Annotated in this window: 50 protein-coding genes; 20 read left to right on the forward strand and 30 right to left on the reverse strand. The window is 65.4% G+C overall.

All coding sequences use genetic code 11. The features are described 5' to 3' along the window. Positions 1-470 precede the first annotated feature (470 nt). Entirely contained in the window at positions 471-1,286 is an 816-nt protein-coding gene (locus tag KZZ07_RS17660; protein ID WP_219516155.1) for an IclR family transcriptional regulator, read from the forward strand. A 27-nt stretch (positions 1,287-1,313) separates the two neighbouring features. Here the strand turns inward: KZZ07_RS17660 and KZZ07_RS17665 are convergent, their stop codons facing one another. From KZZ07_RS17665 to KZZ07_RS17735, 15 genes are all read right to left on the reverse strand, one after another. Continuing rightward, positions 1,314-1,913 (reverse strand): pentapeptide repeat-containing protein, encoded by a 600-nt coding sequence (locus tag KZZ07_RS17665; protein WP_219516156.1) that lies wholly within the window; start codon positions 1,911-1,913, stop codon positions 1,314-1,316. After that, on the reverse strand, positions 1,913-2,380 hold the full coding sequence (locus KZZ07_RS17670; RefSeq protein WP_219516157.1) for a flavodoxin domain-containing protein: 468 nt from the start codon (positions 2,378-2,380) through the stop codon (positions 1,913-1,915). The genes KZZ07_RS17665 and KZZ07_RS17670 overlap by 1 nt, the downstream gene beginning before the upstream one ends. Further along, a complete protein-coding gene (locus KZZ07_RS17675) occupies positions 2,377-3,609 on the reverse strand; it encodes an FAD-dependent oxidoreductase (protein ID WP_219516158.1) in 1,233 nt (410 codons plus the stop codon). The genes KZZ07_RS17670 and KZZ07_RS17675 overlap by 4 nt, the downstream gene beginning before the upstream one ends. Continuing rightward, positions 3,606-5,105 carry an aldehyde dehydrogenase gene (locus KZZ07_RS17680; protein WP_255564430.1) on the reverse strand — a complete coding sequence of 500 codons (1,500 nt, stop codon included), beginning with the start codon at positions 5,103-5,105 and terminating at the stop codon, positions 3,606-3,608. Before KZZ07_RS17680 ends, KZZ07_RS17675 begins: the two co-directional genes overlap by 4 nt. After that, positions 5,105-5,899, reverse strand: a complete 795-nt coding sequence (locus tag KZZ07_RS17685; protein ID WP_219516159.1) for an aspartate dehydrogenase — start codon at positions 5,897-5,899, stop codon at positions 5,105-5,107. The genes KZZ07_RS17680 and KZZ07_RS17685 overlap by 1 nt, the downstream gene beginning before the upstream one ends. Positions 5,900-5,903: 4 nt before the next feature. Then, positions 5,904-7,580 (reverse strand): thiamine pyrophosphate-binding protein, encoded by a 1,677-nt coding sequence (locus tag KZZ07_RS17690; protein WP_219516160.1) that lies wholly within the window; start codon positions 7,578-7,580, stop codon positions 5,904-5,906. Positions 7,581-7,590: 10 nt separating this feature from the next. Next, positions 7,591-8,379, reverse strand: coding sequence for an SDR family oxidoreductase (locus KZZ07_RS17695; protein WP_219516162.1), 789 nt, complete (start codon positions 8,377-8,379; stop codon positions 7,591-7,593). Beyond that, positions 8,376-9,311 (reverse strand): VOC family protein, encoded by a 936-nt coding sequence (locus KZZ07_RS17700; protein ID WP_219516164.1) that lies wholly within the window; start codon positions 9,309-9,311, stop codon positions 8,376-8,378. The genes KZZ07_RS17695 and KZZ07_RS17700 overlap by 4 nt, the downstream gene beginning before the upstream one ends. A 26-nt stretch (positions 9,312-9,337) precedes the next feature. Then, positions 9,338-10,150, reverse strand: a complete 813-nt coding sequence (locus KZZ07_RS17705; protein ID WP_219516166.1) for an alpha/beta fold hydrolase — start codon at positions 10,148-10,150, stop codon at positions 9,338-9,340. After that, entirely contained in the window at positions 10,147-10,887 is a 741-nt protein-coding gene (locus KZZ07_RS17710; RefSeq protein ID WP_219516168.1) for an SDR family oxidoreductase, read from the reverse strand. The genes KZZ07_RS17705 and KZZ07_RS17710 overlap by 4 nt, the downstream gene beginning before the upstream one ends. Continuing rightward, the gene (locus KZZ07_RS17715) at positions 10,887-11,933 is read right to left on the reverse strand and encodes a Rieske 2Fe-2S domain-containing protein (RefSeq protein ID WP_219516170.1); all 1,047 of its coding nucleotides are present in this window, start codon (positions 11,931-11,933) and stop codon (positions 10,887-10,889) included. Before KZZ07_RS17715 ends, KZZ07_RS17710 begins: the two co-directional genes overlap by 1 nt. 31 nt (positions 11,934-11,964) lie before the next feature. Continuing rightward, the gene (locus KZZ07_RS17720) at positions 11,965-12,732 is read right to left on the reverse strand and encodes an ABC transporter permease (protein WP_219516171.1); all 768 of its coding nucleotides are present in this window, start codon (positions 12,730-12,732) and stop codon (positions 11,965-11,967) included. A gap of 89 nt (positions 12,733-12,821) precedes the next feature. Beyond that, the gene (locus KZZ07_RS17725) at positions 12,822-13,796 is read right to left on the reverse strand and encodes an ABC transporter substrate-binding protein (RefSeq protein WP_219516172.1); all 975 of its coding nucleotides are present in this window, start codon (positions 13,794-13,796) and stop codon (positions 12,822-12,824) included. A 19-nt stretch (positions 13,797-13,815) separates the two neighbouring features. Next, positions 13,816-14,586, reverse strand: a complete 771-nt coding sequence (locus KZZ07_RS17730; protein WP_219516173.1) for an ABC transporter ATP-binding protein — start codon at positions 14,584-14,586, stop codon at positions 13,816-13,818. Next, entirely contained in the window at positions 14,576-14,887 is a 312-nt protein-coding gene (locus tag KZZ07_RS17735; RefSeq protein WP_219516174.1) for a recombinase-like helix-turn-helix domain-containing protein, read from the reverse strand. The genes KZZ07_RS17730 and KZZ07_RS17735 overlap by 11 nt, the downstream gene beginning before the upstream one ends. Positions 14,888-15,124: 237 nt before the next feature. Here KZZ07_RS17735 and KZZ07_RS17740 point away from each other — a divergent pair, with 237 nt between their 5' ends. Then, entirely contained in the window at positions 15,125-16,273 is a 1,149-nt protein-coding gene (locus KZZ07_RS17740) for an FAD-dependent monooxygenase (RefSeq protein ID WP_219516175.1), read from the forward strand. 1,787 nt (positions 16,274-18,060) lie between these two features. Here KZZ07_RS17740 and KZZ07_RS17745 read toward each other — a convergent pair. Continuing rightward, the gene (locus KZZ07_RS17745; RefSeq protein ID WP_219516176.1) at positions 18,061-19,008 is read right to left on the reverse strand and encodes a cupin domain-containing protein; all 948 of its coding nucleotides are present in this window, start codon (positions 19,006-19,008) and stop codon (positions 18,061-18,063) included. 100 nt (positions 19,009-19,108) lie between these two features. Here KZZ07_RS17745 and KZZ07_RS17750 point away from each other — a divergent pair, with 100 nt between their 5' ends. After that, positions 19,109-19,891: an IclR family transcriptional regulator gene (locus KZZ07_RS17750; RefSeq protein WP_219516177.1), complete on the forward strand. Its 783-nt coding sequence runs from the start codon at positions 19,109-19,111 to the stop codon at positions 19,889-19,891. A gap of 62 nt (positions 19,892-19,953) precedes the next feature. On the opposite strand, the gene KZZ07_RS17755 is transcribed toward KZZ07_RS17750, so the two are convergent. The 5 genes from KZZ07_RS17755 to KZZ07_RS17775 all read right to left on the reverse strand — a co-directional run bounded on the left by KZZ07_RS17755 (position 19,954) and on the right by KZZ07_RS17775 (position 30,220). After that, a complete protein-coding gene (locus KZZ07_RS17755; RefSeq protein ID WP_219516178.1) occupies positions 19,954-21,492 on the reverse strand; it encodes a tripartite tricarboxylate transporter permease in 1,539 nt (512 codons plus the stop codon). A 3-nt stretch (positions 21,493-21,495) separates the two neighbouring features. Further along, entirely contained in the window at positions 21,496-21,927 is a 432-nt protein-coding gene (locus KZZ07_RS17760) for a tripartite tricarboxylate transporter TctB family protein (RefSeq protein ID WP_219516179.1), read from the reverse strand. 83 nt (positions 21,928-22,010) lie between these two features. Beyond that, complete coding sequence (locus KZZ07_RS17765; RefSeq protein ID WP_219516180.1) at positions 22,011-22,988, reverse strand: Bug family tripartite tricarboxylate transporter substrate binding protein; 978 nt, start codon at positions 22,986-22,988, stop codon at positions 22,011-22,013. A 410-nt stretch (positions 22,989-23,398) separates the two neighbouring features. Further along, a complete protein-coding gene (locus KZZ07_RS17770; protein ID WP_219516181.1) occupies positions 23,399-29,416 on the reverse strand; it encodes a LamG-like jellyroll fold domain-containing protein in 6,018 nt (2,005 codons plus the stop codon). 150 nt (positions 29,417-29,566) lie between these two features. Next, on the reverse strand, positions 29,567-30,220 hold the full coding sequence (locus KZZ07_RS17775) for a LuxR C-terminal-related transcriptional regulator (RefSeq protein ID WP_219516182.1): 654 nt from the start codon (positions 30,218-30,220) through the stop codon (positions 29,567-29,569). A gap of 36 nt (positions 30,221-30,256) precedes the next feature. Here KZZ07_RS17775 and KZZ07_RS28100 point away from each other — a divergent pair, with 36 nt between their 5' ends. The 3 genes from KZZ07_RS28100 to KZZ07_RS17790 all read left to right on the forward strand — a co-directional run bounded on the left by KZZ07_RS28100 (position 30,257) and on the right by KZZ07_RS17790 (position 33,050). Next, positions 30,257-32,227, forward strand: a complete 1,971-nt coding sequence (locus KZZ07_RS28100) for a sensor histidine kinase (RefSeq protein ID WP_219516183.1) — start codon at positions 30,257-30,259, stop codon at positions 32,225-32,227. Next, positions 32,224-32,562 carry a hypothetical protein gene (locus KZZ07_RS17785; protein WP_219516184.1) on the forward strand — a complete coding sequence of 113 codons (339 nt, stop codon included), beginning with the start codon at positions 32,224-32,226 and terminating at the stop codon, positions 32,560-32,562. Before KZZ07_RS28100 ends, KZZ07_RS17785 begins: the two co-directional genes overlap by 4 nt. Before the next feature lie 113 nt (positions 32,563-32,675). Further along, positions 32,676-33,050, forward strand: coding sequence for a hypothetical protein (locus KZZ07_RS17790; RefSeq protein WP_219516185.1), 375 nt, complete (start codon positions 32,676-32,678; stop codon positions 33,048-33,050). 39 nt (positions 33,051-33,089) lie between these two features. On the opposite strand, the gene KZZ07_RS17795 is transcribed toward KZZ07_RS17790, so the two are convergent. Next, a complete protein-coding gene (locus KZZ07_RS17795; protein WP_219516187.1) occupies positions 33,090-34,130 on the reverse strand; it encodes a Hint domain-containing protein in 1,041 nt (346 codons plus the stop codon). 544 nt (positions 34,131-34,674) lie between these two features. Here KZZ07_RS17795 and KZZ07_RS17800 point away from each other — a divergent pair. The 9 genes from KZZ07_RS17800 to tcuB all read left to right on the forward strand — a co-directional run bounded on the left by KZZ07_RS17800 (position 34,675) and on the right by tcuB (position 41,663). After that, on the forward strand, positions 34,675-35,016 hold the full coding sequence (locus tag KZZ07_RS17800) for a bactofilin family protein (RefSeq protein WP_219516188.1): 342 nt from the start codon (positions 34,675-34,677) through the stop codon (positions 35,014-35,016). A gap of 45 nt (positions 35,017-35,061) precedes the next feature. Beyond that, positions 35,062-35,949: a LysR family transcriptional regulator gene (locus KZZ07_RS17805; protein WP_219516189.1), complete on the forward strand. Its 888-nt coding sequence runs from the start codon at positions 35,062-35,064 to the stop codon at positions 35,947-35,949. 107 nt (positions 35,950-36,056) lie between these two features. Then, positions 36,057-36,674, forward strand: a complete 618-nt coding sequence (wrbA, locus tag KZZ07_RS17810) for an NAD(P)H:quinone oxidoreductase (RefSeq protein ID WP_219516190.1) — start codon at positions 36,057-36,059, stop codon at positions 36,672-36,674. After that, positions 36,674-37,312, forward strand: coding sequence for a DsbA family oxidoreductase (locus KZZ07_RS17815; RefSeq protein WP_219516191.1), 639 nt, complete (start codon positions 36,674-36,676; stop codon positions 37,310-37,312). Before wrbA ends, KZZ07_RS17815 begins: the two co-directional genes overlap by 1 nt. Positions 37,313-37,324: 12 nt before the next feature. Further along, complete coding sequence (locus KZZ07_RS27765; protein WP_255564431.1) at positions 37,325-37,456, forward strand: hypothetical protein; 132 nt, start codon at positions 37,325-37,327, stop codon at positions 37,454-37,456. Between the two features lie 22 nt (positions 37,457-37,478). Then, complete coding sequence (locus KZZ07_RS17820; protein WP_219516192.1) at positions 37,479-38,378, forward strand: EamA family transporter; 900 nt, start codon at positions 37,479-37,481, stop codon at positions 38,376-38,378. 156 nt (positions 38,379-38,534) lie between these two features. Further along, positions 38,535-39,191, forward strand: a complete 657-nt coding sequence (locus tag KZZ07_RS17825; protein WP_219516193.1) for a GntR family transcriptional regulator — start codon at positions 38,535-38,537, stop codon at positions 39,189-39,191. Further along, positions 39,188-40,582 carry an FAD-dependent tricarballylate dehydrogenase TcuA gene (gene tcuA / locus KZZ07_RS17830; RefSeq protein ID WP_219516194.1) on the forward strand — a complete coding sequence of 465 codons (1,395 nt, stop codon included), beginning with the start codon at positions 39,188-39,190 and terminating at the stop codon, positions 40,580-40,582. The genes KZZ07_RS17825 and tcuA overlap by 4 nt, the downstream gene beginning before the upstream one ends. After that, positions 40,572-41,663, forward strand: coding sequence for a tricarballylate utilization 4Fe-4S protein TcuB (gene tcuB, locus KZZ07_RS17835; protein WP_219516195.1), 1,092 nt, complete (start codon positions 40,572-40,574; stop codon positions 41,661-41,663). The genes tcuA and tcuB overlap by 11 nt, the downstream gene beginning before the upstream one ends. A gap of 14 nt (positions 41,664-41,677) precedes the next feature. On the opposite strand, the gene KZZ07_RS17840 is transcribed toward tcuB, so the two are convergent. The 6 genes from KZZ07_RS17840 to KZZ07_RS17865 all read right to left on the reverse strand — a co-directional run bounded on the left by KZZ07_RS17840 (position 41,678) and on the right by KZZ07_RS17865 (position 48,388). Continuing rightward, positions 41,678-43,453, reverse strand: a complete 1,776-nt coding sequence (locus KZZ07_RS17840; RefSeq protein ID WP_219516196.1) for an SLC13 family permease — start codon at positions 43,451-43,453, stop codon at positions 41,678-41,680. Positions 43,454-43,587: 134 nt separating this feature from the next. Beyond that, complete coding sequence (locus KZZ07_RS17845) at positions 43,588-44,256, reverse strand: aspartate/glutamate racemase family protein (protein ID WP_219516197.1); 669 nt, start codon at positions 44,254-44,256, stop codon at positions 43,588-43,590. After that, complete coding sequence (locus tag KZZ07_RS17850; protein WP_219516198.1) at positions 44,253-45,089, reverse strand: ABC transporter permease; 837 nt, start codon at positions 45,087-45,089, stop codon at positions 44,253-44,255. The genes KZZ07_RS17845 and KZZ07_RS17850 overlap by 4 nt, the downstream gene beginning before the upstream one ends. 4 nt (positions 45,090-45,093) lie before the next feature. Continuing rightward, positions 45,094-45,960 carry an ABC transporter permease gene (locus KZZ07_RS17855; RefSeq protein ID WP_219516199.1) on the reverse strand — a complete coding sequence of 289 codons (867 nt, stop codon included), beginning with the start codon at positions 45,958-45,960 and terminating at the stop codon, positions 45,094-45,096. A 116-nt stretch (positions 45,961-46,076) separates the two neighbouring features. Next, on the reverse strand, positions 46,077-47,348 hold the full coding sequence (locus KZZ07_RS17860) for an ABC transporter substrate-binding protein (RefSeq protein WP_219516201.1): 1,272 nt from the start codon (positions 47,346-47,348) through the stop codon (positions 46,077-46,079). A gap of 65 nt (positions 47,349-47,413) precedes the next feature. Beyond that, positions 47,414-48,388 (reverse strand): ABC transporter ATP-binding protein, encoded by a 975-nt coding sequence (locus KZZ07_RS17865; RefSeq protein ID WP_219516202.1) that lies wholly within the window; start codon positions 48,386-48,388, stop codon positions 47,414-47,416. Between the two features lie 249 nt (positions 48,389-48,637). Here KZZ07_RS17865 and KZZ07_RS17870 point away from each other — a divergent pair, with 249 nt between their 5' ends. Both KZZ07_RS17870 and KZZ07_RS17875 read left to right on the forward strand, forming a co-directional pair. Further along, complete coding sequence (locus KZZ07_RS17870; RefSeq protein WP_219516203.1) at positions 48,638-49,324, forward strand: GntR family transcriptional regulator; 687 nt, start codon at positions 48,638-48,640, stop codon at positions 49,322-49,324. Beyond that, on the forward strand, positions 49,321-50,154 hold the full coding sequence (locus KZZ07_RS17875) for a GNAT family N-acetyltransferase (RefSeq protein ID WP_219516204.1): 834 nt from the start codon (positions 49,321-49,323) through the stop codon (positions 50,152-50,154). The genes KZZ07_RS17870 and KZZ07_RS17875 overlap by 4 nt, the downstream gene beginning before the upstream one ends. Positions 50,155-50,158: 4 nt before the next feature. Here KZZ07_RS17875 and KZZ07_RS17880 read toward each other — a convergent pair whose 3' ends face one another. Next, the gene (locus KZZ07_RS17880; RefSeq protein ID WP_219516205.1) at positions 50,159-52,309 is read right to left on the reverse strand and encodes a DEAD/DEAH box helicase; all 2,151 of its coding nucleotides are present in this window, start codon (positions 52,307-52,309) and stop codon (positions 50,159-50,161) included. Positions 52,310-52,447: 138 nt separating this feature from the next. Then, a complete protein-coding gene (locus tag KZZ07_RS17885; RefSeq protein ID WP_219516206.1) occupies positions 52,448-52,909 on the reverse strand; it encodes a MaoC family dehydratase in 462 nt (153 codons plus the stop codon). Positions 52,910-53,033: 124 nt separating this feature from the next. On the opposite strand from KZZ07_RS17885, the gene KZZ07_RS17890 reads away from it, so the two are divergent. From KZZ07_RS17890 to KZZ07_RS17900, 3 genes are read left to right on the forward strand one after another with little or no spacing between them, the layout of a single operon-like run. Next, positions 53,034-54,257, forward strand: coding sequence for a CaiB/BaiF CoA transferase family protein (locus KZZ07_RS17890; RefSeq protein WP_219516207.1), 1,224 nt, complete (start codon positions 53,034-53,036; stop codon positions 54,255-54,257). Positions 54,258-54,268: 11 nt separating this feature from the next. Then, positions 54,269-55,333 (forward strand): acyl-CoA dehydrogenase family protein, encoded by a 1,065-nt coding sequence (locus tag KZZ07_RS17895; protein ID WP_219516209.1) that lies wholly within the window; start codon positions 54,269-54,271, stop codon positions 55,331-55,333. After that, positions 55,330-56,484, forward strand: coding sequence for an acyl-CoA dehydrogenase family protein (locus tag KZZ07_RS17900; protein WP_219516211.1), 1,155 nt, complete (start codon positions 55,330-55,332; stop codon positions 56,482-56,484). The genes KZZ07_RS17895 and KZZ07_RS17900 overlap by 4 nt, the downstream gene beginning before the upstream one ends. Positions 56,485-56,520: the final 36 nt, after the last annotated feature.

Here is a 56,520-nt window from a genome sequence, read left to right on the forward strand (position 1 = left end):
CTTGCCGACCAGCGCCTCAGCGCCGCCGGTGAAGGGGCTTTTACGGTTACCCAACAAAACCCGCAAGCAGTTTTTTGGAGAAAAGCGCATTTTTTCTATTAGCCCCTGAAAACTGTTTAACGACAGTGTGTTACGTTAAAAATTCTCTACTCACACCGGATTTCAGCCTCCGACATTGCGCCCCGCCCCACCTTTCCGAGCCAGCACGAGCATCTCTCGAGGACGAATCCGCCGCCACCAGAGATTCAGGCGCCTTCAACGAAGATCCCAAAGGGTCCCGGCGCGCACCGCCCTCTGCGACATCCTCCTGCGGTACGCTCCAGTATCCGGACCAAATTGCCCGGCCCCGATGGCAAGAGCGGTGGGCGCACCTTCCACACGGGCAGGTCTCAGACCAATTCACCGGTCGACATCTGCTCATATTTTGCGCTACGCGTTCAAATATGGACAACCCGACCTGGGACACTTGCATGCCGGACGATATCGACGCCAAAACTCATCCCGATTATTCGGTGCCGCCCGTCGTGCGGGCCCTTGCCGTTCTGCGCCACATCGCAGCCGGCAATCGTTGCCGCAACATGAGCAAGACGGCCAAGGACATCGGGATCAACCGAACCACACTGATCCGCCTGCTGGCCACCCTCGAAGCAGAGCGGATCATCGAGACCCTGCCGGACGACGGCGGCTATCGGCTGGGGACCGGCCTGATCGCCCTTGCGACAGAGGCGCTGAACGAACGCGGCCTGATCCCCACGGCCCGCCCGATCCTGGCCAAGCTGGTCGACCGCCTTAGCCTGTCGGCGCATCTGGGGATTCGCGAAGGGCATGAGATCATCTACCTGGCGCGCGAAACCCCGAATTCGCACCTGGCCAGCACCGTGCGCGAGGGCACCCACCTGCCCGCACATGCCACCACGATCGGGCGCATCCTGCTGGCGGAACTGTCCTCGGCGGATCTGCGGGCGCTGTACAGCGCGCACCCGCTGGAGGCCTACACGAACAAGACCCGCACCAGCCTGGAAGAACTCGAAAACCAGCTGGCCGAGGACCGGGCGCGTGGCATGTCGTGGAGCGTGGCGAACTTCGAACGCGAAATCGGGTCGGCCGCGGTGGCCGTCTACGATCACCAGGGGCGCGCCATCGCGGCCATCAACGTGACGGGTCACGTCAGCGCCTTTGCCCCGGACAGCCCGCAGGTCGCCCAGATCGAAGCGGACCTGAAGGCCGCCGCCCGGGAGATTTCAGAGGCGCTCGGCTATCGTGGCTGGGCCTCGGAACAGATCTAGGGGCGCGTCGGCAACGCGCCCCCGATCTCAGGTATAGCTATAGCCAAAGGACATGCCGAAGGCACCCGGTTTCAGCGCCCCGTTGCCCTGCCGCGCCCCGCGCAGCCAGAGACGACCATGCACCTGGGTCTCGGTCAGGTCGGTGTCGGCGGGCAGCGCCGCGTCCTGGCACCACAAGCCGCCCAGCCACTCGCTGTCGCGAAAGCTGGCCGGGCCTTGCATGGAGACCTGCGCCAATGAGCAGTTGCCATAGCCAACAGCACCTGAGAAATCCGTCCCGGCCTCAAAGCGCGCGCCATCAAAGCGGCCGATCCCCCGGAACTCGGCCCCCGAGAAGCGCGCCTCTCGGTCGAACCGCGCCCCTTCGAAACGGGCGTCATTCAGGAAAACAGCGCCGCTGAAATCGGCCAACCCGCCAAAGCGCACCTCGCGCAGCCAGCTGAGCCCAAGGAAGCGCGCGCCCTGCGCATCGATCCCGTCAGGGAACCTGGCACCGGTAAGGTCGAAGCCCGCGACCTCTAGCCCCGAGAGATCCAGCCGCCCCTCGCAGGTCACGCCACGCAGGTCGGCGTGTTCGCCGTGGCGCCAGGGGGCGGCGAGCCTTTCGCGCAGCTCCGCGGGGGTCATCAGGCCGCCTCGCCCAGCTTTTCCGACACATCGGCGATGACCGCCTCGGCCCAGGGAAAGGCGAGGTCCTCGGCCATGTCGCTGCCCGAGGCATCATGCGCCACACGTTCGCCCACCTGCTGAGCCCCATGCGCGATCATCAGTTCCGCCAGTTTCTTGGGACCGTGGTTGAAGGTCTCGTCGTATTCGCTGTCGCCCAGACCGAAAATCGCGAAATGGATCGCAGAGAGGTCGGGCTTGTCCGCTTCCATCGCATCGGCAAAGGGCTGCGCCGAGGCCGGCAGGTCGCCGTCACCGTATGTCGAACAGACCAGCAGGTAAAAGCATTCCGGGTCGAAGTCGCCGGGCGCGAAATCCTCTAGGTTCGAGAGGTCGACCTCGTGGTCTGCCTCGATCTCGGACTGGATATCCTCGGCCAGCATTTCTGCGTTGCCGGTTTCGGTACCGTAAAGGATGGTGATCTTCATTTCGTCGTCTCCCTTGCTCCTGCAACCCCGAGCATTGTCTCCCGGGTGGCGAGTTTGCTCCGGCAGCGCCCCTCGGGCGCGGCCTCTGTTTCGGCGGCGTCGATCCGGCACCAGCCGGAATAGTCCACCACCTGGTCAAGCCCGTCGAACACCGCGCCGCCCACCCGTGCGGGATCGGCGGAGAGGTCGTCGAGAATGACCGCAGCCAGCGCCTGTGCGTCGGCGCGGTTTTCCGGGATCGTGCCGCGCGGGCCGCGCCGGAACCATCCGGCGGCGAACAACCCGGGCGCCAGCCGCCCCGCTTCGGCATCCGTGGCGCCCGAGATCAGCGCATCGCGCGGCAGGCCCGGTGCCGCCTCGAACCCGATGGCGGTCAGGACGGATGTGCAGGGGATGAGCTCTTCGCCCGTCTCCGTGTCGAAACGAACGGTTTGTGCCCGGCCTTCCCCCTCGATCGCTTTCGGTGTCAGGCCAAACCGGAAGGTGATCAGCCTCGCCCCGGTCCAGTGCCCGTGGATCGCCGACAGCGCCTCTACTGTTTTCACCTCCGCCGGCTCGTCGCTTTCACCGGCGTCGACCACCTCGATCCGCACATCGGAGAGCTTGGCCAGTTCCTTGACCATAACAGCGTCGAACTTGGCCCGTACTGCGGGCGAACGTCCGGTGATGGTGATCGTCTCGATCCCGCTCTGGGCCAGCCAGCGGCTCGGCCCCTCACCCAGGTCAGAGCCATCCAGCTCCTCGGGTGCCTTGGCCAACAGCCGCAAGAGGTCGATGGCCACGTTGCCATTGCCCACGATGACAGGATGCGCGCCCAGGTCGGGCAAGTCCTCGGCTTCCGGATGCTCGAAGAGCGCGCGGGTCAGTCGACCGGCGCCAAAGACACCCGGCAGGTCGTCGCCGGGCACACCCAGTTTGCGGTCCGATGACAGGCCCGCCGCCAGAACCACGGCATCATAGGCCGCGCGCAGATCCTCCAGCGTCACGTCCCGCCCGATCGACACGTTTCCAAAGAACCGCGCGCCCTGGCGTTCAAAGACCCGCGCAAACTGGCGGGCGACGCCCTTGGTCCCCTGGTGATCGGCGGCAACGCCATAGCGGACCAACCCATAAGGCACAGGCAACTGGTCGATCAGGTCGACCTGCAGGTCAGGCGCCTTCTTCAGCAGCGCCTGCGCGAGGTAGCACCCCGAGGGCCCGGCGCCGACGATGGCGATCTTGCCGCTCATGACGCCTCCATCGCGGCACCGGCCCAGGGATGGGGCGCACCGCTCAGATCCGTGTAAAAACTCTTTTGCGTCATGTAGGCGCGCAGGCCCTGCCGGCCCTTTTCGCGCCCGACGCCGCTGTCCCCGTCACCGCCGAAAGGCGTCGAGATCGAGAACTGCTTGTAGGTGTTGTGCCAGACGGTCCCCGCCTTTATTGCGCTGCCGATGCGCCAGGCGCGCGGGAAATCCCGCGTCCAGATCCCGCAGGCGAGGCCATAGTCGTTGTCATTGGACATGGCGATCACATCCGCCTCGTCGTCAAAGGGCATGACGACCAGCACCGGGCCGAATACCTCTTCGCGGCAGATACGCGCCGTGTTGTCGACCCCGGCAAGGATTGTGGGCAGGTAGTAGCTGCCTGTCTCATACTCGGCCCCCTCGGGCGCGGCACCACCGCAGAGCAATTCCGCCCCCTCGTCCAGCGCACGCGCCACATGATCGGCCACTTCGGCCCGGTGGTCCTTGTGGATCAGCGGGGCCACCTGCGTTCCGGCCTCGAAGGGATGCCCCACCTTCAGCGCGCGGGTCGCGGCCACCAGCCGCTTGACGAAACCATCGTAGATGGAGCGTTCCACGAAGAGGCGTGACCCGGCGATGCAGCTTTGTCCCGAGGACGAGAATATCCCGAACAGGATACCCGCAATCGCCTGATCCATATCCGCATCGGCAAAGACGATGGTGGGTGACTTGCCGCCAAGTTCCAGGCTGACGGGGATCAGTTTCTCCGCCGCCTTGCGCGCCAGGGTCCGGCCCGTCGACGTGCCGCCGGTAAAGCTGACCTTGGCGATGTCGGGATGTTCGACCAACAGGTTGCCGATCTCGCGCCCCGATCCCGGCAGGACCGAGAACAGCCCCTTGGGCAGCCCGGCCTCATCGGTAATCCGCGCCAGTTCCAGCGCCGTCAGCGGCGACCAGGACGCCGGTTTCAGGATCACCGCATTGCCCGCAGCCAGCGCCGGCGCGACCTTTTGCGCATCCGAGGCGATGGGAGAGTTCCACGGCGTGATCGCGGCGACCACGCCTAGCGGCTCATGCACCGAAAGCGTCATGGCGCTGCCCCTCTGCGCGGTCAACTCGTCATCCATTGTCTCGGCCACGGCGGCGAAATAGCGGAAGGTGCCCGCCGCAGATGCCGCCAGCGCGGCGGTTTCGGTCAGCGTCTTGCCGGTGTCCCGCGATTGGATGCGCGAAATACGCGCCGCATTTGCCTCGATCCCGTCGGCGATGCGGTACAAAACCCACGCCCGTTCAAAGGGTTTCAGCGCGCCCCAGGCGGGCTGCGCCGCCTTGGCCAGCGCAATCGCTTCTTCACCATCAGCGGTCGACGCCCCGCGCAGCACGCGGTTCACCGTGCCGTCCGCCGGAAAGACGGATGTGATCTCGGCCCCCTGCCCCTCGCGCCATGTGCCACCAAGGTAAAGCCGCCCGTCCGGCAGTGTCGTGTCCATCATGTTCATCAGATCACCACTGGGTTCATGCGGTTCCGGATCTCTCGCAGGACCGAGTAGACCGTCGAAACGCTGGTTTTCACGTTGCCCGCCGAGGGCAGGTTTTCGATTTCCATCGAGTAGTTCGCCACCGGGGAGCGGACGTCATAGGCATGCATGTTGCCCGATGCTGCCGGGTCCGCGATCAATTCCACCCGGGTCGCCTCGAAACCCGCGCCCGCCAGCGCCAGGGCAGCGGCCACATTGGCATTCTTGGGAAAGGTCCGCGCCGCCTCGCGCGCCGAACCGCGAAAGAAGACCTCTCGCGTGGTCAGGCCGTCCAGGTCCAGCACATCCTCTGCCGGTGTCCCGGCCCAGGCCTTGGGCGGCTTGATGCCGCGATAGGTGACCTGCAGGTCCCCCGCTGCCGAAAGCGCCGATAGCAGATCCAGCCCGCCAACGGCCCCAGCGGGCAGGACGATCCGCGCCCCGCCCTCTTCCGCCGCCGCGCGCAACTGCGCCTCCAGCGTCGGATCCGACATGGCGCCGACCGAAACCTGCACCATGTCCACGCCCGCACGCAGGACCACCGGCCCGTGTTCGGACACCGCCGCATGGCCGGCGCATTCCACGACCAGATCAGGGGTCTCGGCCAGCAGGGCCTTGGCATTGGTCACCACGACCGCCCCGGCCGACGCGGGCACGCTGCCCTCGCGGCCCGGACGCACCAGCACGGCCAGATGCGACGGGGCAAGCCCGGCCTTTTGCATCAGGTCCAGCAGCGTGGCGCCGATGTTGCCAAAGCCGATCAGTCCAAGGCGCATGCCCTCAGTCCTCTTTCTGCGCGGCACCGGCGGGCGGTCCTGCAAAAGCTTCGGCAAAGGGGCCGATGGCGATCATGTCCACCTCGATCAGCTGCGGCCCCTCGGCCGCCAGCGCCGCATCAAGCGCGGACTCGAACGCGTCAAGCGCGCTGACCTTGCGGTGCGGCAGGCCGATGGAGGCGCAGAAGGTCCCGAACTCGGGCACGCGCAGCGCGGAATAATGTCGGCGGCTGTCGTATTGCGCATCCTGGATATTCTGGATCACGCCATAGGCCTGGTCGTTCATCAGGACATAGACCAGCGGCGCCTTTTCATCGACAGCGGTGATCGCCTCGGCCAGTCCCAGCATCGTGCCGCCATCACCCAGAAGGGTGATCGCCTTGCGCCCTTCACCACAGGCCAGCGCCGCACCGATCCCCATCGAGACGCCCTGCCCGATGCCACCGCCCAGCGCGTGCACGCCCTGCGTCGGCGCGCTGAGCCGCACATAGCGGTTGCCGAAGGTCGAGTTGGAAATGGTCACGTCACGCACCCAGGCATGGCCGCCTTCGACGACCTTGGCGCTGAGCGTGTCGGCCACCGAGGAATAATGGCCCAGCCGGTCGCGCAGCGCGCCTTCTGCCTTGGCGCGCGCCTTGGCGATGTCAAAGCCCAGGTTCGGGTCTGTGTCGAGTTTCGCAGGCAAAAGCGCCAGCACCCGCGCCAGCGTATCCGCCGCGTCGCCATGCGCAAAGAGGTCCACCGGATAGTTGCGCCCGCCCTGCGAGGCATCCGCGTCGATCTGGATCAGCGGCTTGGGCAGAGGCATCTCGTTGTTGCGGGTCTCGTTCCCCCGTAGGCGCGAGCCGATAACGATCATCAGGTCACAGCTCTGGTACAGCTCAACCGCCTCCGGCCCCATGTTGAAGGCGCCCAGCGTGCCCGGCTCTTCTTCGGAGACCACGCCACGACCGTTGGTCGAGGACACCACCCCGACACCGCGCCGCATCAGTTCCGCCGCCTCGGCCACGGCGCCACGCGCCCCGCCGCCCAGCCAGATCAGCGGGCGCTTGGCCTGCTTCAAGTGCGTGGCGATTTCCTCGATCACCGCGTCGGACACGCGAGGCATAACCGGCACCGGGGCGAATTGCGGTCCCTGCGGCGCCGCAAGGCTGCGCTGCACGTCCACCGGGATCTCCAGCGACACCGGACCGCTGGGCGCCGACAGCGCCGAAGACACGGCAGCCGTCATCGCACCGATAGCGCCATTGGCATCCCACATGCGGAACACCGCCTTGGAGACACCGCGCAGCATCTCGGGCTGGCGCGGCACATCGTGGATCGCGGCGCGGTCACGGTCGGCATAGGCCAGGTCGACCTGGCTGGTGATGTGCAAGACACGGCTGCCGGCGGTCAGCGCCTCGGCCTGGGCGCCGGCGGCATTGCCCGCCGCGGTTCCGGTCGAGGTCAGGCAGACGCCAAGCCCCCCGGAAACGCGGGCATAGGCATCGGCCATGTTCATCGCGCCCGCCTCGCCCCGCGCGGGGACAAAGCGGATACGGCCCTGACGCGCCACCGCGTCGAGGATCGGCATGTTGTGGATCGAGATGACGCCGAACATGGTGGTGACGCCCACGTCCGCCAGGTAACGGGCAATAAAATCGCCGACCGTCTCGGTCTGCTGAATCGGTTCGTGTTTCATACCCATCTCCCTAGATGTGCCGTGCCAGGCCGCCCGAAACGTCAAGCTGGGCGCCGGTGATGTAACTGGCCGCGCGCGAGCCAAGGAAGGCAATCGCGTTGGCGGCCTCTTCGGGGTCGCCGAGACGGCCCATCGGAATGCCTTTCTTTTCGGCCAGCGCGCCGTACCAATCGGCGCGGCTGACGCTCTGGTCCTCACGCGCGGCAAAGCGGCGAGTCCATTGGCCGGATTCGATCAGCCCCATGAGGACCGAGTTCACCCGCACCTCGGGGGCCACTTCGACGCTGAGCGATTTCAGCATGTTCTGGACGCCCGCGCGGGCCGAGGAGGTGCAGACCATGTGCGGCTCTGGCTGGTAGGCCAGCAGCGAGTTCACCGCGACGATGGCCCCCTGCGCCTCGCGCAGCATCGGCAGAAAGGCCCGGACAGGCAGCACCTGGCTGAAGATCTTCAGCTCGTATTCGTCGCGCCAGTCCTGATCACTGGTCTCGGCGAAACTCGACAGCCGCCCCTGGCCCGCGTTGTTCACCAAGAGGTCGCAGCGCCCAAAGGTCTGTTTCACCTCATCGGCAAAGCCGTTCACCTCTTCCGCGTCCAGCACCGAAAAGGCACGCGACAACACCCGGTCCTCACCGAAGTCGCGGCGCAGCACGCTGGCCACATCCTCCAGCCTGGAGGCGTTGCGCGCGCAGAGCGCCACCTTGGCGCCCGACCCCAGCAGGACCCGCACGGTGGCCAGGCCAATGCCCGAGGACCCGCCGGTGACAACCGCCACCGATCCATCGTATCCGAAATTCATTCCGCTGCCCCCCGGTTACGTGTCGCCAGCTCCGGCCAGCCCGGATCGGGCCGCCCCTGCATCACCGCGCGTTGTGCCGGTGTCGGCGGACCGGCGGTCATCCAGCGGTCCATCAGCTCGGGATTGTCGCGCGGCCAGACCTGCGCCTCGTGCGTGGTCTCGTCGATCTGCTGCAGTTCCGAGGTGAACTCGATCACAAAGCCCGAGGGCGAGACGAAATAGGCGAAGGGGTTGTTGCCCGGTCCGTGACGGCCCGGCCCCCATGTCGGCACATGCCCCTTCTGCTTCATCCGGCCGATGGCGCGCATGAATTCGTCGATGGTCGGCAACTCAAAGGCCACGTGATTGACGCTGGCATAATGTGCGCGGACCAGCGCGATCGAATGGTGATCGGTGTTGCAACGCAGGAAAACCATCTGGTCGGCGGAATAGTCCGAGGTCCGAAAGCCAAGGACCTCTTCGTACCAGGCCTGCACGCCCTCCATGTCCGGTGTGTTCAGGACCACATGGCTGACCTTTTTCGGCTTGGACCAATCCGGTTCCTCGGCCAGATGCCGCGCCTCGGCGCGAAACCGCAGGCGGCGCATGTCCGGGTCGAGGACCTCGAACCCGTAGCCGCCGGCCCAGTCGTCGAACTCCGCAGGCGCACTCAGCACCTCTGCCCCCTTGGCCACGCATTGCGCGTGCAGGGCGTCGGTTTGCGCGCGGTCGGGCATGGCGAAATGCACGTATTCGATGCCAAAGACATCGCCCTCGGTCAGGCCATACAGAAAGGGCTCTGTTCCGGTGCCGCGCAACAGCGCAGTGCCGTCGTCGCTATGGGCCAGTTTCAGGCCCCACATGTCCTCGTAGAAGGGCAGCGTTTCCGCCAGGCCCGGGCCGCGCATCATGATGCCGCGCAGACTGCCGGTGCGGATCTGGGTCTCGCTCATCGGGGTTCCTCCTTCGTTGCGGCCTGTCAGCCGGCTGTCTCTGTGTGCACGGCCAGCGCGGCGGCGAATGCCGCGGGGGCCTGCAGGTAAAGCGCGTGCCCCGAGTCGGGCACGATGGTCAGGCGGCCTTGCGCGGCGCGATGCAGCGCGGCAAAGGCGCGGCGGGCGCCGTCGGGCGGCGTGACCACATCTTCGGCGCCGACGATCACGTCGGTCGGCACCATCAGGCGTTCGGCATCGTCCAGCAGCCGGCCCGAGGCCAGCATCCGCGCGGCTTGGCCATAGCCGGGCAGCGTAACCTGCGACATGGCCGCCTGTACCTGGGCGACGAGGCCCGGGTTGTCCTCGGGCGCGTGGACCAAGCGGGCAGCGCGCAGGGCGGCAAACTTCTCGGCGCCAAGGCGCTGAAGGTCGTCGATCCTTGCCTGTGCGGCGGAACTCAGGTTTCCGCCACGGGGAACGCCGTGGCCCAAAGCGGGCGATGCCAGGACAAGGCGGCTGACCCGGTCGCGGTGTGCAGCGGCAAAGGCGGCGCCCATGAGCGTGCCCAGCGAATGCCCCGCCAGCATGATCCGGCGCAGTCCCAGCGCATCGCAAAAGCTTTCCAGCGCGCGCGCATAGTCGCTGGCCAGCGGCCAGTCGATCTCCAGCGGCGCGGAGCCGCCATAGCCCGGCGCGTTCCAGGCGATCACCCGGCGGCCCGCATCGATGTGATCCAAGAGCGGCGTAAAGGAAGCCGCCTGCGATCCGATGCCATGCAACAGGACCAGTGGCTCGCCCTCGCCCGTACGTTCGAAATACTCGATCCCGGCGGCGCTGTTTCTTTCCCACCCGGTCATTTGAACACATACCCATTGTTGACGGGCAGCACTTGCCCGGTGAGCGTCAGCGCCCCTTCGCTCAGCAAAAAGGCCACCACGTCCGTGATCTCTCCCGGCGCCTGCGGCCCGGGGACGGCACGGCCGTCGGAATACTGGCGGTGGCGCGCCTCGGGGACATAGTCGGTGGACTCGGTGGTCAGGATGCCCGGCGCCACGGCACTGACACCCACCCGGTCCTTGCCCAGTTCGCGCGCCAGCGAGCGGGTCATCGACATGACCGCCCCCTTGCTGGCGACGTAGGACATGAGGTTGGGCGCGCCCCAGAGCGCGGTATCCGAGGCGACGTTGACCACCCGGCCCGACCCGGACGCGCGCAGCAGCGGCGCGGCGGCGCGGGTCATCAGCCAGGTGCCGCGCACGTTCACACGCTGCACCAGGTCCCAGCTGTCGATTTCGATCTCTTCGAAACCGATGCCGCCGATGCCGGTGGCGATGGCACCGTTGTTGACCAGCCCGTGCAGCTTGCCGCCCGTGGCCTCTGCCATCGAACCCGCAAGCGCGGTGATCGAGGCCGGATCGCCCAGGTCGACAGGCAGGAACTGCGCGCCGACCTCCTTGGCGGTGGCGCGGCCCTCGTCCTCGGCGATGTCCGCCAGGATCAGCTCCGCGCCGTGGCCCGCGAGGCAGCGGGCGATTTCCGCCCCCAGACCCCGCGCCGCGCCGGTCAGCAGGATATGACGTCCTTGCAGCATCATCACTCTGCCGCCACGCTGTCCTGCTTGAGCTCCGCCTCGACCTGGGCCTTGGCGGCGCGGGTCAGGATCTGGCGGATGCGGCTGACGCCAAGGTCATGCTGGTACAGCATCTCGCGCTTGCGGGCGTCGTCGGGCATGCCTTCCAACATCACCCGGTCCTGTTCCAGAACGTCCCAATGGGTCTTTTCCATCTTTGCGCGATAGAGGAAGCGCCAGCTTTCACGCGCCATCCCCTCGACCTCGCGCATACGCCAGAAAAAGACCTTGGTGGTATGCTCGTCCATCGGAGTCACAAAGCCGATGATGCGGAACACGCCGCCCGGCCCCGCCGCCGGCGGATAGGGGATTTCGAGGAAACAGAACATGTCGCCCTGGTAGACCTCGAACTCGGTCCAGTCGAAATTCTCGCCGGTCTGGCCGACGCGTTCGATCCGAAAGCCATTGTCGGTCTTGTCCAGCTTCATCAGGTCCTGCTTGGACCCGTAGGCAAGGGTAAAGCTTTCGGCATGCAGGTAGCAGCCGTGCATCGGGTCGGCGAGGTTATCCAGCGCGTAGCGATAGTTCGATTCCCAGACCGAGGTGCAGAGGAAGCCGGACCATGCGTCATCGTTCATGACGTCGGGCATCACCAGCTCGGGCGCCTCGGGACGGTCGACGGAGGGGACATAAACGAAGACCGCGTCGTTCGCCTCTGTCACCTGGAAAGACTTGACCGCCTTGCGGCCCTCAAGCGCGCATTCCGGCATCGCGGGCACCTGGACGACGACGCCGTCGCCGTCCACGACCACGCCGTGATAGCGGCAGGCGACGTGGCCCTCGTGGACCTCGCCGTAGGACAGCGGCGCGCCGCGGTGCGGGCAGAAATCCTCGATACAGCGCAGCTTGCCCGAACCGTCGCGCCACAGGACGATCTTGTCGCCCAGCAACTTGGTGCCATAGGGGCGCGAGGCCTTCACCTCGACCGACTTGCAGACCGGGTACCACTGGCCGCGCAGACCTTCGTTCACGCGCTTTTCGATCAGGGCTTTCTTGTCGATGGCAGTCATTGTCTTACTCCCTTGGGAATGCGTCCGCCGCTCAGCCGTGGGCCTTGGGCAGGTAGTGGAGAACACGCTCTTCGATGCGCACGAGGGCCGAGTAGAGCACGAAGCCGATCACGGTCAGCAGGATGATGGCGTTAAAGACCATCGCGGCATTCGCCTGTCCGCCGCCGTAGGAAATCAGGAAGCCGAGGCCGGTGTTACCACCCACCAGTTCGCCCACGGTCACGCCGATCACGGCCAGGGTGGAGGCGATGCGCAGGCCGGCCATCAGGTTCGGCACGGTCGAGGGCATCTCGATCTTCCAGAAGATGCCGAAGCGCGACAGGTTGTAGGCACGGGCCAGGTTGATCAGGTCGCGGTCGACGGTGCGCATGGCCTGCAGCACGTTGACGAGGACCGGAAAGAAGACGATCAGCACCGTCACCAGCAGCTTGGGGATCGAGTTGTAGCCGAACCACATGATGAAGAGCGGGGCAAAGGCGACCTTCGGCGCGATCTGCAGCGCCAGGATGTAGGGCGACAGCACCTTTTCCCAAAAGGCCGACATGCCCAGAAGGTAGCCCAGGACCGCGCCCAGCAGGCTGCCGATGGCAAAACCCAGCACGGTATAGAGAGCGGTGGAAACGATATGCGCCCAGAGCCCCTCGAAGGCCCACATGCGCTGGAACTCGACCAGGCAGTCGCTCAGCGTCGGGATGATGAAGCGGGGCACTTCCAGCGCCGGCGGCAGGATTTCCCAGGCCAGCAGCACAAGCGCGAGCAGTGTCAGGCTGACGATCGTGGTCATGTGGCGCTGCGCCATGCGGGCTCTCCCGGGTGCGGTTTTCGGTTTGGTCGGGCGGGTCCCTTGGGCCGGGGCTTTTGCCCCGGCCTGGATTTGCGTTGCGTCGGTCATTTCACGAATTCATTGGTGTAGAGGTCTTCGATCGGCACGGCGGTCCGCACGATGCCGCGATCGACATAGAAGGTCTGGACGGCCTTGATCCGCTCGGGGTCGAAGGTGCCCAGGGGCTGGTTTTCGCCTTCGGGGTAGATCAACTCGGCGTAGGCGCGCATCACGCCCTCGACCATCTTTTCCTTGCCGCTGTGCTGCGGGACAAAGCTGACGTAATCCTTGGCGGCCTGCTCGGGGTCCTCCTGGATATCGCGAATGCCCTTCAGGACCGCGTTCACAAAGCCGCTGACCATCTCGGGGCGTTCCGCGATGGTCTTGTCCGAGGCGATGATGGCCTGCGCCATTGCCGGAAAGACGGCGTCGACCGGCATCTGCTTCATCTCGACGCCCGCGCCTTCGACGGCGGCGATCCATTCCGGCACGCCGGAAAAGGCGTCGAGGTTGCCGGCGATCGACAGCTGGATGATGCCACCCGGGCCCACGGCCTGGATGTCGACGTCATTCTTGGTCAGCCCGACCGACGCCAGAACGCCCAGCAGGTTGTAATAGGTGGTGTCCTGGAAAGACAGCACGCCGATGGACTTGCCCTTGAGATCGGCCGGACCCTCGATGCCGCTGTCCGCGCGCCAGGCCAGTTGGGTCAGGCCGCGCCCCCCCAAGAGCGCCACGCCGCGAATGTTCAAACCGTTGGCGCGCACGATGATCGAGGTATCGCCGATGCCGCCGCCGAGGTCCGCATTGCCCAGTGCAACCTGCGTTGCCACGTCGGCGCCGCCCTTGCCGACCCGGAAGGTCACATCAAGACCGGCCTCTTCGAAGTAGCCCTTGCCCTTGGCAAGCTGGAAGGGCGCGAAGGCCGGCAGGAAATCCGGCGCCGGGAACAGGTAGGTCACCTGCTCTGCCGCGCTTGCGAAGGTGGCCGAAACGGCCAATGCGGCGGCGGCGATCGTGTTGATGAAGGTGTGTTTCATGTCTTTTGACTCCCTGCAGTCAGGCTGCTTTTTCTTCGAGCTTCAGTAGTTTGAAGAGCTGCGCGGCATAGTCGGCCACTTCGGGCAGCGTGCGCCGCTTGATCGGTTCGTCGCGGTGCGGCAGATCCACCTTGATATCGGCGATCACCGTGCCGGGACGTTCGCTGAGGACCAGGATACGATCCGACATCAGCACCGCTTCGGCCAGGTCATGGGTGATCAGCAGCGTGGTCTTGCCCGCCTCCGCAATGGTCTTGGCAAAGGAGTTCTGCAACAGCAGCTTGGTCTGCGCGTCGAGCGCCGAAAACGGCTCGTCCAGCAGGATGATCTCGGGGTCGATGGCGAGGGTGCGGGCCAGCGCCGCGCGCTGCCGCATGCCGCCCGACAGTTGATAGGGATATTGCTGGTCAAAACCTTCGAGGTGGCAGTGCTTGAGCTCTTTCATGGCGCGCTCGCGGCGCGCGTCCTTGCCGACGCCGCGCGATTCCAGCCCGAATTCGATGTTCGAGATGATATTGCGCCAGGGCAGCAGCAGGTCCTTCTGCAGCATGAAGCCGACATGCGTGTTGGGACCGGTGACAGGCTCGTCGCTGACCAGCACCTCGCCCTCGGTGGGCTGGTAGAGGCCGGCGGTCATCGACAGGATGGTGGACTTGCCGCACCCCGATGGACCGACGGCCGAGACGAATTCACCCTCTTCGACGCGAAAGTTCACGTCCTGGACGGCGGTCAGTTCCTCGCCGGCGTTGGTCGGGAAGCGTTTGCTGACGGACCGGAACTCAAGCGCCATAACCCTGCGCCTCGTATGCTGCGTCCAGATCGGCGTTGATCGCTTTCAGCTCTTCGCCCAGCAGCGCCTCGGTCCAGTCGGTGCGCCCCGACTTGGGGGCCGTCACCCCCTGCTCGGCAAGCGCCGCGGCGACCTTGGCGAAGTCGTGCTCACCGGTGCCGTAGATTTTCATCAGGGCCTCGGCCAGAGCCATTTCCGCCGGTTCCAGGTCACGCCCGCGGCACTGGTTCGCCAATGCCGGGCGGCTGGTGTCCTGTGCGCGCTCCGTGAGCCTGTCCTTGAAAGCGTCATGTCCACTCATGTGCCGGTCTCCCTTATCCATCGTGGTTTTGTCTTCGCGTCGCGTCTTTGCGATGTGTTCAAATATAAACGTCTTGTTCAAATATAGACTGCCTGACCACGCCTCCTTCTGTCAACGAATTTTCGTCCGGCACTGTCCGCTGAGTGGCCCGCATTGACAGAGGCCTGAAGCTCAGGCACTGATTAAATCTGAACAAGATGTTATTTTATGAACACTTGCGGAGAGGGGAGACACCTTATGAATGCCTTGAAAATTGCCATTGCCGGCGGGGGTGTAGGCGGAATGGCGGCGGCCATCGCGCTGCAGTCGCAGGGCCACGAGGTCGCGATCTACGAGCAGACATCGGCCTTTGGGCGAATCGGTGCGGACGTGAACCTGACGCCGAATGCCGTTCATGCGCTGGACGGGCTGGGCGCGGGAATCGGAGAGCGGCTGCGCCAAACCGCCGCCCGTCCGGAGTTCCGCATCAGCCGGATGTGGGACGATGGCCGCGAGACCTCGCGCCTGCCGATGAGCGCGGCGGCAGAGGAAAAATACGGCGCGCCGCAGCTGACCATCCACCGTGCGGACCTGTTGAGCGCGCTGCAGGACGCGCTGGCCCCCGGCACCATCCGCTTTGGCGCGCCGGTCGCTGGGCTGGAGCAGGACGCAGAGGGCGCCACCCTGCTGCTGAAGGACGGCAGCCGCCACGCGGCGGACGTGCTGATCGGTGGTGACGGCATTCATTCCGCCCTGCGCACCGCGATGTTCGGCCCGGATGCGCCGCGCTTTACCGGGCTGGTGTCCTGGCGCGCCGTTGTCCCGCGCAGCGCTGTGGCCGATCTGCCCAACCTCGACAGCTTCACCAAGTGGTGGGGGCCGGATCCCGAACGCCAGATCGTCACCTTCCCGCTGACCGGCGGCGAGGAGATCTTTGTCTTTGCCACCACGCCGCAAACCGACTGGAGCGAGGAAGGCTGGACCCTGCCCGGCGACATCGCCGACCTGCGCGCCGCCTACGCCGATTTCCACCCCGAGGCCCGCGCCCTTCTGGCGGCCTGCACCGAGGTCACGCGGTCAGCCCTGCATGTGCGCGAACCGATGCCACGCTGGTCACAGGGCCATGCCGCCCTTCTGGGCGACGCGGCGCACCCGATGGTACCCTTCATGGCCCAGGGCGCCTGCATGGCGATCGAAGACGCGGTCGTTCTGGCCCGGGCGCTTTGCGACGGGCCGGAAACGGTGCCCGAGGCGCTGAAGGCCTACGAGGACGCCCGCCGGGACCGCACGGCGGCGATCCAGCGCGGCTCGCTGGCGAACGAATGGCTCAAGGAAGGTGGGAACGCAGACTGGGTCTATGGCTACCACGCCTGGACCGCACCGCTGGGAGAACCGGCGCCGGTGTGACGAGCGGCGTGACGCGAAATCAACAGGGGTGCTGATGTCAGCGCCCCTGTTGCGACAATCCTGGCAAATGGTCTGACGGGGACCAGTCTACAGCCGCGACTTTCGAGCCGACGTGGACGCAGTTGTTGCATCGCGAATGGCAGAGAGGCGGGATGAAGCTGACTTTTGCTACAAACACAACACCAGACACTTCCGAGATCGACCATGCGCGAGGAGCGGGCTTTGCTAAGGTAGCCGCTTTCAGAGCAAAGGCGCCCCAAGAGGACCTTAGTCACTCACTTGAACGCCTCGGCGGCACTTACCGAAACCAGCCATTCTTCTTTTCCTCAAAAACAATATACGAGTAACCCTGACACCTATTGGATGACCAGGTGATACCCCGCCGATGCGCTTGGAAAACGATCTCTCTGGCCTCCTCCAAGCTCGAGTGCCTTGAATCCAGCCTTAGATCCCCTCTTTTTGGCGGTCTATAGTATGGGACAGCATTCAAGTTTTCACTAAGATCGTTGCCAAACGTTGACTCTATCGGGGGAACATCTCCGTAAAAAAACACCACATAAAGAAGTGGTCGATCAGAAATAAAGACAGAAATGACAGGGTCGTTTATCGTCAAGTCCAATTCAGAAAGCGCAAAACCCAAGCTGCAACCCAAATCCCTCCTAGTCAATTGGTTTCTCGACAACCTCTCAAAGGCGTCAAGCCAATCCTGCGGATAATCAGAATGTTGAAAGACTGCGCCGTGCGTATCTGACAAACCCATCTCACCCAGACGATCGACTTGAATGGAGCGCGTGACAACGCCCCCAAAAAACTCAGCGTAGGCACTAACACGCGAGTGATACATTAGCCCGTCTATAATGGCGTAAACCAAAAAAAATAGCACAACGACAAAACTCGCGACCAATATTATAGCTTGTCTCACTTCCGCTCTCTCATCAACACCTTACGAATTCCCTTGGGCGCCTACCCGATCCCATCTGCGTGTTGAAGGACCGTTGTTCGGACTGCGCTAGTTCAGCGCCTCGTTGATCGCCCGTCGCCATCAGCTTCAAAAACAGAACGCCAGCACCCGAAACCGCCAGGGACGTGCGGTTCTTCAAACCATCGCGATTACTGCAGAGGAACGACGTGGATTGTGAGATTTCAGCGGTCTCGATATCCTCAATTGTTGCTGCTGCCACCATCGCCTGAACCCTAAGTCAGGTCGAAACCGAAGCGTCGACCATCTGCTTTACAATCATTCTCGTTAGCGCTCGCTGTGACTTAATTGACAGAATCTTGTCAGCAATTTCAATGACCTCTAGGGCGCCGCTGGCAAGCCTCCTTTGGGTCGAATACGCTCCATTTGCAAGCCTTGCACCAATGATCTTGCCACGAACAACGTAGTCCGGCGAGGGTCTATTTGCTTCGAACACCCCGCTATCAAAATGTGCGCGTGAACCTCAAATATGCTACGAAAAGACCCAAACAAAACAGTGCAAACAAGGCGAACGATTGCAGGATAGACACCAATTTATTCTTAGACTTGCGTTCAAGATACCTTGCGCAAAACCACCCAAAAAAATGCCTCAGACCTGTCATTGCTTTACGTCTCCATCAGATCAAAAAGCACTGCTTCCGGTTCAATACACCCTCGCCTGATCTGTTAACAATGGCCTCCAACCCGCAAACGAAGGACTGTTTCCTCAGGGCCACCAGCCGCATTCGGTCAGTGGCAAGCACTCCGAAAAACGAAAAGCGGGGCACCCGAAGGCGCCCCGAAGTCCAAACAGGGAGTGACGGACGACTCAGGCCGCCTTGTAGACCACGCCATCCTCCGAGGAGGTCCCGATCACGGTCCAGACGGTCGCATGACCGGCCGAGTTGTTTCGGAACCAGTGTTTGCGGCCCGCCGGCGTCTTGACCAGGTCGCGCGGGCCTAGCTCTACCTCGACGGTTTCGCCATTCTCTTCCCAGCCCACGATGAGCGAGCCTTCGAGCACCATCATCGCGTCCTCGACCGGGCGGGTGAAGGCCTGCACGCCCGTGCGGCTGGGGATGCCCCACATCTCCTTGCGGCAGGTGTCGTTGGCGATGCCGCCCTCACCGACATAGACCTTGCGGGTGAACCCGGCCTCTTCCCAGATCGTCGGCGCCTCGGCGTGGCGGATGACGAACTGTCCCATCAGTTGCTGCAGCTCATGCGCGCCGTTCGGATCGAACGGCATGGTCTTGCCGGGCTGCGCACCAAAGCTGCGCGCCAGTTCCGGCGCGTGCTCCTTGGGGTGATAGTGGTACTTCGGCGGCAGCGGCTTGCCCACGTCGACCGAAATCGACATCAGCACCGGCTCGGGGCCATCGACGCGGAACCCGTGGCCGACCTCGCGCGCGTTCAGGATCATGTCCTTGGGACCCAGGTTGACTTCGACCACCTCGCCGTCACGCTCCCAGCCGACGATCAGCGCGCCGTCGATGATGAGAAAGCTCTCTTCGATCTCGTGGCTGTGGCAGGCGGCGTATTTGCCGTGCTCCTTGTAGATCAGCGACAGGGTAAAGTTGTCGGGCTGCATCGTGGTGGTGTCGCCGACCTTGGGCGAGCCCCCGGCCCCGATATAGCGCATCTGCGCACGGGCCAGATCGGGGAAACCTGCGTTGGACGGAAAGGCGTTCCAGTCGAACTGCTTGTCGGTGAAACGTCCGGTGTGGGCGGACAGCTCGGCGGCCAGGGTCGAAACCGCATCGGTCTTGATGTTCATCGGGTGTTTCCTCTTGTCGTGTCGCGCTTCAAATTCGATGCGATACGGGTAGCAAAGCGATGTTTCATATCCTATACGGCGTTTCATGGATAAAACGCGCTTGCCACGAACCAACCTTGATCCTGCCGAGGATCGCTATCTTGTTCCCGGCCTCATGCGGGGCCTGCAGGTGCTGACCGCCTTCACCCCCGAACGCCGGGAAATGTCCCTGTCCGAGATCGCCCGCGAGATCGGGCAAAGCCGGTCCGCTGCCTTTCGCAGCGTCTACACGCTGGCCCAGATGGGGTATCTGCTGCACGACGAGGCGCGAAAGACCTACGCGCTTGGCCCTGCGGTGATGCGGCTGGGCTTTGGCTATCTTGCCACACGCGAACTGGTCGAGATCGCCCTGCCCGAACTGGAACGCCTGCGCGACGAGACGGACTGGTCCACGCATCTGGGTGTGCGGGACGGAACCCTGGTTCTGTACATGCTGCGGGTGCCCAGCCGGCTGGGCCTGGGTAGCATCGTCCATGTCGGCAGCCGCCTGCCCGCCGCCAATACCACGATGGGGCGCGTTCTGCTGGCCGACTTGGACGAGGAGACACTGATTGCGCTCTACCGCGACGCGGATGCCCAGCGCACGACACGCAACACCGCGCCCGGCATGACAGACCTGATGACCCAGTGGCGGGCCGACCGCAACAGCGACACCGTCACACAGGTCGGCAGCTTCGAGGCGGGGATCACCTCTGTCGCGGCGCCCCTGCGCGACATGTCGGGCAAGACCGTCGCGGCGATCAACGCCACCAGTGCGACCGAGGGCCGACAAGCCGTGCCCCCAGAGGTTCGGCGCGCGCTGGAGGACACGGCGGCCCGCATTTCACGCCTGCTGGGCAACTAGCCAAAGAAAAGACCGCCCGGACTGGTCCCGAGCGGTCTTGGTCTTTTTCGATTTGGCGGGGATCAGTCGCTGATCGAGCCTTCCTCGTCGCGGCGCTTGTGCATCCTGGCCTTGACGCGGGCACCGACGATCAGTGGCAGGATAAAGCCGATGATCGCGATGGCCCATAGGCCGATGGACAGCGGGCTGTCGACCAGCGTCCACCAGTCGCCGTTGTCGATGGTCACCGCCCGGCGCAGGTTGTTTTCCATCGCGTTGCCCAGAAGTGTCCCGAGGATGATCGGCACCAACGGCACGTCCAGCTTGCGCAGCACCCAGCCCATGACGCCAAAGCCGATCATGACCAGCAGGTCAAAGGTCGACCCGGAGATGCCGTAGATCCCGACAAAGCTGACCATCGCCACGATGGGCATCAGGATGCGGCTGGGGATCATCAGGACACGGGTGAACAGGCCCACCATCGGGATGTTCATCGCCAGCAGCATGAAGTTGGCGATAAAGAGCGCCGCGATCAGGCCCCAGACCACATCCGGGTTCTGGGTGAACAGAAGCGGTCCGGGCGTGATGTTCAGCGCCAGCAGCACGGCCAGCAGCACCGCCGTCGTCCCCGACCCCGGCACACCCAACGCCAGCATCGGCACCAGCGCGCCCCCGGCGGCAGCGTTGTTGCCCGCCTCGGGCGCGGCCACGCCGCGCGGGTCGCCAGTGCCAAAGGTGCCTTCCTTGTCCACCAGCCGCTTTTCCATCGAGTAGGAAATGAACGACCCCAGCGAGGCTCCGGCCCCTGGCAACACCCCGGCGAGGAAGCCCAGGAAGGAAGTGCGCAGCATGGTCGGCGTACATTGCTTGATCATCGACATCGGCGGGTACAGCTTGCCCACTTTGATCTTCTTGCTGTCAGCCTCGGCCCCGCCATGACGGTTTTCGAGAAAGATGAAGACCTCAGACAAGGCGAACAGCCCGACGATGGCGACAAGGAAATCCAGCCCGTCATAAAGATGCACTTCGCCGAAGGTGAAGCGCGGTACGCCGGTCTGGGTATCCACACCGATGGTCGCAAGGCCAAGGCCCAGTGCCGCGGCAAAGGCCGATTTCGCCTGGTTGGTCGAGGACACGCCGCCCAGAGTCATGAAGGCCAGCGCGAAGAGCGCGAAGTATTCCGCCGGTCCGAAGAGCAGCGCGATCTTGACCAGCTGCGGTGCCAGCAGGATCAGGCCCCAGGTGGCAAAGAAGGCGCCGACGAAAGACGCGATGCCCGAGAGCGACAGCGCCTCACCGGCAAGCCCCTTCTTGGCCATCGGGTGGCCGTCAAGGCAGGTCATCATCGCCGGTTCGTCCCCGGGAATGTTCAGCAGGATGGATGAGATCCGCCCGCCGTACATCGCCCCGTAATAAACCGATGTCAGCAGGATCAGCGAAGGCGTCGCCCCCAGCCCCATGGTAAAGGCCAGCGGGATCAGGATCGCCACGCCATTCGACGGGCCAAGACCGGGCAGCGCGCCCATGATCGTGCCCAGGAAGCAGCCCAGCAACGCCAGCAGCAGGTTCTGCCAGGTCAGCGCGATGGCAAAACCATCGGCGAGATTTCCAAACATCTCCATTTTTCAGAACCCCCAGGGCCCACGTGCGAGCGACAGGCCCAGCACGAGGTGAAAGATGACATAGATGCCGACAGAGGTGCCAACCCCGACAAGGACGGACTCCAGCGGCGAAGAGCCCAGGCGCCAGGCCAGGTAGGCGGCGGCAAAGGCGGTGGCGATGACAAACCCGGCGACAGGCAGCATCTCGGCGTAGAGGATCAGAACCACGACCGAGGCGAAGACCTCGACCAGGCGCCCAAGGGCGGGCCAGTGCGGTTCGGCGTCCGGGCGCAGCACGATCACCAGGCTGGACAGGCCCAGAATGGCGGCAATGATGAAGGGGAAGGCCTTTGGGCCGACGGCATCCGAGAGAAAGCTTTCCTCGATCGCGAGCGCGGCAAAAACATAGCCGATGGCGAGGAGCATGCCGACGACCCCGAAGATACGATCGCTCATGGCGGTCTCCTATTCGGGTGTCAGGTAGAAGGTCGGGCGCCGCACATCCGCGCGGCGCCCTTCATCAGGCGAGCGGCGGGCGCTTACTTGATGATGCCGATTTCCTTGGAAATCGCCTGAATCTGCGCAACCGAGTCGGCCACGAAGCTCTGGAACTCGGCGCCCTGCAGGTCCAGCGGGGCCAGACCGTTTGCGGCCATCACGTCTTTCCATGCGTCCGAAGCATAAAGGTCGGCGATCTTGGACACCCAGGCATCATAGGCCTCGTCGCTCATGTCGCCGGGGGCGTAGAAGCCGCGCCAGTTGGCGCCGATGGCGTCGATGCCCTGTTCGCGCGCCGTCGGGAAATCGGCGAATTCGCCGGGCAGGCGTTCAGGCGACAGCACCGCGATGACCTTGATGTCACCGGAGTCGACAAAACCCTTGGCTTCGGAAATGTCGCCGGTGAAGGCCTGAACCGATCCGGCCAGCAACTGGGTCACCGCCTCGCCGCCGCCGTCGAAGGCGATGTATTTCACGGAACGCACGTTCTCGATGCCGTAGGCATTGGCCGCGATCAGGACCTTGAGGTGGTCCCAGCCGCCCACGGCGGACCCGCCGGCAATGGAGACCGAGGTCGGGTCTGCCTTGATCTGGTCCAGCAAGTCCGGCAGCGTGCCGACTTCGCTGTCGGCGGAAACAGCAATCACGCCGTAGTCGGCGCCGATTGTGGCCAACCAACGGACCTGGTCCATCGTGTTGCCCGGGTAGGCGCCCTGCGCCAGGCGGGTTGCGGTTGCGGTCGAGGCCGCGACGATCAGGTCGTCGTCGTCACCGCGCTTGTTCACCACTTCGGCAAAGGCCACGCCACCGCCGCCACCGGCGAGGTTGACGACCTGCATGGTCTTGTCGATCAGGCCAAGGTCCTGCATCGACTTGCCGACCTGGCGGCAGGTGAAGTCCCAGCCGCCGCCGGGGTTGGCCGGGGCGATGCATTCGGGGTTTTCCTGCGCCTGTGCCGCAACGGCGGACAGCGACAGGACAACAGCGGCGAATGCGCCGCGGGTTACGGAAAATTTCATGTGGTCCTCCAACACTCTGGCCGGACGCACTCCTCTGCATCCGGTCCGATCCCCGCGATGTCGGCGTCTCGACGCTCTTTTTCGCGAGTTACGGATGTGTAGCGAATATTCCTGTCATGAACCTGTCAGCCAGCCGACAGAATGCCGGGAAAAGAGGCCGCGGCGATGCCTGTGCTCGTGACGCAAGACGCCGAGGACCTGGCCGAGCGCCTGATCCGGCCACTGGCCGGGTCAGGCATGATCTGCGACGTGGCCCCGATCATCGAAGCCACCCGAGACATACCCACTCGCTGCGGGTCGGTCGGGATGGAGCGCGCACCCTGCTGCCGCGCTCGACGCTTTTCGGACGCCGCCAGAATTCTGTCGCGGGCACCGGGCCGTCCTTAGCAGGCCCGGTTCCCCCATGACCCCTACAGGATAAAGTCGTCCGCGGTCAGGCCGCTGACGCCCACCACCCGGATACCGCCGTCCGCCGAGCCGTCGCCATCCGTATCGAACTGCACCACGGTTCCGCCGCCCGCCGTCTCGATCAGCTGCAACTCCGGTGCGCCGGTTCCGGTGAAGCCGTCCGTGCCCCGGAAGGTGAAAGCGCCCGGCACCACGCCCGCAAGGTTGATCACGTCCACGCCCTGTTCGAAATCCAGGATCTGGTCGCGGGCAGCGCCCAGCCCAGCCTCGGCGGCAGAGACGAACATGAAGACATCCGCATCCGCCCCGCCCGTCAGAAAGTCGGTGCCCAGCCCGCCGATCAGCAGGTCTTGGCCCGCGCCGCCGTCCAGCACATCGTCACCGCCGTCACCGCGCAGCACGTCGTTCCCGGCACCGCCGGACATGCTGTCGGCGCCCTGGCGTCCGATCAGCACATCGTCGCCCAGGTCGCCCGCGATGACATTGCCCAGGTGATTGCCTCGCAGCACATCCCCAAAGCTCGATCCCAGCAGGTTCTCGACCGACAGGTAGGTGTCGCCGCGCGCGTCTCCGGTGTTCAGCGAGGGATCGACGAGGTCGGCGATCAGGCCTCCAGCCGCCGAGGCATAGACCGCCGTATCCGAGCCTGCCCCGCCGATCAGCCGGTCCGCCCCGGCATCCCCGGCAAGGGAATCATCGCCGTCGTAGCCGATCAGCGTATCCGCCCCGGCCAGACCGGACAGCATGTTGGCCCCGCCATCGCCGCGCAGGCTGTCGCCATAGGCACTGCCGATCAGGTTTTCCACGTCGAGATAGCTGTCACCAGCAGCCTCGCCCGTGTTCAACCCGGTGTTTCCAAGGTCGGCGATCACGGATCCGGTGGCATTGGCATAGCTGGCCGTGTCGGTGCCCGTGCTGCCGATCAACCTGTCGGCCCCCTGCCCGCCCATCAATGTGTCATCTCCGCCACGGCCCACCAGCGTGTCCGCCCCGGCGAGACCGAAGAGCAGGTTCGCCCCCGCATCGCCGCGCAGGCTGTCGGAATGGGCAGAGCCTTCGAGGCTCTCGATCCCGATATAGGTATCGCCCCGCGCCTCGCCCGTGTTCAGCCCGGCATTGGCAAGATCGGCGATCAGCCCGGCGGCGGCCCCGTCGTAAGAGGCCATGTCCATCCCGATGTTGCCAACCAGCCAGTCGGCCCCGGCCCCGCCGTTCAGGGTATCGTTGCCTTCCAGCCCGTTCAGGATGTCGTTGCCCTCACCCGCATCCAGACGATTGGCCAGTGCGTTGCCGAAGAGCCGGTCATTGCCGCCCGCGCTGGTCAGATGCTCGATCCCCTGCAACACGTCCATCCCGCGCCCGGTATCCTGCGGGCCCGTGATCCGCAGGTCGACCGCGACCGCGTCATCGCCCACAAAGCGTGCCGTATCCTCGCCCGTGCCGCCGAACAGGCTGTCGTCGCCCGCGCCGCCGGTCAGGTCGTCATTGCCGGAACCTCCCTCCAGCGTGTCGTTGCCCGCGCCACCGTTCATCACCTCGTTGCCGCCGCCCGCCTGGGTCACAATCTGGGGAAGCGGCCCCGCGCCGCTGATGGTCTCCGCCAACAGGGGATCGCCCCCCATCGCATCCTCCATCCGGTCGGTGTCGGGATCGGGCGCCCAAAGCGTCACCAGCCCCGGTTCCGTCGCCGGATCAACCGGCGACAGGGCCTTTTGCGCCACTTCCGTCGCGCCCAGCGCCCGGTTCCAGACCCGAACCTCGCCGACCTCTCCCCGCAGCACCTGGTTGCTGTCGAAAGCGCCGTTCACCTGGTCCTGTTCCTGGCCGATGATCAGCGTGCCCCCGGCGGTCAGCCCGCCGATGGCCGACCCGGTGAGGACGTTGGAATAGACGTTTTCGCCATCATGATAAAGGCTGAAGGACGCGTTGCCGCCCAAAGCGGGGCTGACGGACAGGGTGATGCGATGGGGCTGGCCGTCGAACAGACCGTCCAGCGGCACATTGGTCACGAAATACTGGCCATTGATCCACAGCTCCATCCCGCCCGTCGGGGTCCCGATGATCAGCAGTTCATTGGTGCTGCCCGGCACCGCGTAGGACAGGAACGAGGTCTGCACGGTCCCCGGTGCCTCTGTCGCGCGGAACATCATGTCCACGGTGAAGGAGCCGCCGGGCATGTCGTCATAGCCTTCCAGCCGCAGCATCTGATCCCGGGTCCCATCGGCGTTCATGGCAAAGGCGGGCACGTCGATGCCGTCGACAAGGTGGTCGTTGCCATCGCCGCCAGAGAGGGTGTCGTTGCCGCCAAGACCCACCAGTAGGTCGTCGCCCGCATCGCCGCTCAGCTGGTTGCGGGCGTCATCGCCGGTCAGACGGTCGTCCGAAAGCGAGCCCGAGACATTCTCGATCCCGCCGAAGGTGTATGTGTGGGCGACCCCGGTCGACAGGTCACGGAAACCGCCGATCCCGTCCTTCAGATGGATCGCGGCCTGGCCGGACGTCTGGGTGGGCTGCCAATCGGGGCTGCCATCCGACAGCTCTCCCGTCTGGTTGGGGCCAAAACTGGCCGTGTCGATCCCGATGCCCCCCTGCATGTCGCCACCGCCCATACCGACCACCAGCAGGTCATTGCCGCTGCCGCCACGCAAGGTATCCAGCCCCTCGCCGGCAAAGAGCACGTCGTTGCCCAGCCCGCCGTCGATCAGATCATTGCCCGCCTGGCCATTGAGATTGTTGCCCAGGTGGTTGCCGGTCAGCGTATCCCCGTTCTGACTGCCGCGTAGGTTCTCGACGCCGCTGGTCTGGATACCGGCATTTCCACCTTGCGACAGATCCAGCGTGACCGGCCCGTCGAAGCCGCTGAAATCCGCCACGTCCACACCCGGCCCGCCGGAGAGGGTGATCTGCCCCGGACCGCTGAACAGGCGCAGGATGTCGTCACCGCGTCCGCCGGACATCAGGTCAGTGCCTCCGACATCTATGCTGCCCTCGGCATTGCGCAAATCGTCGTTGCCGTCGCCGCCAAGGATACGGTCGTCACTGCTGCTGCCGATCACGGTATCGTCGCCATCCTCGCCGGCCAGCACGTCCAGACCGCTGCCCGAATGGCCAAGGATGACGTCGTTGCCCAGCCCGCCGCGCAGATGGTTCGCGCGGTCGTTTCCGGCGATGAAATCGTTCTGATCGCTGCCGATGACGGCCTCGAAACCCTTGATTTCGAGATAGGACTGCCCCAACAGCAGATCGAAACTGCCTCCCGGCGCGCCCAGCTGCCGCTGCAGGCTGTCAAAACCGGCATAGTCCGTCGCCCCCGGCAGATGCGTGGTGCCGGGTTCATGCCCTTCGGCCACGCCCTTGTAACCCAGTTTGAGCGGGTCGCCGATGTACTCGCCGCTCAGGTCGATCGCCCAGCCGAGATCGCTGCCCGAGAAATCCAGCGTGTCGACCTCGGCGCTGCCGCTGGGCTCCGTGTCCTCGCTGCCATCGACCAGCAGCCAACCCTGGCGGGTGATCTCGACCGTGTCGTCGCCTCTGCCGCCTGCCAGATTGGTGCGGCCCTGCGCGGGCCGGAACCGGTCATCACCCGCGCCACCATCGTAGAAATCGTGGACGGCAAAGCTGTTCTGCGGGTCCGCCGTGTCCCAGATGGGGCGGAAATTGCGCGCCCCGCCTTCAAAGAGGTCATTCCCGTCACCGCCAAAATAGACATCCTGCCGGTCGGACCCGATGAAGGTGTCATCGCCCTCGGCCCCATAAATCCGAAAGCTCCCCTCGATCCGGTCGGTGCCGATCAGGTTGCCTGCGATGTCGTACTTGCGGATCAGGTCCTGCGCCCCGTCGACCCTCAGGTGATCGGGCAGCATCGCGTCGATCTCTGCCGGGCTGAGACCCACGGCGGCGAGGGTCGGAAACATCGGGAAGTTGGCCGCGTAATCGACGCCGCCGTACCAGAGGCTGCTGAAGTTGCCGCGCTCGTTGATGTAACTGTCGTTGCCCGTGCCCGCCACGATCAGCTTGCGCCCGATGGTCGAGGGATCGGTCGGCTCATAGTCCACTGCGGTGGCGATCACGGTGTCGTTGCCCGCGCCCCCGATCATCAGGTCGGTGCCTTTGCCGCTGAGCAGGGAATCGTTGCCGCCCAGCCCGCGCAGCACGTCGTTGTCGCCGCGCCCGTCCAGCCGGTTGGCGGTGTCGTCCCCCCAAAGCCAGTCCTCGTTGTCGCTGCCGGTCAGGTTCTCGACCGCAATGTAGAAATCCTCGGAGAGGAAGGGCTGCCGCGGATCGCCCGGTGCCAGCAGCGAGACAAAATGTGCCCGGTCGGAGTCGCCGAGGTAGGAACCGACATCGCTGTCCGCCCCGCCGTCGATCCTGTCGAACCCGGCGCCCCCTTCGAGGAAGTCGTTGCCATTGCCCCCGTAGAGAGAATCGTTGCCGTCCCGAGCGGCGATGTAGTCCATCAGCTCGTAACCGGCGATGCTCTCGGCGCCATCCGTGCCGAACATGAAATCGCGCGACGGCCCGGTCGGCACCCCGGGCAGGGAAATCCCGTCGCCATCGGTCTCGCCATTCGCGGCATCGTAGAAATAGTCGAAATCGTCGATATGAAGCGTGCGGTCCTCGAAAATGAAATATTCGACGTTGCTGATCACGTCGGTGCCCAGGTCGGGGCCCTGCGAGGGGCCGTGCGTGTGGCTGACGGTGATGTTGCCCGTGACCGTGTCGCGCTTGATGCTGAACTCGCTCAGGTTGCCCTGCAAGATGACACCGTCGGTGCCGCTGCCACCGTCGATGATATCGTCGCCTGCGCCACCGATCAGCACGTCGTTCCCGGCCCCGCCGTGCAGGACGTCATCACCCAGCCCGCCCGAGATCAGGTCATCGCCGTCCTGTGCCAAGATGTTCGTGCCGCCGGCGATGATCCCGTTGGGGTCGCGTCCCTCGAACCCGTCATAACCGATTGCAAGGTTGGCGCTGTCATCCAGCAGCAGGTTGACCGGATCGAAGGGCGTGATCAGCTTGCGCACCTCCACCGCCAACCTGTCGATGTCGTCGCGCATCCGCGCCATGACATCGGGGTCCAGCGCCACGTCCAGGTTCGGCGCATCCACCACGAGGTCGCCGAATTCCACTTCGAAATTGCCCAGGTCCAGGTCGATCCCTTCAAAGAGGCTGAACTCGGGGATCAACGCGTTGATTGCATCCGACATCTTGTCGAAAAGATCGGTGATGCCCAAACTGTCCATGATCGGGTCAAGGACCGGGTTGATGACCGCCTCGATCACCGCCTCTGCCGCGTCCAGCGCCCATTGCACCGGCTCCAGCGCGTCGTTGAGAACATCCACCGGCGTTTGCAGGAAATCGACCTTGCCGATCAGGTCGATGAAATCCCGGGCCACGCCGATCAACGTGGCGGCGGTGGACGGGAAATCGCCCAGGATACCGTCGATCCGGACCTTTAGCGTGTTGATGTCCTCTGCCAGATCGCTGATGCCGCTGGTCGAATTGTTGATGTTCGCGGCGATGATCTCTGCCTGGTCGATCGCATTCTGCAGCTCGGGCGGGATGGAATAGGCGTTCTCGATCCCGTCGGCGGCATCGGCGATCCCGTTTTCAACCGCCGAAAGCTCGGCCACGGCGATTTCCAGCGTGTCCCGCGCCCCTTCCAGCCCGTCGATGAGCGCCGCGACGGTGTCTTTGAAGTCGCCGAACTTGCTTTCGACGTCGATGCCGTTGGCGACATCATGCGCGCGTTCCTCGACGCTTTCGATGACCCGTTTCAAGAACGGGGTCACACTCGACAGCGGCGGCCCGACCTTGGAAATCAGCGTGAGCGCGTTCTTAAGCCCCTTGGCGATGCTTTCGAGCTTTTCCGCGTCCTCGTCGATGTCCTCGAGAACCTCGAAGACGTCCTTGACCAGGTCGAGCGCGTCGATCGCGCCGTTGACGGCATCGAGGGCGGTCTGCGCCGCAAGGCGCGTGTCCTGCACGTTGTCGTCCAACTGGGAAATCTGGCTGGGCATCGAATCTCTCCGTCAAATCAAGGGCCGGTCCTGCCGGTGTTGCGGACAGCCTAAATAGATGCGTGACCTTTCAGGATGGGGTGAATCCCCCAATCCACCCGCACGGGTGGCACACCCGCCCGGCGCAGATCGCAAGGCATTGGGGGCGGTCTACAGCCCCGATGTGGGCGCGATCAGCCCTTCGCGCAGGGCGTAGGCGATCAACTGGGCCACCGAATGCACGTCGAGTTTCTGCATCAGGTTGGTCCGGTGGCGGTCGACGGTCTTGGCGCTGATGCCCAGCACCTGGGCCATTTCCTTGTTGGACCGCCCGGCCACAACCAGGTTCAGCACCTGCCGTTCACGCTCTGACAGCGCCGGGACCGCTGGCGCCTCTTCCAGCATCCTGCGGAACACCTCGGCGACGTGGCGCCTGCCCCGCAGGATGCCGGGCAAGGCGCCAAAGAGTTCGTCATTGTCCTCGCCCTTGGAAAACAGCCCGTCGACACCGCAAGACACCAGTTCGCCGATCTTGCCCGGCGATGTCACGCCGCTCAGCACGACGACGCGGGTCTCCGGCGACCAGCGCCGCGCCTCGATCAGGACCTCCAGCCCGCCCGCCAGCGGCATCTGCACGTCCAGCAGCAACAGCGACGGCCGGTTCTGCCGGATCGCGGCGATGGCGCTCAGCCCGTCGGCGGCCTCGGCCACCACCTTGATGCCCGCCGGTTCGACAAGGCCAGGGCTTTCCAGCGCCGCACGCAGGCCGGACCGGACAATCGCGTGATCGTCCGCTACAACGGCTTGGAAACGGGGCTCTGACATTCGTATGCTCCGCTTGGGGCGCAGGGAGAGGACAACGTGCGGTCAGTCTTAGCACTTTTCCTGGCCTCTTCGATGCTTTTGATCCTGGCGGCCCCACTGCACGCAGAGGCTCCGCCCACACTGGTCCTGGACCCGGAGACGCCCAGTGTCCCCATCGGGGCGCAGATGCGTTTTGCCCCCGGCACAGGCGACACGCTGACCAGCCTGGCAGAGCGCCATTCGGCGGGCCGCCTCTCATCCTCCTTCTCACAGACCGCCGCAAATTTGCATCCCTACCAGCCGCTCTGGGCCGTGGTCGAAATCCAGAGCGGCGCACCGGACGACGGGCGACCGCCGGACGACTGGGTGCTGGCCTCGGACATCTACGGGTTGATTGCGCTGGACGTCGTGCTGGTGCGGCTGGGGGCCGAAACGGAACAAGTGCTGGCGTATGACATCCGCAAGCCCTTTGCCCCCGAGGATTACGCCGTCACGCGGGTTGTCAGCCGCCCCTTCGATCTGCGCCCGGGCGAGCGCGCGCTGATGCTGGTGCGCATGGTCCACGGCACGGTCGAGGCGCTGGACCTCAGTCTGGAACGTGGCGCGGCGGTGCGGGCCAAGGGGTTTGCCAGCGGGCTGTCACTGGCCGGGTTCTATGCCTTTCTCCTGTCCTGCCTCGCCATTTTCGCGGTCTTCAGCGCCTTGATGCGGGCGGGGACCGGCCTGGCCTATGCCGGTCTGTTGCTGCTGGGGCTGGTCTTCGTCGCCTATCTCGACAACTTCCTGTTTCGCTGGCTCTACCCCTCCCGCCCGGGTCTGCATCTGCCCGTCGGTCTGGTGCTGCTGCTGGCGACCACCGGGCTGGGGTTCCTGGCCGCCCTCCTGTCGCTGCGTCTGCCCGGGACACGACCCGCGGTCCTGTGGTTTCCGAGGGCGGGCGCCCTGGCCGCGCTGGCTGCAATCCTTGCCGTTCCTGTTCTGCCGCCCGAGATCATGGCGCCGCTGGCCTATGTGCTGTTGGCCTTGATGCTGGCCGCGCAGGTCTTTGCCGTCTTCCAATGGGACACGCTGGGCGACAGGATGCGCCCCATCCTGCGGCTGATCCCGCTGATCGCGCTGGTCGGCCTTGGCGGTGTCGCGGCCCTTGCCCTGACGCGCAGCCAGGCCGGGGGCCTGTCGATCCCCTGGACGATCAAGGGCACCTACGCGACGCTGGCCTTGGGGATCATGGCCGGCCTCTCTGCCGGGCTGATCGACATGCGCCGCGCCCACACCGCGGCTCTGGCCCGCGAGATGGAGGCCGTCCGCAAAGAGGCCAGGACCACGCGCGACCTGCTGGAGGCGGAACGCAATTTTGCCCGCATGCGGGATCTTGCGGACAGCCGCCGGATGCAGATGGCCAGCATGTCGCATGACATCCGCCAACCGCTGAGCGCCTTGCGCCTGTCGATCGAACGCATGGCCCGCGATGCGCCGCAGGACACGCGGGATCACCTGCAAGAGGCTTTCGACTATATCCAGACGCTGACCGGCGGACAGCTGGACACGGCCCGCGACGAGATCCGGGCCGAAGCAGAAGATGACGCCGCCCCCTACCCCCTGTCGCTGGTGCTGGAGGCCGTCGGCCAGATGTTCCGCGACGAGGCCCGGGCCAAGGGATTGGACCTGCGGATCGTTCCCAGCACGGCCCAGGTGCGGGTTCCAGCGCTGCACCTGATGCGCATCCTGTCGAACCTCGTGTCGAACGCGGTCAAATATACCCGCGCGGGGCGCATCCTTGTCGGGGTCCGGCGGCAAGGGGACGGGCTGGTCCTGCAGGTTCTGGACACGGGTCCGGGCATGACCGAGGATGCGCTGGCGCGGAACATGAAGGCCTGGCAGTCCGGCACGGACAGCAAGGGGCACGGGCTGGGACTGGCCATCTGCCACCAGCTGGCGCGGCAGAACGGGCTTGTCCTGCAGGCCCGATCACGGGTCGGCAAAGGCACGGCCTTTTCGCTGGAAATACCACCGGAGACGCGTTCATGAGACAAGGCCTATCATCCGTCACCCTCGTCCTTGCCCTCTGTTCCGCCCTACCGGCCGGCGCACAGACCGTTGTTCCGGGGGCGGGCGCAGTCAGCCGGGGCGAGGTGGATGCCTTTGTCAGCGCCGATGCCAACAGGGACGGTGTTCTGAACTTTGCTGAATTCCGTGTCTTTGTCCGCCTCATGGCCGCCTCCGGTCAATCGACGGCGGTCACGATCCGCACATTCGGGGCCTACCGCTTGGCCTTTCGCAGGGTCGATGCAAATCGCGACGGGTTGGCCAGCCCGGGTGAGCTGCGGCGGGCCGACGATGGCTTCCGCGCGGAAGGCGGCTAGGCACGAAACAGCCACGCGAATGGGGGATCGGCCCCATGTCTGCGCATAAGGGCGGGGCCTAAGCTGCGGGCGTCCGACAAGGGCATCGCCCAAAGCCGCAGAGGATCCCCCAGATGCGTCCATGCCTGACGCTCGCGCTTATCGGCGCAGTCTTGTCGCAACTTGCCCCGGCGGCTTTGTCGGCAGAGCCGCTGCCCGTTGACCCGGTGCCATTCGAAGATCAGCAAGAGGTTCTGGTCAGCGGCACCTATGCCGCGGAATGGCCTGAAGGGCACCGCCTGGTCGTGACCATCCAGATGGTCACGCCAGACCTCATAACGCTGCAACGGCACAGCTATTCCTCGATCCCCGTGGCCTTTCGCAGGGTGGACAAGAGGCTTTTTCGCGACCGGCAGGGAAACAGCCTGTCGCTGCAGGGCCCCACGCGCATGTCCTGGACAGACCGCAACCAAGAGACCAGCGTGACCTTCCGGCGAGAGACCCGATAGCCATGTATTGAGGCCCATCCACGCAGCGATAGCGGGGGTCTAGCTCACCGCGCGCAACGGCGGCTGTTGGTGGTCGGGCCAGGCCCGCTCTCCGGTGTCACCGACCCGAATGCGCCAGGCCTCTATCAACGCAGTCGCCTCGCGGACGCCAAGCACCCGTCCGCAGGGCTGTGCCGCCGGATGCCGGTCCAGCGCCGCGTCCGCGACCCCCAGCGCGCGTGACAGCTTGCGCCGGCCCGCCTTGTCCAAGCTGCGCAGGCTCCGGTCTCCGATCAACATGGATTCCGCCGGGATCCCCTCGGCGACCAGCAACATGTGCCGCTCTGTCACCACGTGGATATAAGTCACCGGGCGGTCGGCCTGGCGAATGCGCACCTGTGGCAGACCGGTAAATCCCTTTGCGGGACCAAGCAGCGGGTCCGGCCCATGCGGATCAGAGCCGGGAATGCAGATACGGTGCTGTGGCGAGACCTTGAGCCGGCGATGCGGCAGCCCCTCGCCAAAGGCGCCGGGGTCTATCACCACCGGCTGTTGCCCGGCGGCGGGCGACCGATGGCGAGAGCGCAGGATTGTGGCGACTGTCCCGGCCGTGCCCCTGTAGTCCAGCACCTTGGCCCCGGGGCCAAGATCCTGCACCGGAACCCGCCCGCGCGGGGTCAGGATATGTGTGTCCGGGCAGAAACAGATCGTCCCGGTCACGGTCAGATCATAGCCGGTCTGATCGACCGACAGGACGACGGCAATGGCGGACAGCAGGTTCGGCGGCCCCTCTGGATAGACCAGCAGTTTTTCCCCTGTGTCGACGTCTTTCATCACCATGACGTCGACCGCACTGCCCGTCGGAACGACCAAACCCAGCAGATCGATCCCCGGCTGCGCGGTCCCCGACCCCAGCATTTCCACGGTGCGCCCATCCAGCGTCATCTGTTCACCCACGTAGATCTTGCCGTCATTGTCCTCCAGCGCCGCGGGGCCGGAGGTGATGCCGACATCGCTGAGCAGCAGGGTCTGGTTTTCGGAAAAAAAGCTCGCGGACAGCAGGGCGAAATGCAGCACCTGGTATTGCAGTGAGTAGGACATGCAGCGCGATCTTTCCTGACGTGCCCCGGGAAAGAAACGGGACGGACGGTCCAGACGATGCGCGAAGACTGTTGTTATTCGGTTAAACCGGGACCTGACAGAAGGACCAAGGTCCCGCGCAGGCCCCCGGCTCCAACACCGGATACCTGGCCGCTTGAACGGTGGGAAGAAACTGGATCTGTCTCACACCCACGTTCGCGGGCTGCGACATGGCAACGGCCACCCTGTCCGGGACGGGTTGCGCGATGGACAAGGGTCTGACACATCCAAAGCCGGTGACGTGCCAATTGCCCAACCGGTTCCTCTGGATGGGACCAACAGCGCCCCGCACTCGGAGCAAGCACGCCGGGCGCCGAAAACTGACCCCGTGACCTCCGCTGGCCCGGCGGGAATCTGCGACCGCGCTTCATCACCCGGTCATTTTGGTCTGCACCCGGCTATTTTTGGGTTAACTGGGACGGGCAAAGCTGACTATGGTCCCGACAGGGGTCCTTGGCCGCCGATGCTTTGGCCCGCATGCATCATAGCCTTTGAAAGTTGAAACATGTCACAGACCACCTCCGCCACCAAAGCACGCTCTCACCTGGCAGCAGGGGCCAAGCTGGTTGGGGACCTGACGATCCCGGGCCATTTCGAGCTGGTCGGCCATGCCGACGGGCGCATCCGGGCGGATGGAATCACCATCGAGGCCGGCGGCTCTGCCGTCGGAGAACTGCGCGCCGACACGATCGTCGTGACCGGCAAGTTCGAGGGCCAGATCCTGGGCGGCGACGTCAAGCTGAGCGCGGGCGCTCAGGTGTCCGGCGAGATTTCCTACGCGTCCCTGACAATCGAAAGCGGCGCCAACGTGAACTGCAGCTTTTCGCGGGTCGGCACCCAGGGCTGAGGCGACCGGCCGTCGCGGGCCGCCTGACACCGAGAGCGCGCCGGGATGGACAAGCTTTCCGTCATGCAAGCCTTTCGCCGCATCGTCGAGCGCGGCAGCTTTGCCCGTGCGGCCGAGGATCTGGGCGTCTCGCCCGCACTGCTCAGCCGCGAGATCAAACTGCTGGAGCAAAGCCTGGGCAGCACGCTGCTGACACGGACCACCCGGTCGATGTCGCTGACCGATGCCGGGCGGCTCTACTACGATGAGACCAGCGGCATCCTCGATGCCGTGACCCGGGTCGAGACCCGCATCCGCGATGGCGCGGGGGCGGTGCGCGGGCACCTCAGGGTCAATGCCTCCTCCTCTTTCGGACAGGCGGTCATCGCGCCGTTCCTGCCCGATTTCCTGAACGCCTACCCCGACCTCAGGCTGACCCTGTCTTTGGACGACCGTGTGGTGGACATGGTCGAGGGCGGGTTCGACGTCTCGATCCGCATCCGGGCCGCCATGCCGGATTCCGCCCTGGTGGCGCGCAAACTGGGCACGATCCGGCAAAGGATCTTTGCCGCGCCGGCCTACCTGGAACAGGCCGGCACACCACAGACACCCGAAGAGATCGCCGGGCACCGGATCGTCGGGTTCCTGCTGGCCGATCATCTGAACAGCTGGACGTTGCAAGGTGCGGGTGGCACCCGCACCATCGACCTGGACCCGCCCGTGCGCGTCGGCAACAGCCTTGTCCTGCGGGATCTGCTGATCGCGGGCCACGGTATCGGCACCCTGCCCGATTTCATCTCTGACGCGCCCGAGGCGCGCGGAGACTTGGTGCGCATCCTGCCTGACTGGGAGTTGCCCGCGCCCGACATCTTCGCCGTGACCGCGTCTCGGCTGGGGATGGACGCGCGGGTGACGGCCTTTCTGGATCATTTGCGCACGGCACTGCGGGGCTGACATTCTTCAACCGACGTAAAGAATGATTTGCGCGCGGGCCGCTTATTCCGGCGCGCCCGATCACCGATCTTCACGGGCATCACCACACCAAACCCAAGAGGATCCCGATGACCCGCGTTCTTGTTCTTTACTATTCCAGCTATGGCCATGTCCGCGCTCTGGCCGAGGCCGAAGGCGCCCGCAGCGTGCCCGGCACCCTGGTCGACCTGCGTCGCGTGCCGGAAACCGTTCCCGACGACATCCGGCGGAATGCCGGGTTCATCGAGGATCACACGCCGCTGGCCACGCCCGCAGACCTTGAAACCTACGACGCCATCCTGTTCGGCACGCCGACGCTGTTTGGCATGATGGCCGGCCAGATGAAGAGCTTTCTCGACCAGGCGGGCGGGCTTTGGGCGCGCAACGCACTGGTCGGCAAGGTGGCCGGTGTCTTTGCCTCCACCGGCTCGCAGCACGGCGGGCACGAGGCCACGCTGCTGTCCTTCCAGATCCCGCTGCAGCACTTCGGCATGTTGATCGCGGGAATGCCCTACAGCTTTGCCAGGCAGACCACTGCCGAACACATCGTCGGCGGCGCGCCCTACGGTGCCGGAACCATCGCCGGGGCTGACGGATCGCTTGCGCCGACAGAAACCGATCTGGCCGGGGCCCGGTTTCAGGGGGCGCATGTGGCCGGGATCGCCGCCCGCCTTACAGGCGCCGACCGGCAAGGGGAGGCCGCCTGATGTCCACCCTGACCATCGACTTCTTCCATGACGTCGTCTGCTGCTGGTGCTTCAACATCTCGTCGCGGATGCGCGGAATTGCATCCGAGTACGACCTGACGATCCGGCACCGCACCTTTGTCCTTCAGGACAGCCGCGCCGAGATGGCCGCCCGCTGGGGATCGCCGCAGGCGGCCAGGGACACGATCCTGGGCCACTGGTCGGCCTGCCGAGAGCTCAGCGACCGGCCCGAACTGATCGACATCGAGTCGATGCGCGCCGCCGCTTTCGATTATCCCCACGGCCTGACCGCCGCGCTGGGATGCAAGGCGGCAGAGCGGCTGGACGGACAGGAGGGACACTGGCGGATGTTCGACCAGTTGCAGCGCGCGCACCTGTCCGAGGCCCGCAACATCGCCGACCCTGAAACGGTCCTGCAAATCGCACGGGACGCCGGATTCGAGGCGGCGGGTTTTGACCGGCTCTTCGAAGACCCCGAGACCGCAATCGCCGTCGAAGCCGATCGTCAGGTCGCCCGCGCGCTGCAGGTCCGTTCCATCCCCGCGCTCATCATCCGTGACACCGGCACCCGCCTGGTCAATGGCCCGACAGAGGATCTGGCCGCGCAGATCCGTGCCGCGCAGCAGATCCTGGCCTGAATGGAGACCGCCATGCATATCCGCCTTTTCCGCCGCACTGCCCGACCGCCAGAGCTGCGCGGTCTCCCGCCCCAGCTGTTGCGCGACATCGGGCTGCCGCCCTGCCCGTCTCGCCCGCCGTATCGCTATGACCACCGCTGGTGAGCCGCCTGAAAGGACCCCGACCATGTCACGCACCACCGATATTCTCCTGACGGCGCTTGCTCCTGCGATCTGGGGCAGCACCTACCTCGTCACGACCGAGGCCCTGCCGGACGGCTATCCCGTCACGCTGGCCGCACTGCGCGCCCTGCCCGCCGGTCTGCTGCTGCTGACCGTCACGCGCTGCCTGCCGCCGCGCGCCTGGGTGGGCCGCACTTTTCTGCTGGGCAGTCTCAACTTTGCCCTGTTCTGGGTCCTGCTTTTCGTGGCGGCCTACCGGCTGCCCGGAGGTGTCGCCGCGACGCTGGGCGCGGTACAGACCATGATCGTCATCCTGATGGCGCGCGGCTGGCTAGGAACCCCCATCCGCGCCGGGGCCGTGGCCGCCTCGGCGACGGGTGTGATGGGTGTGGCGCTGCTGCTGATCGGCCCCGAGGCCGGGCTGGACCCGATCGGCGTGGCCGCGGGGCTGGGCGGCGCTGCCTCGATGGCGGCGGGCACCGTGCTCAGCCGCAAGTGGCAGCCGCCGGTTTCGGCGCTCAGCTTTACCGCCTGGCAACTGACGGCGGGCGGGCTGATCCTGCTCCCGCTGGCCCTGATCTTCGAGCCGCCGTTGCCGCCACTGACCGCCACCAACCTTGCCGGGCTGACCTGGCTGGGCCTGATCGGCGCCGCCGCGACCTATGTGATCTGGTTCCGGGGCCTCGCACGGATCGAGCCCGGGGCGGTGTCGATGCTGTCGATGATGAGCCCCCTGACCGCCGTGATCCTGGGTTGGGCCTGGCTGGGACAGGCGCTGACGCCGGTGCAAGTGATCGGGGCCGTGATCGTCCTTGGCTCTGTCTGGGCCGGGCAGCGCGCGAACCGTCCACGTGCCGCACCGCTGGGCGCCCCGATCTTGGCGGGGGCGAAACCGTCGGCCTGACAGACGCGCGCGTCTTGTCCTGCCAGCAACAGCCCCCTGGGGCCCCGGCATCGTCCGGGGCCCTTCTTCTTTGCTCAAAGCATCCCCAAGTACGCATTGCACTCCAATGGATACATATGTATACATTAGGACACAGATTTGATCGCGGACGGGCGCATGGAGCATACGGACAACAAGGCACGGCAGGCCGCCGACCCCTACAGCCGGATCGTGGCCGAGATCCGAAAGGGCACAATCCGCCCCGGCGACCGGCTGATCGAAACCGAGCTGGCGGCGAAATACGGCGTCTCTCGGACCCCTGTCCGCGAAGCCGTGCACCGGCTGGAGGCCGACGGCCTGGTGACACATGTCCCGCGCGGCGGGCTGGTCGTCCGCCAACTGGATTACGCCGAGATCACAGAGCTTTACGCCATGCGCGCGGTTCTGGAAGGCACGGCGGCGCGCTTTGCCGCGCGCTCTGTCTCGGACGTCGAGATGGCCGAACTGGCCACCATCAACGACGAAATGCGCGACGCAGACCAGATCGGCGCCGCCTATGAGGCCAACGCCCAATTTCATCGCGTTGTCCTGAACGCGGCCCGCAACCGGTTCCTGATCCGCGCGGTGGAAGCGGTGCAGAAGACCCTGTTGATCCTCGGACGTTCGACGCTGGCCGAAGACACGCGGTTCGAACAGGCCGTGGCCGAACACGACGCGATCCTTCAGGCCCTGCGCGCGCGGGACGAGGACGGGGCCGAACGGCTGATGCGGGAACATATCCAGGCGGCGCTGCAGGTCCGCCTGCGGCAATACCGACGGGAGGTGACGGAATGAGCGGGATCGAAACCGCAGGCTGGGACGTGATCGTGGCGGGCGGCGGCAATGCCGCGCTCTGCGCCGCGATCGAGGCCGCCGAGACCGGCGCACGCGTGCTTGTGCTGGAAGGCGCGCCAAAGGACTATCGCGGCGGCAACTCTCGCCATACCCGCAACTTTCGTTGCATGCATCGCGGTCCGCTGTCGGTGCTGACCGACAGCTATGGCGAGGACGAGTACTTCGACGATCTCATCCGCGTCACCAAGGGAGAGACGGACGAGACGCTGGCCCGCCTGGCAATCCGGCAGTCCGAGGACTGTCTGCCCTGGATGGAACGCCACGGCGTGCGCTTTCAACCCTCGCTTTCGGGCACCCTGTCGCTGAGCCGCACCAACGCCTTTTTCCTGGGCGGCGGCAAGGCGTTGGTCAACGCCTATTACAACACGCTGGAAGACCTGGGCGTAACCGTCCGATACGAGGCCCAGGTGACCCATGTGCACATCGAGAACGGCCAGTTCGAGGCGCTGGACGTCACGCTGGACGGCGAAAGCCTGCGAATCTCGGGCCGGGCGCTGGTGCTGGCCTCGGGCGGGTTCCAGTCGGATATCGACTGGCTGGCACGGGCCTGGGGCTCTTCGGCACGCAACTTCCTGATCCGTGGCACCCGCTATAACCGCGGTGTCGTGCTGGCCGATATGCTGGACCAGGGCGCCGAAAGCGTCGGCGATCCGACGCAATGTCATGCTGTGGCCATCGACGGACGGGCGCCGAAATACGACGGCGGGATCGTCACCCGGCTGGACTGTGTGCCCTTTTCCATCGTCGTCAACCGCGACGGCGACAGGTTCTACGACGAGGGGGAGGACGTCTGGCCGAAACGCTACGCGATCTGGGGCCGGCTGGTGGCCGCGCAGCCCGACCAGGTGGCCTATTCGATCATCGACTCGCGTTCTGTCGAACTCTTCATGCCCTCGGTCTTTCCGCCGGAGAAGGCCGATACCATCGCCGGACTGGCCGACAAGCTGGGTCTGCCCGCCGACAAGCTGGCCGAAACGGTCGAGGCCTTCAACGCAGCCTGCGGCGAGGGCGCGTTTTCGCCCCAGGAACTGGACGGGCTGGCGACCGAGGGGCTGGAGCCGCCCAAGACGAACTGGGCCCGCCCCATCGCCGAGCCCCCCTTTTACGGCTATTCGCTGCGCCCCGGCGTGACCTTCACCTATCTGGGCCTGAAGGTGGACGAAACCGCCCGCGTCAGCGGGCCGGATGGCCGCTATGCCAACATCTGGGCCGCCGGAGAGATGATGGCCGGGTCGATCCTGGGACAGGGCTATCTTGCCGGGTTCGGCATGACCATCGGAACCGTCTTCGGACGCATCGCAGGACAGGAGGCCGCCGCCCATGTCGTTTGACGCCGCCACGCAATCCCCGCAAACCGACACGATCTCGGAGGCGCGCCGCCAGGTCGAGATCTGCAACGCCTGCCGCTATTGCGAAGGGTTCTGCGATGCCTTCCCGGCCATGTTCGCGGAACGGGTCTTTGGCGAGGGGGACATCGTCCAGATCGCCAACCTCTGCCACAACTGCCGGGGCTGCTATTACTCCTGCCAGTATACGGAACCGCATGAATTCGCGCTGAACCTGCCGCAGGCGCTGGCCGATGTGCGGGTCGACAGCTGGGATCGCTACGGCTGGCCCGGCGGGCTGGGGGCGCTGTTCCAAAGGCGCGGGGTCGCGCTGTCGGCCGCGCTGGTTGCGGGGATCGCGCTGCTGTTCCTGGCACAGGCCATGCTGACCCCGGCAAACGGCGAAGGGTTCTACGCGGTGCTGTCCCACACGGTAATGGTGGCGATCTTTCTGCCCGCCTTCCTCTTTCCGATGGTGGTCCTTGCCCTGGGCCTGCGGGCCTACTGGCGCGACGTCGGCGGGGCGCCGGTCCGCTGGACACACCTGCGTCGCGCCGCTCTGCGCGCCGGACAGTTGAAGAACCTCGACGGCGGCCAGGGACAGGGCTGTAACTTTGAAAAGGGCGACCGCTACAGCCAGGCCCGGCGTCATGCACACCAGGCGACGTTCTGGGGGTTCCTGTTGTGCTTCGCCTCCACCTCTTCGGCCACGCTGATGCACTATCTACTGGGTTTGGAGGCGCCCTATGGTCTGTTCAGCCTGCCAAAGTTGCTGGGCGTTCCGGGTGGGCTGCTCCTGACGCTGGGCGCCTTCGGGCTGGCGGGGCTAAAGCTGAAAGCCGACCCCCAGTTGGGCGCGCGCAACGCCTGGGGCGGAGAGATGGCCTTTGTCCTTCTGCTGGGACTGACCGGCCTGACCGGGCTGATCCTCTATGCTGTCAGTGGCAGCGGCGCGGTTCCCGCCATGCTGGCCCTGCACCTGGGCGCGGTGCTGACACTGTTCCTGACCACGCCCTATTCGAAGATGGCGCATGGTTTTTACCGGTTCGCGGCGCTTGTCCGCGACGCGCAGCAACGGCAGGCCTGACAGGGCCTGCCGCCTCAGATCGGCCAGAACAGCAGCAACGCCGGGATGGACACCGCGATCACCAGAACCTCGAGCGGGAGCCCCATGCGCCAGTAATCGGAGAACCGATAGCCACCGGGGCCAAGAATGATGGTGTTATTCTTGTGCCCGATGGGCGTGAGGAAGGCACAGGAGGCCGCGACCGCGACGGCCATCAGAAAGGTATCCGGGTTCGCATCCAGCGTCCGGGCAATCGACAGGCCAATGGGGGCGGCGATCAAAGTCGTCGCGACATTGTTGAGGAAATCCGACATGGTCATCGTTACCAGCATCAGCACCGCAAGGCTGACCCAGGGGGCGCTGTCCGCGGTCAGGACCAGGATCTGCCCGGCCAGCAATTCCGCGCCGCCGGTCCTTTCAAAGGCCTCGGCCAAGGGGATGAGGCTGGCCAGCAGCACGATGACCTTCCATTCGATCGCATTGTAGACCTCGCGCCCGGTGACAAGCCCCAGCACAAGAAAGGCGATCACCGCGCCAGCCAGCGACACGGCCAGCGGCAACAGGCCGGCCACCGCCATCCCGACAGCGGCGACAAAGACGGCAATGGACAGACCGGCCTTGCGGCGCTGGATCACCTCCGTGTGGCGGCCCTCGATGGGCAGGACGCCCAGCCATTCCATGCTGCTTTCGACGTTGCGGGGCGTGCCCAGCAACAACAGCACGTCCCCTGCCCTGACCCGCAGCAGACGCACCCGATCCTGGAATCGCCGCCCTTCGCGTGAGACGCCCAGCAGCGTGACCGCGTGCCGATGCAGCAGGCCGAGGCTGCGCGCGGTATGGCCGTTTATACGCGCATCGTCCGGCACGATGGCCTCGCGCAGGGCAAGGCCCGGCGCGAGAACCCCGCCCTCGTGCTGTTCCGACCCGGCGAACTCCAGCGATGCCTTTCCCATGAAGGCCTCGATGGACTTTGGCTCGCCCTCGACCACCAGGAAATCGCCCGGCTGCAGGGTCTCGCGACTGGCCAGCCCGGGGCGGCGCTTGCCGTGACGGATCAGGCCCAGGATGTGGATGTCCGTATCTTCGGCGGTGGGGTATAGCGACAGGACCGTGATGTCCTTTTCCTCGTCGGACTCGGCGACCTTCAGCTCGGCGACGTAGCGCCCCTTGCGAAAGGCCTGCCCCTGTTCGGCAATCGAGGTCCGCGAGGGCAAAAGCCGCCAGCCGACCAGCGCGACAAAGACGATACCCGCCAGCGCCACCGTCAGCCCCACGGGGGCGAAATCGAACATCGAGAAGGACTGTCCCATGACGTCCTGACGATACTCCGAGATCACGATGTTGGGCGGCGTTCCGATCAGCGTCACCATGCCCCCCAGGATGGTGGCAAAGGACAGCGGCATCAGGCTTTGCCCCGCGGCCCGCTTGGCCTTTTCCGCAGCCTCGACATCCAGCGGCATCAAGAGGGCCAGCGCCGCGACGTTGTTGATGACCGCCGACAGCACCGCGCCCGCGCTGCCGATGATGGCGATATGCAGGGGCAAGGGGCGTTCGGGATCGATGACGCGGCTGGCGATCAGTTCCACCGCCCCGGAGGACGACAGGCCCCGGCTGACGATCAGGACCAGCGCGATGATGGCCACCGCCGAATGCCCGAAGCCCGAAAACACCTCGTCCGAGGGCACGAGGCCAAGGATGGCGCCAAGGGTCAGCGCCCCGAAGGCCACGAGGTCATAGCGCACCCGCCCCCAGACCAGCAGCACGAAGATCACCGCGAACAGGCCTATGATGAGTGTCTGGTCTTCGGGCATCTGCGGAGCCTCTGGCATTGTCGGGCACCGCGACGGGCAGGCCCGTCCCGACGCCTGGCACGGTCGTTCCGCGCCAGCCTAACCGCCGAGTGATCCGGGCACAATTCCAGCCGCGCAGAGACGGCAACAGGCCGCTAGCGGATGCTCGCCCCCCCGAGGAACCCCGCCGCCGCCCGTGCCAGCAAAGCCGAGGCCGCCACGCCGTCGATCAGCGGGATCTTGGTCTGCCGGGCCAGCGCAGGTGTCAGCGGCGCCATGCCCGCACAGCCCAGGATGACACAGCCGGCCCCGTCCTCGGTACGCGCGGCCTCGATCTCGGCCGCGATGCGGGTAACGGTTTCGGGCGCGCCCCGGTCGATGGTCAGGACAGGCAGTCCGCTGGCCCGGACAGAGGCACAGAGGCCGTCAAAACCCGAACGCGCGATATTCTCGTCGATCACGGGGATCGAGACCGGCAAGGAGGTCACGACCGAAAACCGCAGCCCCAGCAGCCGCGCCATGACATAGGAGGCCTGCCCGATCCCCAGCACCGGGCATCCGGCCTGCGCCTGCGCCGCTGCCAACCCGGTGTCGTCGAAACAGGCGATCACGATGGCGTCCGCCCCCTGCTCTTGCGCCGGTCCCAGCCGGGCCAGCAATCCGGGCACCGCTGCCGCGCCGTCCTCGGGGCCTTCGATGGCCGCAGGGCCGTCGCTGTTGGTCATGCCGAAGATATCCGCCCCGGGCAGGGCGACCCGCGCCGTTTCGACGATGCCGTTCGTCATGGCCTCGGTGGCGTTGGGATTGATGTAGACGATCCTCATACGCCCTTTCCCGCATCCGACCCCAGTCGCGCGCGGCGCTTGCCCATGATCCAGGCGCTCAGCAGGAACACCCCGATGATGCCAAGCGAAAACAACGTCGTCAGCGTGCCCAGCGCATAGATCACCGGCGTCGTGACGTTGGTCGTCATGCCGAAGATTTCCAGTGGCAACGTGTTGTAGCTGCCCGCCGTCAGCAATGTGCGTGCGAATTCGTCATAGCTGAGCGTAAAACCAAACAGCGCCACCCCGATCAGCGACGGCGCGATGATCGGCAGGACGACATATCGGATCGTCTGCCAGGCGTTTGCCCCCTGGTCGCGGGCCGCCTCTTCATAGCTTTGGTCGAACCGGTTGAAGACGGCGAACATGATCAAAAGGCCAAAGGGCAACGTCCATGTCAGCTGCGACCCGAACCCGCTGGTGGTCCAATGAATCTTGAGCCCCAGTTGGTTGAAGATCAGGCCAACCCCCAGCGAAATCAGGATCGAGGGGATCACGAGCGAGGTGATGGCCGCGTAGAACAGCAGGCCCGAGCCGAAAAAGCGCTTGCGAAAGGCCAGCCCGGCCATGACCGAGACGACCACCGTCGTCACCATGACCATCAGGCCCAGCCCGAAACTGCGCCGGAAGGCACCCCATATGTCGCCCACGGCCTGTTCCTGGAACAGGTCGCGGAACCAGTGGGTCGACACCCCGTTCATCGGGAAGGTCAGGCCGCCTTTCGGCCCCTGAAAGCTGAGGAGGCCGATGGTCAGGATCGGCCCGTAGAGGAACAGCACGAACAGGCCGAAGAAGGCGGCGAGGACGTAAAAGCTGCGGGGACGTTTTTCCATTGTATCACAGCTCCTTGCGGATGTTGACGAAGCGCAGCAGGATCGCGATCACGATCAGGACCGTGCACAGCAGGACCACCGCTGTCGCCGCCGCCGAAGGGTATTGCAGCAAGGCGATGTCGTTCGAGATCAGCCGCCCGACGTTGGCGCGCTGCGACCCGGACATGAAACGCACGGTGATGAAATCGCCCATCACCAGCGTCACGACAAAGATGGTGCCGATCATGATGCCCGGCTTGGTCAGCGGCAGGATCACGTGCACCAGCGTCTGAAAGCCGCTGGCGCCGTTGTCGCGCGCCGCCTCCAGCAGGGATTTGTCGATGCGCATCATGGTGTTGAAGATCGGGACCACCATGAACAGCGTGTAGAGATGCACAAAGGCCAGGATCACCGAGAAATCGGAATATAGCAGCCACTCCAGCGGCTCGTCGATCACGCCCCAGGAGATCAGCGTCTGGTTGGCGATGCCGTTGCGCCCCAGGAAGGGGATCCACGAGATCATCCGGATGATGTTCGAGGTCCAGAAGGGAATCGTGCAGATCAGGAACAGCGCGATCTGGATGGTCAGGCTGCGGACGTGGAAGGCCAGGAAATAGGCCACGGTAAAGCCGATGGCCAAGGTCAGCGCCCAGGTGATCAGCGCGTATTTCAGCGTCGCGCCAAAGACCTTGTAGGTCACGGGCGATCCGAACAGGAATTCATAGTTGTCGAACTGGAAAGCCGGGTAGATCGAGAATTCCGTCGCGCCCCAAAAGCTGACGACGGCGATCATCACGATGGGCGCGAACAGAAAGGCCAACAGCACGACAGAGAGCGGCATGGCCATCAGCCAGCCCAGGACATGTCGGTTCTTCAAGGGGGTCGCAGCCATCTGGCCTCCGCGGGGGTCTGCCCGGATCGGGATTTGGTCAGGATGACCCCCGGACCGCATGTGGCCCGGGGGTCTGAAGGGGACCGGGGGGATAACGGACCCGGCCCTTCACCGCGTCATGCCGCGATGAATTCGTTCCACTTGCGGACCATGTACTGGTTCTCGTCCATGACGGCGTTCCAGCAGGCCACGCTGCCCATCCGGTCGTAGAAGGAGCCGCCGTCGCGGACCTCTCCGGCCTCGGCCAGCTTGTCGCCGGTGGGCGAGGTGATGACGTCGGTGGCTTCCTTGCCCTCGAACCAGTAGCCCCACTCGTTCTCGCTCATGAAGTCCTTGGAGGTTTCCGGGACCGCCGAGTAATAGCCCTGGCGCATCAGGTAGCCGCCGACCCAGCCGGAGAGATACCAGTTGATGTAGTCATAGGCCGCGTCCAGCTCCATTCCCGACAGCGAGGACGACAGGCCGATGCCGCCGCCCCAGCTGCGGTAGCCCTCTTTCAGGGGCTGGTAGACGCAGGGGATGCCGCGCGACTTGACCGCGGTGATGGCGGGCGACCACATCGACTGGATCACCACCTCTCCGCTCGCCATCAGGTTCACGCTTTCGTCGAAGGTCTTCCAGAAGGCGCGGAACTGGCCGTTCTGCTTGGCCTCGGTGAAGATCGCCATCGTCTTGTCGATCTCGTCGCGGGTCATGTTGCCCTTGTCGCCATACTGGATCTCGCCCATCGCCTCGCAGACCATCGCCATGTCCATGATGCCGATCGAGGAAATGTCGAGGATCGAGGCCTTGCCCTTGAACTCCGGGTTCAGCAGCTCGGTCCAGCTTTCGATGGGGCGGCCGATCAGGTCGGGGCGGATGCCCAGCGTGTCGGCGTTGTAGATCGTGGGGATCAGCGTCATCCAGTTGGTCTGCTCGTCCGCGAAGGTCTTGGCGCCCGGTTCGGGGATGAAGCCCACTGTGTGCGGCGCGGTGCCCTGCGCGATCTCGGACTCGGGCGTCAGCTTGCCGGATTTGAAGATGCCGACGATCTTGTCGTAGTTCGCGATCTTCGAGACATCCATCGCCTGCAGGTTGCCCGTGGGCCAGACCTTCTTGCAGATCCAGTACTCGATATCGGCGATGTCGAAGCTGTCGGGCTGGGTGGCCGCGCGCTGGGTCACGCTGTCGGAATCGAGCGCGGTCATTTCCAGAGTGAAACCCAGATCCTCTTTCACCTTCCTGGCCACGTCGTTGAGGTTCGACACGCCGGTGCCGAACTGGCGCAGCACGATGTCCTTGGTGTCCTGCGCCCAGAGCATCGGCGCGGGAAGGGTTGTTGCCGCGACGGCCGCACCGCCTGCCTTGAGCAAGGAGCGGCGGGTATATCCAACCTTGGGTTTTGCCATAGTCTTGTCCTCTCTGTTCAGTTGTCTTGTCTTGGTGGGTGTTGCTTGATGCCGGACCACGCCCCTCAGGCGGTCAGACGGTGCAGGCGTGCCTCGTCCCAGCGGAGCCGGACGGCATCGCCGGGATTCTTGGGGGCGGCAAAAAACTGGTCCTCGGGCAAGAGGGCCAGCACCTCATCCCCGCCTTCCGTGGTGGTAGAGACAGCGACAGAGGCGCCCTGGTACTCGATGGCCATGACCGTGGCGGCCATACCCTCGTCGGCCAGTTGCACCGCGTCAGCGCGGACCGTGACCTTGCCCTGGGGCAGTGTGATGACGTTGTGACCGCCGATGAACCGGGCAACGAACTCCGTGCGTGGCTGGGCCCAAACCTCACGCGCTGGGCCGGCCTGCTCGATCACCGCGTCGTTCATCACCACGATCTCGTCGGCCAGCGCCAGTGCCTCGTCCTGACCGTGGGTGACGTGGATGAAGGTGATCCCCAATTCGCGCTGCAGCTTTTTCAGCTCTGACCGCATCCGGATACGCAGGAACGGGTCCAGCGCAGACAGCGGCTCGTCCAGCAGCAGCACCTTGGGTTCCGTGACCAGCGCGCGTGCCAGCGCCACCCGCTGCTGCTGCCCGCCCGAGAGTTGCGCCGGCAGGCGGTCGGCCAGGTGAGTCATGTCGACCAGAGCCAGCAGTTCATTCGCCCGCTTGTGGCGGGTAGGCTTGTCGACACCCTTCATGCGCAGGGAAAAGGCGACGTTGTCCCGCACCGACAGATGCGGAAACAGCGCGTAGTTCTGGAACATCATCGCGGTGCCGCGCTGCGCCGGCGCCAGCGGGGCCACGTCGTGACCGTCCAGCAGGATCGACCCGTCGCTGACCTCTTCGTGCCCGGCGATCATCCGCAGGGTCGAGGATTTCCCACAGCCCGACGGGCCCAGAAGACAGACATAGCTGCCCGGGGCGAAGACGTGGTTCAGATCACGCACGGCGACAGTCTCACCATAGCGTTTGGTCAAGTGAACCAATTCCAGATCATATCCTGTGCGCATGACGCCCCCGTTTGCCTGTCAGGGAAACCTTGTTGCGCTCTTGCCGGGATGGGGGAGCGTTTTCAGCCTCCCGACCCCCGCGAAACACGGATCGGGCAAAAATTGAGCATTCGCGGCATCGCTGTGCGCAAAAATGCACTCAGGTTCGTATACAATCTTGCGTGCAAGGCTGCGTCCCAGCGCCCGCTTGTCCCCGGGCCGCCGAATCGGAATAACGGAACGCAGAGGTGGTCGTTGGCACAGAGTGACATGAACAAGTTTGAAACGAAGCATTGGACCAGCGACACGGTGGCCGCGGACCTCGAACACGCGATTCACGAACACAGGCTGCCCCCGGGCACCAAGCTGGGCGAGGATGAACTGGCCGAAGCCTATGGCATCAGCCGCACCATCGTCCGCGCCGCCCTGCTGGCGCTGTCACACCGCCGCCTGGTCGAGCTGAAGCGCAACCGCGGCGCCTTTGTCGCGCAGCCCACCGTGCGCGACGCGCGCGAGGTTTTTGAGGCGCGCGCCCTGCTGGAGCCGCGCACCGCGCATTCGGCGGCGGAACGGATGACCGACGAGGACCTGGCGCTCTTGCGCAGCAACATCGCCAGCGAACACGAGGCGCTCGACGCCGGAGAGAACGGGCGTGCCCTGTTCCTGTCGGGACAATTCCATGCCGAGATCGCGCGTATCGCGGATCAGACCACGGTCGAGGGCTTCATCTCGGAGCTGATTTCGCGCTCGTCGCTCATCATCGCGCTGTATTGGCGACGGCGCGCGGCCTTGTGCGAGACCCAGGCGCATCACGCCCTGCTGGAGGCCTTTGCCAATCGGGACGGCGCACTGGCCGAGCAACTGATGAAAAGCCACCTGCTGGATCTCGTGGCCTCGCTGGACCTGCGCAACGTCACGCAACCGCCCACATCCCTGCGCGAGGCCCTGAAGAGATGACACATCCGATCTGCAGAACGGCAACGCTTGAAGACATCGAACTGATGCTGGACTGGGCCGCCGATGAGGGCTGGAACCCCGGGCTGGCGGATGCGCGGGCCTTTCAGGAGGCGGACCCTCAGGGGTTCTTCGTGGCAGAGGCCGAGGGACAGCCCGTCGCCGCGATCTCTGTCGTGAACCATTCGCCGCAGATGGCCTTCCTCGGGCTCTATATCTGTCGGCCGGACTATCGCGGGCGGGGAATCGGGTATGCGCTTTGGACGCACGCGCTGAACCACGCCGGAGCACGCACCGTGGGGCTGGACGGCGTGCCCACCCAAGAGGCCAATTACGCCAAGTCCGGCTTTGGTCTGGCCGGGCGTACCCGGCGGCTCGAAGGCGCGCTGGACCGCAGCGATACACCCCCACCCCTTGCCACTGTTGCGGATCTGGAGGCCATCGCGCGCCTGGACAGGGCGGCAAACGGCTATGACAGGCCCGCCTTCCTTGCGGCATGGACGGCACAATCGGACAGCCGAAAAACGGTCCTGACGCGGACACCGCAGGGGATCACCGGGTTTGCCACCGCGCGCCTGTGCCGGGGCGGCTGCAAGATTGGGCCGATCGTGGCCCCAACGGTCGACGAGGCGCTGACCCTGGCCCGGCAGGCCGCCTCGGCCCTGGGCCGGACAAGCGTCGTCATCGACACCCCAGACGCCCCCCAGGGCCTGGGCCAGAGGCTGCAGGACATGGGGTTCGAGGAGAGCTTTGCCACCGCCCGCATGTACCGCGGTCCGGCCCCTTGGCCCGGGCCGACACTGCGGGCCATCGCGACGATGGAACTGGGCTAGAGGCTTAGCCGCGCCGGGGCGGCTCGTTGCCGCCAGCGCCCTTGCGGGGCTTGCCCGGACCTTTGCGGGCGGCGCCGGGCCGGGGTTTGCCCGGTTTGCCAGCCGCGCCCGGAGGCGTGAACCGCTTGGATGTGTCCGAGGCCTGCGCCTTGGGCGCTGCGGGTTTGCGCGGACCGCCGTCGGGCTTGGCGCCGCGCCCTTTCGGGCCCGCCCCTGCCCCACCCGGTTTGCCGAAGGGCTTGCCGCCCGGCTTTCCGGTGGGTTTTCCGCCGGGTTTGCCCTCGGGCTTGCCTGCGTATTTGGCCTTGGGCTTGCCGGGACCGTCCTTGCCTGCGGACGGTTTGCCCGGGCGCCGCTCCCTGTGCGCCTCACCATCTGGCCGTTTCGGCTTGCGTTCAACAGGGGCCTCGGCGGCAATGGGCGCGGGCGCCTCGGCCTTGGGGGCCACAGGCGCCTCGGCCTTGGGGTCCGAGCGCGGCGTGCTCCGCGGACGGTCGTCCGGCCGGGCCGGTTTCTTGTGGCCTTGCGGACGGTCGGGCTTGCGCCCGGTCGGGGCAGGTTTGCGCGGCGCTGCGGCGAAATCCGGCGCGCTGTCCAATTGTCGCGCCGTCACACCCTCCTGCAGTTCCGCCCCTTCGCCAATCGCGGCGAGGAACCCCGGAACGCTGGCCTCGGCCAGTTCGACAAAGCTTTCCGACTGCTGAATCCGGATCGCGCCGATGGCGTCCTTGTCGAGGTTGCCCACACGGCACAAGAGCGGCAACAGCCAGCGCGGCTCTGCCCGGTCTCCGCGCCCGACCGAAAGCGCGAACCAGACACTGGGACCGAAGGGTTTGCGTTCCTTGCGCTCGGGGCGCACGTCGGGGTCTGCCAGATCCTCGGGCGCGGACAGCCGCGCGCGGTGCAGCGCCAGATAAGCGGCGGCGATTTTTTCCGGACCGTAGAGCTCCAGCAACCGGGCGGCGAAATCCTCCTGCTCGGGCGTGGTTTCCGCCTCCCAGACGGGATCGGCCAGCAGGCGTTCCTCGTCCTTGCGCAGGATATCATCAGCAGAGGGTGCCAGGATCCAGTCCGCCTCGATCTTGGCGAATTTCAGCAGGCGCTCGGCCTTCTTGGTCACTTTCGGCGGGACGATCAGGGCGGAAATGCCCTTGCGCCCGGCGCGGCCCGTACGACCGGAGCGGTGCAGCAGACCCTCGGCGTTCGAGGGCAGCTCGGCATGAATCACCAGTTCAAGCATGGGCAGGTCGATGCCGCGCGCTGCCACGTCGGTCGCCACACAAACCCGCGCACGCCCGTCCCGCATGGCCTGCAGCGCATGCGTGCGCTCGTTCTGGCTCAACTCGCCAGACAGGGCTACGACGGAAAAGCCCCGGTTCGTCAACCTCGCGGTCAGCCGGTTCACCATCGCGCGCGTATTGGCAAAGACAATGGCGTTCTGCGCATCGTGAAAGCGCAGCAGGTTGATGATCGCGTTTTCCGCGTCCTGCTGGGCCACGCGCAGCGCCTGATAGGCGATGTCGGCGTGCTGGGTGTCGCCGGTCAGCGTGGTGACCCGGACGGCGTCCCGCTGATATTGCTGGGCCAGCTTGGCGATCATCTGCGGCACCGTGGCCGAGAAAAGCAGCGTGCGCTTGTCCTCGGGCGCCTCACCCAGCATGAATTCCAGATCCTCGCGGAACCCGAGGTCCAGCATCTCGTCCGCCTCGTCCAGCACGATGGCGCGCAGGCTGCCCAGATCCAGCGAGCCCCGCTGGATGTGGTCGCGCAGACGCCCCGGTGTTCCGACGACGATATGGGTGCCCCGTTCCAGCGCCCGGCGTTCGTCGCGCATGTCCATGCCGCCGATGCAGGTTGTCACCCGCGCGCCCGCCTTGGCATAGAGCCAACCCAGTTCGCGCATCACCTGCAGCGCCAGTTCGCGCGTGGGGGCGACGATCAGGGCCAGGGGTTCCGCTGCCGGTTCCATCTTCTCGGCCTCGCCCAACAGGGTCGGTGCAATGGCAAGGCCAAAGCCCACCGTCTTGCCCGATCCGGTCTGGGCCGACACCAACAGGTCCTTGTCCTGGAGGTCGGGATTGGTGACCGCCTCTTGGACGGCGGTCAAAGTTTCGTAGCCGCGCTCGGACAGCGCATCGGCGAGGGCCTGGATCATGTTTGAAATCAGTCTGGACATTTAGGGCGCAGGTGCGCGGTCAGCCCGTGCCGACCGGCAAAGGCAAGCCCAGCCCATTATACCCTAGCGGAGCCGCTGTATACCTCTAATCTCGCAGATTGGTTTCCGAAACCCCGATCAGTCCGCCCCGGCAATCAGAAGGATGCCATGCGCCACCAGCGCGGGCCGCTCCTGTCCGCGGATCTCGAAGGTGGACTTCAGCTCGACCCGGACAGCGCCGTCGCGCGGGTCCGCGGCAATCACCTCCTGCCGCAGCCGTACGAATGCGCCACGGGGCACAGGCGCGGTAAAGCGCACCTTTTCATACCCATAATTCAGCCCCGCGCCGCGCCGTTCGATGCGAAACAACTGCCGCTGCAGCCGTGGCGCCAACGCCAGCAAGAACAGCCCGTGCGCAATGGTGCGCCCATCGGGTTGTTCTGCGGCGGCACGGTCGGTGTCGACGTGGATCCAATGGTCGTCGCCGGTCAACTCTGCGAAGGCGTCGATCTTGTCCTGCGTGATCTCCACCCAGTCCGTGGCCCCCAGGCTGGCGCCGCGACGGGCCACGAAATCCATAGGTGTTTGCAGGATCAGCATCTCTTTCCTCCAGACTGGCAGACCGGTCGGCCCACATTTGAATCATAAATATATTTTATAACTTGCACAACCGACCTGATCCCAAGAAGATGCGCCGCAAAGTGACGTGTTTTGGAGGGACAGGATGCCCGGGGCTTTGAATCACCTGAAGGTGCTGGATTTCAGTCGCGTCTTCGCGGGACCGTGGGCCGCGCAGATGCTGGCCGATTTCGGCGCCGATGTCGTGAAGGTCGAGCATGTGAAAGGCGGCGATGACGTGCGCCGCATGGGCGTGCCGCACCTTGGCGCAGACGGGAACCCCACCGGAGAGACCTCGTCCTTTCTGGCCATGAACCGGGGCAAACGCTCGCTCGCGCTGGACCTGTCGAAACCCGAGGGGCAGGACATCGCGCGCCACCTGGTCGCCGAGGCGGACGTGCTGATCGAGAATTTCAAGACTGGCACGCTGGCGCGGTTCGGGCTGGACTACCAGGAAGTGGCCAAGCTGAACCCCCGGCTGGTCTATTGCTCGATCACCGGCTTCGGCCAGACCGGCCCGATGAAGCACCTGCCGGGCTACGACCCGATCTTTCAGGCCATGAGCGGGTTGCTCAGCATGACCGGCATTCCCGATGACCAGCCCGGCGCCGGGCCGGCGCTGGTGGGCTACTCGATCTCGGATATCACCGCCGGACAATACGCGGTGTCCGCCATCCTGGCGGCGCTGAACCATCGCGACGCGGTGTCCGGTGAGGGACAGTTCATCGACATCGCCTTGCTGGACACGCAGATCCACGCGGCCTCGCACATGGCGATGAACTACCTGTCCTCTGGGCGCCTGCCCCGGCGCAACGGCACCGCCTCGCAGATCACCTGCCCCTGGCAGGCCTTCGACTGTGCCGACCGCCCGATCATGATCGCCATCGGCAACAATGCACAATTCGCCCGTTTCGCAGACTACCTGGGCTTGCAGGGGCTGGCGCAGGACAACCGCTATGCCACCAACCTTTCCCGGGTGCAGAACGCCGACACCCTGATCCCGCAGATCGCTGCCAAGCTGGCAGGGAAGCAGGCCGACGCCTGCTATGCCGAGCTTGAGGCCATCGGCATTCCCGCCGGGCCGCTCAACAGCTTTGACGACGTCTTTCGCATGGAACAGGTGCAAGAGCGCGGCCTGTTGAAGGAAATGCAGCACAGCAGCGCGGGTCCCATCCGCTACGTGACCAACCCGGTGAAATTCTCGGGGCTGGAGGCGGGCACCGATATGCCGCCGCCGTGCTTTGCCGAACACACCGACGCGGTTCTGACCGGGCTGGGGCTGGACGCAGAGCAGATCGCGGCCCTGCGGGACGCGGGCATCGTGAAGTGAAGGAGACCGGCATGGACGCAAGCATGAACGAGGACTGGCAAGACAACGCGCGCATGATCGTCGAAAGCGCGCGCGCCGTGGTGCCTGCCGACGGCGCGCTGAGCCGGGTCCGCAAGGCGCGGTTCAACGGTCTGGGTTTTGACCCCAAGGTGATGCAGCAGGCGGCCGAGCTGGGCTGGCCGCTGATGTGGATCGGTGAAGAGGCGGGCGGACTGGGCCTTGGCCTGCGCGAGACCTGCGCCCTGATGGAGGTGCTGGGTCGCGGGCTGGTGCCCGAACCGGTGCTGTCCACGATGATGGCCGGCGCGCTCTTGCAAGAGGCGCTGCCCGAAACCGTCATGACCGGCGAGGCGGTGATCCTGACCGCATGGCAGGACGCCACCGGCGCGCTGACCTGGCAGGGCGGCGCCGAGGCCGGACATTTGACCGGACCCAAGGTCAACCTGCGCGGCGCCGCAGGGGCCGATCTCTTTGCCATCGTCACCGGCGCGGGCCTTGCCATTGTGCCCCGCTCGGCCGAGGGCCTGACCATCGAAACGGCGGAGACGCTGGACGGCGGCACGATGGACCGTCTGCACATGACCGGCGTTGCGGCGGACTTCTTGCCCTGCACCCAGGTCGATACCGTCCTGCAGGACGCCACGCTGGCCCATTCCGCCTACCTGCTGGGCCTCGCGGACCGCGCGCTGGAGATCACGCTGGATTACCTGCGCGTCCGCAAGCAGTTCGACCGTCCCATCGGCAGCTTCCAGGCGCTTCAGCACCGGGCAACCGAAATGAAGATCCAGCTGGAACTGACCCGTGCCGCGATTGCCGCCACCGCGCGGCGGTTCGACACCGGGGCGGACGTCGCCACCCGCGCCGCCGGGGCCGCCCGCTGCAAGCTGCGCGCGGCAGACCTCGCCATGCTGGTGTCGCGCGAGGCGGTACAGATGCACGGCGCAATGGGCATCACCGACGAGGCGGACATCGGCCTCTTTGTTCGCAAGGCCATGACAGAGGCCAATCTTTTCGGCAGCCCGCGCCAACAGCGCCGCCTGCTTGCCACCCGGCTGGACCAGGAGGAGGCCGCATGACCACCCTGCCCGACTACAACGCCATGAGCGATGCGGAGTTTCGCCAGACCGTGCGCGCCTTTGTCGAAACCAACTATCCGGACATCCCGCGCTATTCGCTCAGCCGCCTGCATTGGGACGAGGTGAAACCCTGGTACATGGTCCTGTCGGAAAACGGCTGGATCTGTCCCACCTGGCCGCGCGACCACGGCGGCATGGGCCTGAACGCGGGCAAGCATTTGATCCTGATCGAGGAATTCGAACGCTACGGCGCCGCCCGGGTCAATGACATCGGCCCGGTCATGCTGGGGCCCCTGTTGCTGAAACACGGGACCGAGGCGCAGAAGGCGCATTTCCTGCCCCGGATCCTCTCTGGCGAAGACGTCTGGGCGCAGGGCTATTCCGAACCCGGCGCCGGGTCCGACCTGGCGGCGGTGCGCTGCGAAGCGGTGCTGGATGGCGGGGAATGGGTCATCAACGGGCAAAAAACCTGGTGCACGCTGGGCATGGATGCCAACTGGATCTTCATTCTCGCCCGCACCGACAAGACCGTGAAGAAACAGGCGGGGATCAGCTTTCTGCTGGTGCCGATGGATGCCAGGGGCGTGACCATCCGCAACATCGAGAACCTGGAGCTTGAGGCAGAGTTCTGCGAGGTCTTTTTCGATGACGTGCGTGTCCCCGCGGATCACATCGTGGGCCGTATCAATGACGGCTGGTCGGTGGCCAAGGCGCTGTTGGGGCACGAACGGGTCTTTATCGGGGCGCCGCGCCTGTCCGCCGCCGCCCTGTCGCGGCTGAAACGCATCGCCCAGCACTCGGGCATCTGGGACGACCCTGTGTTTCGGGATCGTTACGTCGCGCTGCAATGCGACGTACTGGACCTCAGCGACCTCTTTGAGACCTATGTCGACCGTTTGCGTGACGGGCGTGAGATCGGCGCTGACGTGGCCATGCTCAAGATCTTCCAGAGCGAGCTTTACCAGCGCATCTCCGAACTGATGATGCAGGTGGCCGAAGAGGACGCGGGCCTGCGCCACGCCCCGGAAGACGTCCGCCAGTTGCACGCGGCGGCCACCTATCTCTCGGCCCGCCCGACAACGATTTTCGGCGGTTCGACAGAAATCATGCGCAACGTTCTGGCCAAGGCGGTGCTGGACCTGCCAGCGTAAAAAAGACAATAACCTATAAGTTTGACTTTTTATCGC

The sequence above is a fragment of the Mameliella sp. CS4 genome, assembly GCF_019392335.1.
In the GTDB taxonomy this organism is placed as follows: domain Bacteria; phylum Pseudomonadota; class Alphaproteobacteria; order Rhodobacterales; family Rhodobacteraceae; genus Antarctobacter.

Coding starts and splice junctions, on each gene's coding strand:
- KZZ07_RS27765 (WP_255564431.1), top strand. CDS start 37,325: ATGCATATCCGCCTTTTCCGCCGCACTGCCCGACCGCCAGAGCTGCGC.
- KZZ07_RS17760 (WP_219516179.1), bottom strand. CDS start 21,927: ATGAGCGATCGTATCTTCGGGGTCGTCGGCATGCTCCTCGCCATCGGC.
- tcuB (WP_219516195.1), top strand. CDS start 40,572: ATGTCGTTTGACGCCGCCACGCAATCCCCGCAAACCGACACGATCTCG.
- KZZ07_RS17730 (WP_219516173.1), bottom strand. CDS start 14,586: ATGGCGCTTGAGTTCCGGTCCGTCAGCAAACGCTTCCCGACCAACGCC.
- KZZ07_RS17775 (WP_219516182.1), bottom strand. CDS start 30,220: ATGTCAGAGCCCCGTTTCCAAGCCGTTGTAGCGGACGATCACGCGATT.
- KZZ07_RS17670 (WP_219516157.1), bottom strand. CDS start 2,380: ATGAAGATCACCATCCTTTACGGTACCGAAACCGGCAACGCAGAAATG.
- KZZ07_RS17675 (WP_219516158.1), bottom strand. CDS start 3,609: ATGAGCGGCAAGATCGCCATCGTCGGCGCCGGGCCCTCGGGGTGCTAC.
- KZZ07_RS17705 (WP_219516166.1), bottom strand. CDS start 10,150: ATGACCGGGTGGGAAAGAAACAGCGCCGCCGGGATCGAGTATTTCGAA.
- KZZ07_RS17790 (WP_219516185.1), top strand. CDS start 32,676: ATGCGTCCATGCCTGACGCTCGCGCTTATCGGCGCAGTCTTGTCGCAA.
- KZZ07_RS17880 (WP_219516205.1), bottom strand. CDS start 52,309: ATGATCCAGGCCCTCGCCGATGCGCTGTCCGAGCGCGGCTACGAAACT.
- KZZ07_RS17845 (WP_219516197.1), bottom strand. CDS start 44,256: ATGAGGATCGTCTACATCAATCCCAACGCCACCGAGGCCATGACGAAC.
- KZZ07_RS17815 (WP_219516191.1), top strand. CDS start 36,674: ATGTCCACCCTGACCATCGACTTCTTCCATGACGTCGTCTGCTGCTGG.
- KZZ07_RS17660 (WP_219516155.1), top strand. CDS start 471: ATGCCGGACGATATCGACGCCAAAACTCATCCCGATTATTCGGTGCCG.
- KZZ07_RS17865 (WP_219516202.1), bottom strand. CDS start 48,388: ATGCGCACAGGATATGATCTGGAATTGGTTCACTTGACCAAACGCTAT.
- KZZ07_RS17840 (WP_219516196.1), bottom strand. CDS start 43,453: ATGCCCGAAGACCAGACACTCATCATAGGCCTGTTCGCGGTGATCTTC.
- KZZ07_RS17700 (WP_219516164.1), bottom strand. CDS start 9,311: ATGAGCGAGACCCAGATCCGCACCGGCAGTCTGCGCGGCATCATGATG.
- KZZ07_RS17860 (WP_219516201.1), bottom strand. CDS start 47,348: ATGGCAAAACCCAAGGTTGGATATACCCGCCGCTCCTTGCTCAAGGCA.
- KZZ07_RS17740 (WP_219516175.1), top strand. CDS start 15,125: ATGAATGCCTTGAAAATTGCCATTGCCGGCGGGGGTGTAGGCGGAATG.
- KZZ07_RS17855 (WP_219516199.1), bottom strand. CDS start 45,960: ATGGCTGCGACCCCCTTGAAGAACCGACATGTCCTGGGCTGGCTGATG.
- KZZ07_RS17850 (WP_219516198.1), bottom strand. CDS start 45,089: ATGGAAAAACGTCCCCGCAGCTTTTACGTCCTCGCCGCCTTCTTCGGC.
- KZZ07_RS17755 (WP_219516178.1), bottom strand. CDS start 21,492: ATGGAGATGTTTGGAAATCTCGCCGATGGTTTTGCCATCGCGCTGACC.
- KZZ07_RS17685 (WP_219516159.1), bottom strand. CDS start 5,899: ATGCGCCTTGGACTGATCGGCTTTGGCAACATCGGCGCCACGCTGCTG.
- KZZ07_RS17765 (WP_219516180.1), bottom strand. CDS start 22,988: ATGAAATTTTCCGTAACCCGCGGCGCATTCGCCGCTGTTGTCCTGTCG.
- KZZ07_RS17825 (WP_219516193.1), top strand. CDS start 38,535: ATGGAGCATACGGACAACAAGGCACGGCAGGCCGCCGACCCCTACAGC.
- KZZ07_RS17725 (WP_219516172.1), bottom strand. CDS start 13,796: ATGAAACACACCTTCATCAACACGATCGCCGCCGCCGCATTGGCCGTT.
- KZZ07_RS17870 (WP_219516203.1), top strand. CDS start 48,638: ATGAACAAGTTTGAAACGAAGCATTGGACCAGCGACACGGTGGCCGCG.
- KZZ07_RS17800 (WP_219516188.1), top strand. CDS start 34,675: ATGTCACAGACCACCTCCGCCACCAAAGCACGCTCTCACCTGGCAGCA.
- KZZ07_RS17665 (WP_219516156.1), bottom strand. CDS start 1,913: ATGACCCCCGCGGAGCTGCGCGAAAGGCTCGCCGCCCCCTGGCGCCAC.
- KZZ07_RS17795 (WP_219516187.1), bottom strand. CDS start 34,130: ATGTCCTACTCACTGCAATACCAGGTGCTGCATTTCGCCCTGCTGTCC.
- KZZ07_RS17695 (WP_219516162.1), bottom strand. CDS start 8,379: ATGAATTTCGGATACGATGGATCGGTGGCGGTTGTCACCGGCGGGTCC.
- KZZ07_RS17715 (WP_219516170.1), bottom strand. CDS start 11,933: ATGACTGCCATCGACAAGAAAGCCCTGATCGAAAAGCGCGTGAACGAA.
- KZZ07_RS17690 (WP_219516160.1), bottom strand. CDS start 7,580: ATGAAACACGAACCGATTCAGCAGACCGAGACGGTCGGCGATTTTATT.
- KZZ07_RS17890 (WP_219516207.1), top strand. CDS start 53,034: ATGCCCGGGGCTTTGAATCACCTGAAGGTGCTGGATTTCAGTCGCGTC.
- KZZ07_RS17895 (WP_219516209.1), top strand. CDS start 54,269: ATGGACGCAAGCATGAACGAGGACTGGCAAGACAACGCGCGCATGATC.
- KZZ07_RS17735 (WP_219516174.1), bottom strand. CDS start 14,887: ATGAGTGGACATGACGCTTTCAAGGACAGGCTCACGGAGCGCGCACAG.
- KZZ07_RS17805 (WP_219516189.1), top strand. CDS start 35,062: ATGGACAAGCTTTCCGTCATGCAAGCCTTTCGCCGCATCGTCGAGCGC.
- KZZ07_RS17710 (WP_219516168.1), bottom strand. CDS start 10,887: ATGATGCTGCAAGGACGTCATATCCTGCTGACCGGCGCGGCGCGGGGT.
- KZZ07_RS17720 (WP_219516171.1), bottom strand. CDS start 12,732: ATGGCGCAGCGCCACATGACCACGATCGTCAGCCTGACACTGCTCGCG.
- KZZ07_RS17770 (WP_219516181.1), bottom strand. CDS start 29,416: ATGCCCAGCCAGATTTCCCAGTTGGACGACAACGTGCAGGACACGCGC.
- KZZ07_RS17900 (WP_219516211.1), top strand. CDS start 55,330: ATGACCACCCTGCCCGACTACAACGCCATGAGCGATGCGGAGTTTCGC.
- KZZ07_RS17875 (WP_219516204.1), top strand. CDS start 49,321: ATGACACATCCGATCTGCAGAACGGCAACGCTTGAAGACATCGAACTG.
- KZZ07_RS17745 (WP_219516176.1), bottom strand. CDS start 19,008: ATGAACATCAAGACCGATGCGGTTTCGACCCTGGCCGCCGAGCTGTCC.
- KZZ07_RS17785 (WP_219516184.1), top strand. CDS start 32,224: ATGAGACAAGGCCTATCATCCGTCACCCTCGTCCTTGCCCTCTGTTCC.
- KZZ07_RS17820 (WP_219516192.1), top strand. CDS start 37,479: ATGTCACGCACCACCGATATTCTCCTGACGGCGCTTGCTCCTGCGATC.
- tcuA (WP_219516194.1), top strand. CDS start 39,188: ATGAGCGGGATCGAAACCGCAGGCTGGGACGTGATCGTGGCGGGCGGC.
- KZZ07_RS17680 (WP_255564430.1), bottom strand. CDS start 5,105: ATGAACATGATGGACACGACACTGCCGGACGGGCGGCTTTACCTTGGT.
- wrbA (WP_219516190.1), top strand. CDS start 36,057: ATGACCCGCGTTCTTGTTCTTTACTATTCCAGCTATGGCCATGTCCGC.
- KZZ07_RS17885 (WP_219516206.1), bottom strand. CDS start 52,909: ATGCTGATCCTGCAAACACCTATGGATTTCGTGGCCCGTCGCGGCGCC.